This is a genomic window from Microcoleus sp. Pol7_B2, assembly GCF_036701035.1.
Lineage (GTDB): Bacteria > Cyanobacteriota > Cyanobacteriia > Cyanobacteriales > Microcoleaceae > Microcoleus.
The window spans coordinates 1-52,284 of the sequence record NZ_JAUBQB010000051.1 but is presented as its reverse complement, the minus strand read 5'-3'; the positions used below and the strand labels follow the sequence as shown (position 1 = coordinate 52,284).

Genomic DNA, 52,284 nt, shown 5'->3' with positions numbered 1-52,284 from the left:
TTATCATTATTGTTCCATAATATTTCTGCAGAAAGAGGTATTGACAAAATCTACTCCTTTCTAACTTGTTACCAATGGACTATTCGTCCTTACTATAAACGTAGTAAGGGTTATACAAATAGGCAGAATAAGAGTAAAAATCCTGCAAGGAATCACCTTTATTCCTCTTTAATTTTGCTACTATTTACCTCAAATAAAAAACTCAAAAAAAAATTGCTCTAAAACCCCATCGCCCTCAACTTCGCCCATCCGCCCAAACCGAATAAAATTTTTAAATAACCCGGAAAAATTCCTAAGTTAAAACAGGCTGGTCAAAGCGGATAGCGCACAACTTCCGCGCAACAGAATATAATGTATCCACACTTGCATTTTTGCAAACAAAACAAAGGAAATGAAAAGAGGCGAATACCATGTCCAATGCCATGATGGTAATTTACCCCTATCGCGAACAGTACACCTGGGTTTTTGACGACGAGCGAGTCGGACTTGTCCGAGAACCATTTGTTCAGGGCGTCCCCGAAATGATTAACGCGCTTGTCGCAGACATTCCCAATGCCGCTCAAGGTTTCCGACTTTTATTTTCAGCCAATCCATTTCCCGGATATCAAGCAGAAATGCTGTGGTTGAAAGCAGAATACGGCGGTAACTGGTATCGGTGGGAATCGAAAAATCTCGAAGGCTGGCTGTGTCCGGCTATGTTCAAATACTTTCCCGAAGCACCGCCCAAGTTTTACTGCAAAGCTGAAAAACTGCAATAACCAACAGCAAGTCAATGAAAAACTTGTCAATTTTTAAAAGAAACTTTGTTGAACGAGTCGATAAAACATCTCGAAAAAAGCCTAAATTCTTCCTATATATAGTGGGGCTATTTTTCTTAGTTTTCACAGCCGCCATCTCAGCCACAATGGGAGCAATTACTGCCCTGTTAGCTCCCGTGGAACCGCCAATTATCAATAGAGTATTAGAGGCGACTGGCTTTGACTATCTATCCTCCAACCGCTCTGGATACCGCCTTTCGCGGCCCGTTAATATCTTGATATTGGGAATTGACCGCGTGCCGGAAGCTGCAGCCAATGGCCCTAAGATATTTAACGGTCGCAGCGATACAATACTCTTATTACACCTCGATCCTAGAGATAAATCTATTAGTTTGCTTTCTGTTCCACGAGATACTAAAGTCGAAGTTCCCGGAATTGCCTTCAGCAAAATTAGCGAAGCCAATGCTAGAGGAGGAGCAGCTTTGGCGACGCGATTGGTTAGCAGTATGCTGAACAATACGAAAATTGAACGATACGTGCGAGTCAGCAGCAGTGCGTTTCGGGAATTAGTGGATTTGTTAGGCGGAGTTGAGGTATTTGTACCTCGACCAATGTCCTATACAGATACCGCCCAAAAGTTAAAAATAAACTTAGCTAAGGGATGGCAAACTCTCAACGGAGAACAAGCAGAACAATTTGCTAGATTTCGCAACGACGGTTTAGGAGATATCGGCCGCATTCAGCGGCAGCAATCTTTAATTCAAGCTATTCGCGATCGCCTCGCAAGTCCATCAGTATTGGTGCGCTTGCCACAAATTGTTCGATTGATGCAAAAATATGTGGATACAAACCTAAATTATGAGGAAATATTGACGCTGGCAAATTTCGGTTTGCAATTGGAGCGAGAGAATTTTAAAATGGTAATGTTGCCGGGAAGTTCTAGTTCAGAACAAGCCGATTTGAGGAGTTATTGGATTGTAGATGCGATGGGGCTCGAGCGCATTATGACACAATATTTAAACCCGGGGGTGCCGGATTTTGCCCAAGGACGATTTCGCAACCCAACCGAGTCTGTTTTGCCCAGAAACCTCAAAATAGCTGTCCAAAACGCTTCTAACAAACCGACAACCGCAAAAAATGTTGCTGACTTTCTCACAAAAAAGGGCTTTTTTAATGTATCTGTAGTGCAGGATTCGCCAGAGAAGCAGCGTCAAAGTCAAATTATTGTTCAGCAAGGCGATTTAGAGGCAGCGAATTTACTGCGAAAAGAGCTAGGCGGCGGTAAAATTGAAGCCTCTTCTACCGGTGAAATCAATTCTGACTTGACGCTTCGCGTCGGCGAAGATTGGGTAAAACGATTTTAATTAGTCATTAGTCATTAGTCAATTACCATGAGTCCAATATCTGTGAAAAGAGTCTTCCGAATTTTCCTGAGCCTGCTTTTAAGTTTAGTGTTGGCTTTGGGGTGGGTGCTGCTGAGTGCTACTCCGGCATTTGCCCTGCCGAAAACAAGTATTAATTACACAAATATTAATTTGTCCGATCGCGATTTTTCCAACTCGGATTTAGCGGGGGGAACATTTGTCGCTGCTGAAATGCGGGGAACAAATTTTCAAGGTGCTGATTTAACTAATGCAATTTTGACTAAGGGAGTTTTGCTGAATGCCAACTTGTCAGGTGCTAACCTCTCCGGTGCTTTGGCAGATAGAGTTACATTCGACGGCGCTAATTTGACAAATGCTAATTTTTCCGAGGCAATCATGACTCGAACTCGGTTTTTTGATGCTGCAATTTCCGGGGCTGATTTTACTGACGCGATTATCGACGCTTATCAAGTGAGTATCCTGTGCGAGAAAGCAGATGGTGTCAATCCCGTGACGGGAGTGTCTACCCGAGACAGTTTGGGATGTCCGTAGAAATTCACACTAAAAAAATCCCTGGCTAATTATTTGATTAGATGCACCTGTAGGGAAGTGAAATACACAAATTAAAGCCCCTCTCCTGCAAGGCGAGGGGTTTGAGGAAATTTCCAAGTATTGGCTCTATCGAGCGCTACAAATGTCTGTGCTGGCAGTACCAACTACCAAATCGGAATTCAGAAGCAAATCTAAATCGGTGTCAGGATTAACAGCATACAAATCGACTTTATCTCGACCCAAAAATACTCCGATCAAAGTCCCAATTCCCGCACCGCCGAGCACCTCTTCAGTCGCGATCGCCCGATCGCCCGTAACACCTGCGATCGCCGCCGCTGCTGCTGCACCCAACGCCGTATTCTTAACCAGATTACCAACATTAACGCCCTTGGTAACAGTTTCTTTCCTAGTAATCAGTTGCGAAGTGGCATTGAGAGGCACTCTGCTGCCGTTGAGTATACTTAATTCTTGAGCCACAAACTGAACGCCCGAAGCAGTCGATCGCAATTCGCCACTAATTTTCGAGCCTTCCGGTATCAGCACTTGGCCATTATTGCCCGTGATATCCGAAGCAACAGTCAGCGTAATCGGAGACTTGTCATTGGGGCCGAGCAAAATCTTGCCTTTTGCATATTCGATTGGGATAGTCACCCCCCTAGGAATTTGCACAGCAACCGACTCGCTAACATCAATCTTAGCAATGTAAGGAGAATTAATTGCTCTTGCTTGATTGGTACTCACTAATGTTTGATAGATAAAAGCAGCTACTTCAGCTCGCGTTGCTGACTTGTTGGGTTTGAGAGATTTAGGACTGGGATAGCTGACAACCAACTGTTTTTCAGTAGCAGCAGCCACGCTTTTGACAGCATAACTTTGAATTTCACCCGCATCGCTATAGTAACTGAGAACATCTTGAAAATCGCACATAGGCTCATAGCCCATTCCGTTATTTAAAGCGACTACTACTTGAACGCGAGGAATCTGCTGTGTCGGCCTGAAAACATTGCCGGGATAGCCAGACATCCATCCCATTTCGTAAGCTTCGGCGATCGCCCCGCTTGCCCAAAAATTAGACGGAACATCGGCAAACCTTACAGCAGCGCGGGTTTTTGCCTTTTTCACAGAACGGATCATTGCCGCGAATTCAGCCCGCGTTACCAGTGCATCCGGGCGAAAACTGCCATCGGGAAATCCTTTGATAATGCCTCTTTCTGACAAATCTTGAATAAAATCTTTTGCCCAGTAGTTATTATTAACATCCGAAAAAGCTGTCTGAGCAAAAGAAGGCGCGGGAGCTAGCATCGGCGCTGCGGTTGCGGCAACGGTTCCTAATGTTAATAAAACAGATGTACCGGATTTGATGCGATGTAATACAGACATTTTTTGATTCTCCAATTTACACATTTTTTTTATTGAGGAGAACTAAGCTTTTAATAGGCGGATTTATTCGACCAGAACTTGCTCTTTCCCTCACTTATATAATCATTGTTGATTTTTTTTATTTTTCGTGCGGGGAAGATACGGTCTTTTAAAATAAATATTTTTATTCGGCTTGTGGAATTTTAAAAGGCTTAAATTCCTTAAAATCCTTATGTTGCTTATCTCCCTTATCTACCTTGTCTCTGCAATTAACAGAATTTAGGGACAAAGCCGTTTGATGTTAGTTAACTATATTAACTAAAAGTGAATATAATTAACTCGATCGAGAAATACCTGTTTGTTGCTTATGAGTAGCTTGACGTTTGCCTCTGCCCATCAGCTAGCGCGAATGATTCGCGATCGCGAAGTCTCTGCCGTCGAAGTTCTCGACGCTTACCTTACTCAAATCGCCAAACACAACTCGCAATTAAACGCCATTTGTACGCTGGATGAAGACAATGCCCGTACTAGAGCAAAACTTGCGGATGAAGCCCTAGCCAGAGGAGAAAACTGGGGTGCTTTGCATGGGGTTCCCATCACGATTAAAGACATTTTTGAAACAGCCGGACTCCGCACCACAGCAGGCTATATTCCCCTCAAAGATTATGTGCCTCAACAGGATGCAACTGCTGTTGCGAGATTGCGGGCAGCAGGTGCTGTCATCATGGGAAAAACTAACATGGCGGAACTGGCTGCCGATTATCAAAGCACAAATTCTCTGTTTCCACGGGTGAATAATCCTTGGCATCTTGACTACACACCAGGTGGCAGTTCTGGAGGAAGTGCCGCTGCTGTCGCAGCAGGACTTTCACCGTTAGATTTGGGCAACGATTTCGGGGGTTCGGTGCGTCAACCCGCTCATTTCTGCGGCATATATGGTTTAAAGCCGACAGATCGCCGTATTTCTACAGCAGGGCAGATTCCTGAAGTGCCGGGAATGCCACTATCTATTCGGCAAATGATGACCGTTGGGTGTTTTGCTCGATCGATCGAAGACATCCGGCTTTGTTTTTCGTTAATTGCAGGCGCGGATCTGCGACGCCCCGATGTCCCGCCGATGCCGCTCGATCGACCCTCTGGCAAGCCTTTGCAGCATCTCAAAATCGCTTGGACGGCTGAATGGGCCGAAGTTCCGGTTGCTTCTGAAATTCGAGCAGCTATGGAGTCGATCGTGCAAAAACTCTCTGACACAGGTGTCCAAATCGAACGCTGGCTTCCCAAAGACTTTGACCTTTCCAAAATATTGAATCTCTACGGGCGGATGTCAATGTACCTCACTATCTACGCTCAACCGCAGGATAGATATAACGTGCGTCGTAGTTTAGAGTTAATCTTCCGCACCGCAACCCAAGGCGACAAGGAACTCCGAAAATTGGGAGATTTCAGCAGATTCCTACCTGAGATATTGAATCCAAGTTTGAAAGGATATTTCGAGGCACTCACACAGCGCGATCGCTGCACTGCCCATATAGATGAGGCATTAGAACCGTGGGATGTATGGCTTTGTCCAGTTGCGGCAACCGCTGCGTTTACTCACCGTCCCGCTTGGAGTGCCGTTGACATTGATGGCAGATCCTATCCTTATTCAGTGGCAAACGGGGCTTACACCATGCCTTCTAATCTTAGCGGACATCCTGCTGTGGTAATTCCAATTGGGCAAACTCAAAATGGTTTACCGATTGGAATGCAAATTGTTGGTAAGCGGTGGTGCGAAATGGAGTTGTTGGCGATCGCGACTGAGATTGACAAAGTGGTTGGTAGCTTGCAACACCCACCTGGTTACTGAGCATTTTATCAAGTTTCACTTGATGGTCAATGTTTACTCTTGTGGTAGCGTGCGTCAGGTTTGAGATTTTTAATTGGCACGGAAAGTATTAATTTAACCCACAGTTTTTTGCGGGGGTGCGTCAGTTGTTAGATTATTAGTTGGAAATCAAAATAATCCTAGCTGACGCACCCTAATTGATTGTTACTGATGTGTAATGACTACCTTGTATCTGCCATTAACAGGATTTACGGACAAAGCGGTTTGAGAAGAACTGTCTCTGTTTTTTTAACTTGAGTTTACCTAGAGAGAGCGATCGCACCCAACATTTTGAGCAAGTTCGTATTTTTATCTCTTAAATGTTGGGAATCGGTAAGTGAAAACAATCCTTTGTACTTCTACGGCGGCACTTGGAAAACCAGCAAGAAAAAATAGCAATTACCAGCTTCTTCTTCTGTTCTCTTCCTTCGCGTCCTCCCCTACGGGAACGGCTTCGCCGAACGCGTCTTCGCGGTTCGATCGTCCTTTTTCACCTTTCCCCAAAGTTTCAACGTCGGCGCTGGGCCGGAAGCCTCGCGCTATTGCCATTTTGCGGTTGCGGTTTTTCTTGCAGCTTCATTGTCAAACTAACCCGCTTTAACTTCTCATTCACCTCCAAAACCCGCACTTTCACAACTTGTCCGACTTTAACAATCTGTTTGGGGTCATCTACAAAGCGATCGGCTAATTGAGAAACGTGAACCAAACCATCTTGGTGCACTCCCACATCAACAAAGGCTCCAAAGTTAGCTACATTCGTGATTATGCCTTCTAATTCCATCCCAACTTGCAAGTCGGAGATTTCTTTGATTCCTGCTTGGAAAGTGGCATATTTAAACTCGGCGCGCGGGTCTCTTCCCGGTTTTTCTAGTTCGGAAATAATGTCTCGAAGTGTTGGTTCACCCACTTTTTCAGTGACATATTTCTTGATATTTACAGTCTTGATTTTTTCCGATATTTGTGTTATTCCTGTCAGCGGCAAGTCTAAATCCTTGGCGATCGCTTGCACGACAGGATAACTTTCGGGATGAACTGCTGTATTGTCCAGGGGGTTTTCGCCGCCGCGAATGCGGAGAAACCCGGCTGCTTGTTCAAAAGCTTTTGGCCCGAGTTTGGGAACTTTCAGAAGTTGACGGCGATTTTTAAATGCGCCGTTTTCGTTGCGGTAATTGACGATATTTTTGGCAACTGTTGCCGTCATTCCTGACACAAATGTCAGCAGTTCTTTGGAAGCTGTATTTAAATCAACTCCCACATAATTAACGCAGCTTTCGACTGTTTCGTCGAGTTTCTTTTTGAGCAGTTTTTGGTCAACGTCGTGCTGGTATTGACCGACTCCTATTGATTTCGGGTCGATTTTCACGAGTTCGGCGAGGGGGTCTTGCAAGCGCCGTCCGATGCTGACTGCACCGCGGACGGTGATGTCGAGGTCTGGAAATTCGGCGATCGCCACTTCGCTTGCTGAATAAATCGATGCACCGGATTCATTCACCATGACTTTAATCGGTTTCCTGTCAATTTCTGCCAAAACTTCCGAAACAAATTCGTCTGTTTCCCGGGAAGCTGTACCGTTGCCGATCGCGATTAATTCAATTTTATATTTTTCAATTAAATGCTTGACAATTTTACCAGCTTGCTGTCGCTGAGCGGCCGCTTGGTGGGGAAAAATTGCTTGATATTCTAAAAATTGCCCGGTTTCATCGAGGGCGGAAACTTTGCACCCCGTGCGAAATCCCGGATCGATCGCCAGTGTCGGTTTCATTCCCGCCGGCGCCGACAGCAGCAACTCGCGCAGGTTGGTTTCAAAAGTGGCGATCGACTCGATATCAGCGACGGCTTTGTTGTGCGATCGTACTTCTGTAATTAACGAAGTCTTCATCAGTCGGTTAAAGGCATCCTTCAAAGTTGATCGATAAAACTCTTTAACTTCCGGTATCCTAGTTCTAATTTCCTGAGCTTCCAAATAAGCCATCACTGCGGATTCATCAAAAGCCAGTTCCAAATCTAAAACCCCTTCCGTTTCCCCCCGAAACAGCGCTAACATATTGTGCGATTGAACGCTTCTCGCTGCAACTTGGTAATTGCGGTACATTTCAAATTTAGTGCTTCCTTCAGGGAAATCATCTTTAATTTTCGAGACAAAAACTCCTGTTTTCATCAAAAACTCTCGCAAATAAGCCCGCAATTCTGCTTTTTCAGAAACCGCTTCCGCCAAAATATCCGCAGCACCTTTGAGAGCTTCTTCTGCTGTTTTCACTCCCTTTTCTTCGGAAATATATTTAGATGCTTCCGCCTCAAAATCTGCTGGTTTAGCCGTCGGTAAATTCAGACCTTTGATAAAATTCGCCAGCGGTTCCAAGCCTTTTTCCCTAGCAATTGTGGCTCGCGTCCGCCGCTTGGGTTTGTAAGGCAGATAAAGGTCTTCGAGTTCGTTCTTTTGCAAACACGATTCGATTTTAGCTTGCAGCTCTTCCGTGAGTTTCCCCTGAGAGCTAATCGTCTCTAAAATCGATTTTTTGCGCTCTTCAATTTCCGTCAGATACGTGAAGCGATCGGAGATGTCCCGCAACTGAATTTCATTCAGCAAATCCGTGCGTTCTTTGCGGTAGCGGGCAATAAACGGAATAGTTGCTCCCTCGGCGAAAAGTTCCAGAGCATTATTGACTTGAGACAGATTAATGGAAAGTTCTTGAGCAATCAGTTGAGGAATGTCGATCATAGTGCAGAATTTCAGCTCAGTCGATTTGAGATTTGAGAGGTAAGATTTACTTCACCAAATAGAGGAAGAAAAGTTTGAAATAAACGTTTTACAGGGTGTGGGCGCTCGTCCTGCAAGTATTAAAATGATGTTAGCATAAATGCAGTCATTTCTCAATATTATATGTTGCCTTTTAAATATCCTGTGTCGCAAACCGATCCGCCGCGATCGCCCAGAGAAACGCTGCCGACAATGTATGATTTACCCAGCGAAGACCCGGAGGAACCTGGTTTCCGGGACGAATTTCACGATTTGCAGCCGCAGTTGTTGAGTCTGACGTTTCGACCTCGGAATTATCCAGCTTCTGAGATATTTAGCGGCACCGACATGAACCTTTATTATGACGTGAATCACACTCTGTGGCACAAGCGACCGGATTGGTTTGCAGTTGTGGGAGTTCCCCGACTTTACGATCGCTCCGAACTGCGGATGAGTTACGTTACTTGGCCCGAAGGCGTGAAGCCTTTTGTAATTGTAGAACTGCTTTCGCCGGGAACAGAAAAAGAAGATTTAGGCGACAATACCGATGAGGAAAAGTTGCCACCTCAGTCGGAAAACGCTGCGGGTAACAGGCAAGTTTTGGAGGCCGAGACGAAGGAGAAACCGCCTAGAAAATGGGAGGTTTACGAGCAAATTTTGCGGGTTCCTGTTTATGCAGTTTTCAGTCGCTATACTAACAGGTTGCGAGTGTTTGAATTGAAGGGCGGACACTATCAAGAATTAGAATTGCCCTAGTCGCGAGTGTGGATTGCTGACCTAAGTTTGGGCTTGGGTTTGTGGCCGAATTTCAGGAAATCGATCGACTGTGGTTGCGCTGGTATGATGTTGATGGCAAGGGGATTCTGACTGAAGCGGAACAGCAACGGCAGCGGGCCGAGTCAGCAGAATCTAGGGCTCAACAAACGGAAGCTCAATTGCAGTCTTTAATTCTGCGGCTGCGGGAATCTGGCATTGATCCCGATCAATTTTTAAACAGTTAGAGAGGACTGAAGTCCTGACTAAAAACTGGTTCGCAGTCAGGACTGGAGTTTTTTTTTACTTCAACATAAGACTGAAGGCCTCACTATACACAGGCTTTAACATTTGATCCAAACTTGATTGATTGCGACTTGTTTGTTTGTTGCTGGTACTCTTTGCGGTCAAGTCCTCCGTATCGACAGAGTGATGCAAATAAGCTTTACCGACAGAACCGAAAAGTTGCAGTTTGTCAGAAATGACCCATCGCATGGCATCGATAGCTTTTTCCATTATTTCCAACAAATCCGGATGTGCCTCAGAAATGCTACTTTTTAACACCTCCATATAAGCTTCGCGAACTTCCGTATTCACATTAAATTTAGATACTCCGAATTTAATACATTGATGAATCATTGAGTCCGGCAAACCGCTAGCACCGTGCATCACTAACGGCACTGAAACAGCAGCCCGGATTTTTGCCAGACGCGGAAAATCGAGTTTCGGTTCGCTTAGATATTTGCCGTGAACGTTACCAATTGTTACAGCCAAAAAATCCACCTTAGTTTCTTTGATAAACTCTACTGCTGCTACGGGATCGGTCATCCTTGCGGCTTTCTCATCGATTGTCAAACCTTCTTCCCTGCCACTAATTCTGCCGATTTCTGCTTCAACTGCCGCACCGTTAGCGTGGCATAATTTAGTCATTTCCCGGCTAAATATTAAGTTTTGTTCGTATGGCAAAAAAGAACCGTCTGCCATAGTTGATTTGATGCCAGCGGCTAGGGCGAGGTGAATGTCTTTTTCTGAGGTGCTGTGATCTAAGTGTACTGCGATCGGCACTAAAGATTCGCGGGCCGCTTTGATGCACAGCGCGACTAAAGGCGATTGTCCGTATTGGAGGGCGCTGGGGTGAAGTTGCAGTATAGCAGGGCTGTGCAGCGCTTCGGCCGCATTGATGACGGCTTTTACTCCTTCGAGGTTGTAGACGTTAAAAGCGCCGATCGCATAACCATTTCTCAAGGCCGTGTTCAGCAATTCGCTAGTTGAGGCGAGCATATAGTACCTGCTTTAAAAACTTTTCTGAATGTTGATCATTCTATCAAATTTCAAGGGCAAGCTCAGCTTAATTTGTGTTTATTTTAATTGCGAATTTTTCGGCTAGCATTTATTCTGAATGTCGATCATTATATCAAAGTTTAAGGGCAAGCTCAGCTTAATTTGTGTTTATTTTAATTGCGAATTCTTCGGCTACGATTTATGTGAAGTGCATTTATTCTTGGGTAAGGTGCGCCTAGCGCACCCTACTATTTGTTTGGTGAGCCTAGCGCACCTTACAACTAACTGATTTACTATGTTTGTGCGTTACCAGCGTGCAAACCGCATTCTTTTACGGTCGCTTCTTCCCACCACCAGCGACCTTCGCGTTCGTGTTGGTTCGGCAATACCGGCTTCGTACAAGGTTCGCAACCAATACTTACAAAACCCCGTTCGTGCAACTTGTTGTAAGGCACATCCAAAGCGCGAATGTATTCCCAAACCTCTGCTGAAGACCAGTTTGCTAAGGGGTTGAATTTAATTAATTCATGGTCAGGAGTTGAGAATGCAGTGTCAACTTCAATGACCGGAATACCGTTGCGGGTACTGGGACTTTGGTCTTTCCGCTGACCAGTAATCCAAGCATCGAGAGTATTCAGTTTGCAGCGCAGCGGCTTGACTTTCCGCACGCCGCAGCATTCTTTGTGACCGTCTTGATAAAAACTAAACAATCCCTTTTCTTCTACTAGGGCTTGTACTTCTGCTGCATCGGGAAACATTACTTCTAATTTAATGCCGTAATGTTTTCTGACTTGATCCAAAAATTGATAAGTTTCCGAGTGCAATCGTCCGGTGTCTAGGGTGAAAACGCGGAAATTCTTGGTAATTTTTGAGGCAAGATCGATCAGAACTACATCTTCAGCCCCGCTGAAAGAAATTGAGATATTGTCAAAATTTTCTAGGGCAAATTTGAGAATGTCTCGCGGTGTTTTTTGACTGTATTCTGCTTCTAGCGCGGCAATGTTGAGATTTCTTTGGATGGCAACCATATTTTCGGGTTTTCGGTGTTCTTTTCCTCTAGCCCTTTATTATAGCCGATCGCCGTCTCTCTCTCACCGAGTAATTTGACAATCAAGCAATGTCGTCCGGGGCCCCCGGATTCATCCGTGAAGCGAGAAAAAAGCTCCGACTGCTCATCACCCGCCCCGGATTTATCAGTGTGAGCGCTTCTTCAATTCTGAAACCTAAAATCTAAAACCTAAAATCGATTGACCGCATCTTGCAGCAGTCTTTTCGGCTGGGTCCACAATCAAGCTCAAGGATGGCGATCGCCTTCTGGTAGTAGTTTTAGTGAAACCCACACTTCTCTACTGGGTAAAATGGGACTGCAGCGCGGTCAGTTTATTTTCCCCCAAAATTATAAATTACAGACAATAAAATTATTTAAATTTCATTGTTACCTTCCTCAATTTGGGCATTAATTATTAATTCAATAATAGCGACAACTCAGCAATATAGTGCTGTATATTAAGTTAAAATTTTTATATCTGTACCAGTATTAACTGCGCCCTAGCTACTTTTCAAGGGCTGTTATTTGAACCAATGAAATAACTTAACCAGCACGACTTAGGCAATGCGCTGAACTAGACAATTGGGAACAAATCTCAAAAAAGTACGTAGAAAATCCCGCTTTGGTACCCCAGTCGCTCTTTCTCATAATAGCTGTTGGTTTCAACACAGCGAATTACCAATAATCAATTACCACTTACCGATTAATTTATTCAGACCGATTCCGTTAGCAAAGTAAATTTTTATCGTTTTTAATCACTGACAGCTAACCTTCAGCCATGCGATCGGCTATATTGTATTTGGAAGTACATTAATTTGTCCGCAAAGCGGTATAGTCCCATCGCCGCCGGTCGCGCCAGCTTCTGAATAAACGTAGTCCGCTGTCAACAACAGCAAGGAAGTGTGGAATTATGTCAAAAATTTTAGTAGTGGACGACGTTAAGACCGAACTAGAAATCATCTGTCGCATTCTTCAAGATGCCGGACTGGATGTGATCCGGGCAGGCGACGGCGAAGAAGCGATCGCCATGATCCGCAAAACTCCTCCGGCTTTGGTCGTTTTAGATGTAGTGATGCCACGAATGAACGGGTTTGAAGTGATCAGAGAATTGCGGGGCGATCGCGCAACGGCCAAATTGCCCGTAGTATTTTGTACTCATAAAAACACCGAGATCGATAAAGCTTGGGGAACTGATTTAGGCGCCGACGCTTACGTTAGCAAACCCTTTGAACCTCAGCAACTGGTTCACATAGTGCAGCGTCTGCTTTCGGCGTAGTCCGAATATAAAGTGATCGCCAGCTTTCCCAAAAATATTATACCGATAAACCCCGTTTTTTTTAAATAAACTGGGTTTTTGAATTCCATAAAAGTTTATGTTTAATGATAAAAACCTGCTTATTTGCCCAGCCGAGATTTATTTAACGGAAACATTTGAGGCACCCAAAGTTATTCTGAAAAACTCGATCGGCGATCGACTTTAGGGTCTAAGCAAAATTCTAATTTGTAAGCTACACTATAAACTAAAAATAAGCCATGAAAATAACGGCTTCCCCCACTGGGGGGAATCAGACAAGTGGAACAAAGCAATTTCTCCTGTTCGGTCAAGGAGGCAGTCTGTTCGCCATAGACTTAGAGGCAGTGCGGGAAGTCCTTTCCCTCAAGGAACAACCGATTTCCCTGGTTCCCAACACCCTGCCATTTTTGCTGGGATTAACCAACTTGCGGGGCGAAATCTTAGCAGCAGCAGACTTCGGACTGTTCGTCGGTATTGAGTCGGTTGACATCCACCACCCAAACAGCCGCATCTTAGTTGTAGAAGCCCCCGATCCACGAGACGTGAGATTGTTGTCGAGAATCAGCCTGGGATTAGCCGTCTCCCGCGTCGAAGGAGTTTTACCTCTCAATCCCGATCGCATTGTCTCAGCACTAGATGTCAGTCCCGACCTAGCTCCATTCTTAAAAGGTCTGTACAATTCCGAAGGACGTTTGCTAATGATTGTCGATGTAGAAGCGATCGCCCATTCCGAACGCTGGTAAAAAGCAACCATACAGGTAAGTCTACAACTGCTTTCCATCAATAATTTTAACTAACGATCGCCCGCATCCGATTTGCCCATCCTTAATTTTATGATCAAAATTCTCTATACCTTGATCGCAACGACTTTAACCCTGACGTTGCCTGACTTCTCCCAATCGGTGCTAGCTGGAGCTGCTAATTGCATCATTTGTGTGTGTTACTTTGCCATCGCCTGGATAATCAGCTTAGGTTTGTGGCGAAACCGTCAATTCGGGTTGGACATCTTCGCCACAGCCACAGCAGCCATATTTTGGACCTGCGCTTTCGGCCACAGCGGCCACGCCGCCGAATACCTAGGGCTGCCCCACTCTCCAGTGGCACAAACTGTGTTCGATTGGATCACTGTAATGGCGGCGCTCGTTTTTTTGAGTTTGTCCAACCGCTACGGATTCTTAGTAGGTTCTACCCGCATCCTTAACGCTAAAAAAGAAACAGAACAAGCACTGAGCGAAACTAACCAGCGATTTCACGCCATCTTCGACCAAGCTTTTCAAGCGATCACATTATTGGAGCCAGACGGTACTGTGCTCGAAGCAAATCAGACAGCGCTAGAAGTGGGCGATTTCCCAGCATCAGAAGTGCTGGGGCTGAAATTTTGGCTGACACCTTGGTGGGCCTCAACTCCAACCAACCAGCAGCGCCTAAAAGCGAACATTCAACAAGTTTCCGCCGGTAATTTTGTCCGGGAAGAATACGAAATCATCGGCCCCAATAACCATGTGACAGTAATGGACGTGTCGTTTAAGCCGCTGTTAAATGCAACAGGAGAAATATTTCAAATCCTCGCCGAAGGCCGCGACATTACCCAGCGCAAAAAGGCAGAAGCCGCATTGCAGCAGCTAACTGCAGAACTAGAGCATCGAGTGAATGAAAGAACCGAGCAGCTCCTGCAAACTAACGCACAAATGGAACAGGAAATTCGCGATCGCACCGCAGTACAAGAGCAATTAAAAGCCTCAGAACAATTCTTAAACAACATCCTCAACAGCATCCCCGACCCGATTTATGTCAAAGACCAACAGCACCGTTGGATCATATTAAATGATGCCTTTTGTCAATACATAGGTCATAGCAGAGAAGAACTAATTGGCCAATCCTACGACCAGTTTTTGCCCAAAGAGGAAGCAGAGACATATCGAGAAAAAGACGAATTAGTTTTCTCGACAAATACCAGCACCGAAATCCAAAAAACCATCACAGATCCAGCAGGAAACACCCGCTTTGTCTCCGCCAAAAAATCTACCTTTGTAGATGCCGACGGCAGACAATTTCTCGTTTGCGCGATTAGAGATATCACCAATCGCGTGGAAATGGAAGAACAACTGCGGCACACACTCGCCAAAGCAGAAAGCTCCCAAAACTTGCTGCGTACAGTCATTGACGCTACGCCAGACTGCATTTTCGTCAAAGATCGAAACTTGCGCTACACCCTAGTCAATGCAGGTTTCGCCGCCGCATTCGGCAAAACTCAAGCAGAAATTATCGGCAAAGACGACGCAGAAATCGGCATATCGGTTGATCGCATCTTCCCCAACTTCCACGCCCAAACCGATTCCGAGAACCAAATCCAAAACTTCCGGGCCGGCAACCACCTCGCCCCCGGTTCCAACGACTTAGCCACCTTAGCCGACGGCAAAGTACACAGCTTCGACACCCAGAAATTGCCCCTCAAAGATGCAGAAGGCAATATTTTAGGAATGCTCGGCATGGCGCGCGACATCACAGAGCGTCGCAAATCGGAAAAAGAACTATTGCGGTTCAAAGCAATTTTAGAAACCACAACAGACTGGGTAGGCATCGCCGACTCCCAACAGCGCGCCATTTATCTCAACCGCGCAGCCAGAGAAATGTTGGGAGTTGGCGACGACGCAGATTTAACTGGAATCAGCATTTCTGACCTGACATCCCCCAAAAGTATCGACACTATTGTGAAAGTCGGCATCCCCGCAGCTTGCCGAGACGGGGCGTGGAGTGGCGAGACAGTTTGGCAGAGTTTAGACGGCGAAGAAATACCAGTTTCTCAAGTAATTGTTGCCCACAAATCCGAGAATTCAGAAGTTGAATTTGTCTCAACGATCGCCCGCAACATTACTGAACGCAAGCGCGCAGAAGAAGCATTGCAGCAGAACTTGCAAATGCTCGACCTTGCCAGCGACGCCTTAATCGTTCGGGATATAGACGGCACGATTAATTATTGGAGTCAGGGAGCCGAACGGATGTACGGCTGGACAAAAAAAGCAGCTTTGGGAAAAGTCACCCATACTCTATTGCACACCATTTTTCCCCAGCCTTTCGCAGCTATTTCGGCACAGTTAGAACATCAGGATTATTGGGAAGGAGAAGTAATTCACACCACAAATTATGATGCCAAAATTACCGTATTTAGCCGCTGGAATTTGCAGCGAGACGAACAGGGTAAACCCAAAGCTATTTTAGAAACTAACAACGACATCACGGCTCGCAAGCAAGCCGAAATAGAAAAACAAAGATTGATTTCGCTCGTAGAAAGTAGCTCGGATTTTATCGGCACGGCTACCCTGGAGGGAGAGGCAACATACCTGAATGTCGCGGGAATGAAACTAGCAGGATTGCCAAATATTGAAGAAGTAAAAAGCAAAAGCGTTTATGACTTCTTCTCAGCAGAAGACGTTAATATTTTCAAAGAAGAAATCCTGCCGGCTACTGTGCGAGACGGTTTTTGGCAGGGCGAATTCCGCTTGCGGAACTTTCAAACCGGCGAAAACTTTCCGGTTGACTTCACCCTATTTACCGTCAACAACCCAGAAACGGGCGAGCCTATGGGGCTAGCTACAGTTAGTCGCGACATCAGCGATCGCAAACGCGCAGAAGAGATGCTGCGCGATCGCGAAAGACTATTCCGAGCCATTTTTGACCAATCGTTCCAATTAGTGGGGCTGCTCAAACCAGACGGAACCGTTTTGGAAGTCAACCAAACAGCCCTCGCCGTCGCCGGACTGGAGCGCGAGGACTTCCTAGGCACGCAGTTTGTAGATAATTTGTGGTGGAAAATTTCCCCAGAAGCCAAGCAAAAAGTGCAAGCTGCGCTCGCAAAAGCCGCCGCCGGCGAGGTAGTCCGCTACGAAGCCGACGTGCTCGTTGCTGGGGGTGCTGTGATGACTGTGGACTTCTCCCTCAAGCCGATCGTAGACGACAGCGGCAAAGTCGTGCTGCTGATTCCCGAAGCTCGCGACATCAGCGATCGCAAAGCCCTAGAACGAGAATTAGTTGTGCGTCAAACCCGCTTTGACGCATTTTTCAAAGCCGCCCCGGCCTCAATGTTTATTCTTGACGAGCAGTTGCGCTTCGTCCAAGTTAACGAGAAATTAGCCGAAACCATCGGCGTCTCAGTTGCCGAACACCTCGGCAAGACTGTGAGGGAAGTTGTACCCGAAATGATCGATACCCTACAGCCGATGTTGCAGCAAGTTCTTGTCACCAACCAACCGCTTTTAAACGTTGAGGTGTCGGGATCAATCTTCAACGAACCGGGCGTCATGCGAGATTGGCTGGCGTCATACTTTCCTTTACCCGGCTCTGACGGCAAACCCATCGGTGTCGGCGGTGTGGCGCTCGAAATTACCGATCGCAAAAAAGCAGAAGAAGAGCGCGATCGATTTTTTACCCTTTCCCTAGACTTGATTTGTACTATAGGTTTTGAAGGCAAATTCAAGCGCATCAATCCCTCTTGGGAAAAAACACTCGGCTACAAGGCGCATGAACTTGAAGACAACTATTATATCGATTTAGTCCATCCAGACGATCGCGAATCAACCATAGAACAAGCGGAAAAAGTAGCCAGCGGCGCCGAATTAAAGTCTTATGAAAATCGCTACCGCTGCAAAGACGGTTCCTACAGGTGGCTGTCGTGGAAAGTGCGACCTGTAACCGAACAACAGCTCATGTATGCAGTTGCTCGCGACGTTACCGAAAGCAAACAGGCGATGGTGCAACTGGAAAAAACAACAGCCCAATTAGCCAGTTCCGAAGAGCAATTTCGCCAGCAAAGCAATCTCTTGCAACTGCTAATAAACAGCATTGGCGACGGCATAATTGCTGCCGACGAAAAAGGCAATTTTGTTTTGTTCAACCCCGCCGCCGAAGATATCTTTGGCATGGGTGCGACAGATGCTCTTCTTAATGAATGGTCAGCAAGATACGGTTTATTCTTGCCCGATACCGTAACTCCCTTTCCCCCAGCCGACATACCTTTAGCGCGCACGGTTCGAGGAGAATCCGTTGACGACGTAGACCTTTTCACCCGCCACGCAGGCAAGCCAGAGGGCCTGTGGGTGAAAGTTAACGGTCGGCCGCTCAAAGACGAAACGGGGGCGCTTAAAGGCGGCGTAGTCGTTTGCCGCAACGTCACCGAACAAAGAGCATCCCAGGAGCGAATGCAGCAGTTGGCCGAGACACAGGAACGCTTGCTGCAAGAACTAAAAACTCGGCAAAATGCCCTAGACGAATCGGCGATCGTCAGCGAAACTGATGTCCAAGGCATGATTACCTACGTCAACGACAGATTCATTGAAATCTCCGGTTACAGCATGGGAGAACTCCTGCACCGCAACCACCGCCTCATCAATTCCGGCTACCATCCCAAATCATTTTTTGAAGAAATGTGGGTGACACTTTCTCGCGGTTTGGTGTGGCAAGGGGAAATCAAAAACCGACGCAAAGATGGCTCGTTTTACTGGGTATATTCGACGATATCCCCCATTTTTGATACCAGCGGCACAATAGTCAAATATATCGCCATCCGCTTTGACATCACCGAGCGCAAAGAAGCAGAAGAACGACTAGAAAAATTGGCCGCCGAACGCAAAGCTGAAGCTGATTCTCTGACGCAGCAAGTCCTTAAATTGTTGGGAGAAATTAAAGGGGCTGCTCAAGGCGACTTGACAGTCAGGGCGGAAGTGACTAACGACGTTTTAGGTGCTGTCGCCGACTCTTTCAACTTCTTAATCGGTTCTCTGCGGAAAGTGGTAACGGGAATTCAAACTTTAGCGGAACAGGTAACATCTGCTACCGACGAGTCAATTAACAATACCAGTCAACTCACCCAACAGGCAGAAATTCAAGCAGCAAAAATATCTGCCATCATGCGCGAAATCGAGCGGATTGTGAATTCGATCCGCGACGTGCGAGATGTTTCGGTGCGGGCAGAAACAGTGGCCCAGCAGTCTTCTCAAACGGCTGAAGTCGGCGGTATGGCGGTCGATCGAGCTGTCGAAGGCATTAACGGGCTCCGGTTGACGATCGCCTCTACCTCGAAAATGATGAAGCGTTTGGGCGAATCTTCGCAGCAAATTGGCAAAATTGTGACTTCGATTTCTCAACTTGCTTCGCAAACTAATTTATTAGCTCTGAATGCTACTATTGAGGCGGCGCGAGCCGGCGAACAAGGTTTAGGCTTTGCAGTTGTTGCCGAAGAAGTGCGGAAATTAGCAGAAAGATCCGCCGGCGCTACGGAGGAAATCTCCGAAATTGTCGGTACAATTCAAGAAGAAATCAGCCGCGTGATGAAGGCAATGGAATCCGGGACGCTGGAGGTAGTGGAAGGCACTAAGCTGGCAAGCGAAGCTAAAACTCACCTCAATGCCATTATCGAAGTTAGTCGAGAAATGAATGCTTTGGTACAGAATATTACTAGCGCATCTGCCAAGCAAACTGTTTCGGCTGAGGGAATTGCTAACAGTATGCAGCAAGTCAACGAGATTGCGAATACGACTGCACAAAAAGGTGCGGATGTCAAAGCATCTTTGGACGAGCTGTCTGGTTCTTTGGGCCAATTGCAAAAGTCTGTGGCGAATTTCCGCAGTTAGTTCAGTTGACTGTTAACAGTTAACAGTTGACGGTTGACTGTTAACTGTTGACGGTTGACTGTTATACGAATCACTAATAACTATCGTTGTTGCCGGGGCGGGTTGAGAAATATCCTGAATGCGAAGTTATAGATAATCGTGAACCCGCCCCGATAACAATTACAGTTAAATAACGGGACATCATATATAAAAAAACTGCCAACAGTTAACAGTCAACAGTTAACTGTCAACAGACAACAGACAACAGACTAATATGAATGATGACGATTTAAACGAATTAATAGATGCTTTTACCGCAGAATGCGAAGAGTTTCTCCAGTCAATGGAGACGAATCTGCTGGCGATGGAAGCTGCGGGTTTGAAAGAGCGACAAGCGGCAGTTAAAGAAATGTTTCGGGCGGCGCACTCGATTAAAGGTGCGGGTTCGATGTTGGGCTTTCAAAACGTATCGGCGGCGGCTCACACGCTGGAGGACTGTTTTGTCATTTTGCGCGATCGCACAGACTTGTCGGCTCTGGAACCGACTACTGTGAGTGTTTTGCTGCAGGGGGTGGATGCTCTCAAAAAAATTACGATCGAATCAGTTCAACACTCCGATGTCACAACTCCGGATCAAACGGAAAACTTGGAGGCGATCGCCCAAATTTTCGCCCAGTTCCAGGCCAAGTACGGCAAGTCAGAACAGCCGCCAGTCCCCGCAGCCAGCCAATCGCCCGCCCCCGACACCCTGAAACTGATTTTTGAACAGCAAGTGCCGGCACTCTTCAATCGCCTAGAAACCGAGCTTTCCCAAGCTTCCGAGGCAGATTTGGCAAAAAGCGTCACCGCCCTCAACCAGGTTTACTACCAACTCTCGGGTTTGGCTGGAATGCTGCTATTGCCGGATTTTGGAAAAATCGCCGCAGCCCTCAGCGCTTTGATCGACTCTCCAGACTTGACTCTACAACGGTTGCAATCCGAGGGTTGGGCGATCGCCCAAAACTTGCAAACCGCACGCCAACAAATATTGGAAGGAAGGGCGATAGACATCCCCGACATCTCCCCCTCCCCGACTCCCCCCGACTCCCCCCCACTCTCCGACTCCCCGCCATCCCCGGAAATCTCCCCCTCCCCCTCCCTCTCCCTCCCCGACTCTCCCTCTCCCTCCCCGACTCTCCCCGACTCCCCGACTCTCACAGTCTCCAACCCGCAAAGACCGACCATCCGGGTAGACTTGGAACGCTTGACAGAATTAGTGAATCTAGTCGGAGAATTAGTCATCAACCGTACAAATTTAGAACTTCAAGAATCCGAACTGCGTGGCGAAGTCAAGCGTATCCGCCGCAATATCGTAGATTTAAACCAATTCGGCGGTCAGTTGCGAGAAGAATACGACAGACTGACTTTTGCAGAGTGGAGAGGGGGAAACGGGAACTCTGGATTGGGAAAACTTGCAGCAGCAGAAACAGAATTCCCCATGATTGCTAACGGCAAATCCTCTCCGGTTCATGCTCACTTCGATATCTTAGAGATGGATCGTTATACAGAGTTCCACTCGACAGCCGCAGAAGTCATCGAAACTGCCCAAGCAATTTCTCACTCCGCCACCAAATTAGACACCTTAGCGATGAAATTCGAGCGCAGTACCGACCAACTGCGCCGCATTACCGAACAACTACGCAGCCGCGTCATGCAGTTGCGAGTCGTGAGTTTCAGTCGCGCCGTCGATCACTTGCCCAGAGCACTCCGGGAGATGTGTCTCACATACGATAAAGATGTCAACCTGCTGCTAGTGGGAAGAGATACCAAAATTGACGAAAGTTTGCTCGACGCTTTGCGCGATCCCTTAATACACTTAGTGAGAAACGCTTTCGACCACGGCATCGAAATGCCCGAAGTTCGGAAAGCAAGTGGCAAGCCCGCCAGCGGTCAAATTGAAATAGAAGCCCGCCACCAAGGCGGCCAAACGATTATTACTGTCGCCGATGACGGCAAAGGCATTGACCCGGAAATGATTCGCCGTAAAGTTGTCACAAAGGGTTTGGCGACGGAGGAACAAGCTCAAGAATTTTCCATTGCCGAACTCTACGATTTTCTGTTTTGGCCGGGTTTCAGCACTGCAGAAGGGGTCAGCGACCTTTCGGGGCGGGGAGTCGGGCTCGACGTGGTGCGAACAAATTTGCGGACTGTGCGGGGGACGGTGAAGGTAGACTCTCGCCTGGGAAAAGGTACGAGTTTTATTATTAAACTGCCACTGCTGCTGTCGATTACTGATGCTTTGATGGTGAAGACCGATCACAATAAAATAGCAGTGCCGCTGGATGCAGTCGAGGAAATTCTGCACATTAAAGCCTCGGAAGTTCACATTGCCGGCAATCAGCCAATGCTGTGGTGGCGGGAGGAATTTATTCGTTTGGTGAGGATGCAAGATTTGCTCGAATACAGCGTCGTCGGGCCGGATGCCCCCTCTCCTGACCCTTTGACCCAAGACGAAATTCCCGTCCTGGTTTTGGCTTCTACCGAAGGAATGCTGGCGGTGGCCGTAGAACGGCTGATCGGTCAGCAGGAAATAGTGGTTAAACCTTTGCCACCGCCTCTATCCAAGCCTCGCGGCGTTTTGGGGACTACGATTTTGGGGGACGGGCGCGTGGTGAATATTCTGGATGTGGACGATTTGGTGGGCCAACCTGGGGTAAATAGTTCGATCGCCGCTGTGTCAGGTAAAGTGAAGGAGATGCCGGTGAGTTCGAGTCAGTCACCGCAGATTTTGGTAGTGGATGATTCCTATACAATTCGCCAGTTGCTGTCTATGACGCTGACTCGTGCTCGCTACCGGGTGGTACAGGCTAAAGACGGTGTGGATGCCCTGGAAAAGTTGCAAAATGGTCTTGATTGCAGTTTGGCGATCGTGGATATTGAAATGCCTCGGATGGATGGATTTGAATTGTTGCGATCGATCAGATCGACTGAGCGGTTTGCTAAGATTCCCGTAGCCATGCTGACATCCCGTAGCGGGGAAAAACATCGCCAAATGGCAATGGAATTAGGCGCAAATCAATACTTCACCAAACCTTACAGCGAAGCCCAACTTTTACAAGCCATCCCCAAATTAATCCACCAATCAATAATTTAATCCATAATCTCAAATTTCAATCAAATAATCCCTAATGTCAACAAACAAAACTTAGGTCAAAAGTAATTGAATACGCAAATAAGAGTGGGAACTACGCACCCGACTCACCTACTAAAATCGAATAATCTAAAATCTACAGCGTATTCCAGGTTTGTGAAGTGTAGGGACACGGCAGTGCCGTGTCCCTAGGGCGAGCTAACTATAGGCGGGTGTACTTCATAAATGTGGAATATGCTGTAAAATCCAATAATCCTCAATCTAAAATCTAAAATCCAATAATCCTTAATCTAAAATCTAAAATCGAATGACTCACGCCAATTACAATCGCCGCTTTCGGAGCAAGAAACAAGCCACTGTTAGAATTGCCCCTAAAAAATTTGTTTCCTTTGAACTGGGAAATATTTACTATGCTGTTCCTATCGAACGAGTGGAGCGCATTGTTAAAAACTTTAAGGCCTACGGTATTTTACCGAACGGTAATAGTCTACTGCGGCATCAAGAAGAACTGATTACCATAATTAATTTATCCAAAATATTTCCCAGCAGTCCGAGCATTGCTGACTGCAAATACCTAATTATTTGTACCTTAAATAAAAGCGATCGGTTAGGGATTCCCCTTCCTGAGATGCCAAAAATTTTGGAAATTACCGAAGAAAGCTTCTGCGAGATTCCCGAATTGTACCGTCAACAACAACTGCCTCCGGTAATAGAAAAGTTAATTCGCGCACCTGATGGTTCCGAAGTTTTTTATCTAAATTTTGATTTATTTAGCGAAATGTAGAGAGTTCACTTTTCGAGGTATTATACCATATAAATGGTATTTTCGCAAACAAAAAGTTATAGATTTATGAAAAAACTCACCATAATGTCGATCGCCCTACTAATTTTTTCAGCAACTCTCGAACTGCCGAAGGTGGGGCTGCAACTAAGTGCGATCGGGCAAATAGAAACACCCCAACCAATCCCAACACCCCAACCAATCCCAACACCCCAAACAATCCCAACACCCCAACCAATCCCAACACCCCAACCACAAACACCCCAACCCATCCAAACACCCCAACCAATCCAAACACCCCCAATACAAACACCCCAACCAAAACCAGCCGACCCCAAAAACCTCGGCTACGTCTCCCCAGAATTTGCCGAAAATTTCTCCCAGCAACAAATCGACCAAATCAACGCCAACGTCGAAACGCTGCTGCTAACTCAAAGCTGCTCCCGCTGCGACCTCCGAGCCGTAAAATTAGTTAACATTAACTTAAAAAATCCCATCCTGACAGGATCAGATTTATCAGATGCCAACCTCAGCGGTAGTCGCTTCGAGATCTCAGATTTTGTCAACACCAATTTAGCTCGCACAAACTTAAGCGGAGCCGAATTAGTAGGAGCGAGAATCAGCAACGCTAACCTCAGAAAAGCCAACTTGACAAAGACAAATCTAGACGGTGCAGACCTGCGATTTTCCGACTTGAGAGATGCCAATCTTTCCGATGCCAACCTCCGCAATGCTAATATAGATGGCGCTAGTATCGATCGAGCAAGTATGGCAGGCACCACAATGCCAGACGGCAGAAAAAATCAATAATATAGTCTCGTTTCCGGCGCGATTGAAATCGCTTCTTGTCAAACAAAGTCCGCATGGTGCGCGGACTGCATCCCTTGTTCCCAGGCTCTGCCTGGGAATAAATATCTAGAGGCTCTGCCTCGTTTCCTCGTTTCCAGCTTCCCTCTTCCCTCTTCCCTCTTCCCTCTTCCCTCTTCCCTCTTCCTTCCATCCGTTACATCCGTTACAGAATCCGTTGCCGAACTTCCTTCTGAATCAAACAGCCAAAAACCTCTGAATCACCTCATCACTTAACTCGCTAGTGCTTCCCGAAGCCACAATTCCGCCTTTTTGCATAGCATAATACCAGTCAGCTTGCCTCACAAAATGCAAATGTTGCTCCACCAACAAAACAGAAATTCCCCTAGTCGCAACCACGCGGCGCACCGCAGCTTCAATATCTAAAATAATGGATGGTTGAATCCCCTCCGTAGGTTCATCCAAAACCAGCAACTGCGGCTCACCCATCAAAGCCCTAGCAATAGCTAACTGCTGCTGCTGTCCTCCGCTCAAATCACCTCCCAGGCGATCGAGCATAGTTTTCAAAACAGGAAATAAATCAAAAATTTCATCAGGAACTTCAGGATTTTTGATTTTGGTTGGTTTCGCTTCCAAACCCAACAATAGATTTTCTTTAACCGTCAAACGTGGAATAATTTCACGTCCTTGAGGCACATAACCAATTCCTAATCTAGCCCGCTGGTGAGTCAACTTAGAAGCAATAGATTCTCCGCCAAAAGCAATAGTGCCACTGCGCGGTTGCAGCAACCCCATAATCGTTTTTAGCATAGTAGTTTTGCCCACACCATTGCGGCCGATTAAGCAAACCATTTGCCCCGCCATGACGCTTAAATCGACATCGCGCAAAATGTGACTTTCGCCGTAGTAAACATTCAAATTAGAGACTTGTAGCATAGTTTTTAATTGGTAATTGGGCAGGGAAATTAGTAGCAACTAACAAATAACTTCTTCCTTCTTCCGTCTTCCTGATATCCGTTACCTCCGTTACACAATCCGTTGCCGAACTTCCTTATTCTTACTCTTCCGGTTTTCCCAAATATACCTCAATTACCCGATCGTCATTTTGCACCTCATCCATAGTCCCCTCACACAAAACCGCACCCTGATGCAACACCGTAACCTGCCGCGCAATTTGCCGCACAAACTCCATATCGTGTTCAATTACCAACACCGAATGACTTTCCGCCAGCGAAATTAGCAACTCTCCCGTTAACATCGTTTCCTCATCCGTCAAACCCGCCACAGGTTCATCTACCAACAACAAATCAGGAGATTGAGCCACCAACATTCCAATTTCCAACCATTGCTTTTCCCCGTGAGAAAGCAAACCAGCCGAAATATCAGCTTTAGCAACTAAACCAATTGTTTCTAACAAACCGGAAACCGTGCGTTTTTCAGCAGCAGAAGCAGGCTTGAACAAAGTCGAAAAAACATTTTTATGGCGGCTGCAAGACAATTCCAAATTTTCGCGTGGCGTTAAATTCAAGTAAACTCGCGGCGTCTGAAACTTGCGACCAATTCCCAAGCGCGAAATCCTATCTTCCGACAGCTTGCGTAAATTCTGTCCCTTAAATAGCACCCGGCCCTCTGTCGGCTGCACCTTCCCGGTAATCGAATCGAGAAAAGTTGTTTTCCCCGCACCATTGGGCCCAATAATAACTCGTAGTTCGCCGGCATCCATGCTGAAATTTAAACCATTAATGGCTTTAAAACCATCAAAACTAACAGTCAAGTTTTCTATTTCTAATACTTTGCCATTCATAATTAGCAATTAACTCACTAATGGATAACAACTGATACTTTTTGTAGGTACGGAGAGACATTTTCTCCTTAGTTTAGCAGATTTTATAACCTGCCGCAGCACCATACTTTATACTTTTTTTTAGCAGTTTCTTCTCAACTAAAACTGCTAGAACTGCTCGAAATAGGAGGTGGAGCTGCTGCTAAAATGCGTTCAGCTAACTTCGAGAGTGGCAAACTTTGCACATATACTTTTCCAGGCCCAGTCATCTTTGCCAAAAACAAGCCTTCACCTCCAAACAAAGCATTCTTAAACCCGCCAACAAACTGAATATCGTAATCTACACTCGCTGCAAAAGCTACTAAACAGCCCGTGTCTACTCGCAACACTTCGCCAACTCCTAAATTTTTCTCAACTATTGTTCCTCCCGCATGAACAAAAGCTAGCCCGTCACCCTGCAATTTTTGCAGAATAAAACCTTCTCCGCCAAAGAAACCGGCACCGAGTCGCTTGGTGAATGCTACCTCAATTTCAATGCCGTTGGCCGCACAGAGAAATGAGTCTTTTTGACACAAAAACTTACCGCCAAGTTGGCCTAAATCTAGGGGAATTACTTTACCCGGATAGGGGGCGGCAAAAGCGACGCGGGCCTTGCGATTTCCGGCGTTGACAAAGGTGGTAATGAAAAAACCCGCTCCTGTCAGCATTCGTTTAAAACCTTGAAATAAGCCGCCGCCTGTGGATGTTTGCATTTGGATGTCGCCTTCCATATATGTCATGGTTCCAGCTTCAGCCCTGACGCCTTCTCTAGGGTCGAGTTCAATCTCGATGAGTTGCAAATCGTCGCCGTAGATTTTGTAGTCAATAATATCTGCCATATGTTGCCCCTCAAGTTAAAGAACAAAGCTAGTTGCTACGGATATCTAAGTAGGTGGACATATATATTACGTTTCCTCAGACAGAGATAAATGCAGCGTTTGCCAAGTCTATGGCGATTGCTTTGTTTGTCTGTTGTAGGTGACATTTATTTATGTCAGCCTACTTATAAATTACACGATATTTTTGCACTCAATGTTCAAGTTCTTCTTTTTCGAGCTGCACTTGGGGGTCTTGTTCCAGGCTGGGGTAAGTAGATACGTACTTCGGTTTTCTGAACAAGCTGCGGATTTGGTCGAAACTTTGATCTTGCAGCCATCCGACTAGGCCGTCGGGCAGGACTGTTACTACTATTAAGAAAAGCGCACCTTGGAAAAATAGCCACACTTCGGGAAATTGCTCGCTCAAAAAACTCTTGCCAAAGTTGACTAGCAGCGCTCCTAATATTGCTCCAGATAATGTGGCGCGACCTCCCACTGCGACCCAGATTACCATTTCAATTGAAAAGGCAATATCCATTGCTTTTGGCGAAATGATTCCGGTTTGTACGGTAAATAATGCGCCTGCAATCCCGGCTAAACCGGCCGAAATAGCAAAGACTAAAACTTTATATCCTGTGGGATTGTAACCTGAGAAACGCAGGCGCACTTCGTCGTCGCGAATGGCTACTAGCAGGCGGCCGAAACGCCCGCTGGTCAGCCATCGGCAGAGGGCGTAAGTTGCTGCTAGAAAGAGTATGGTGAGAATGTAGAAAATATATTGAGTATCTCGGTCATTGACTGTGGCTCCGAACAGGGTTTTAAAGTCGGTGAGTCCGTTAGTGCCGTTAATCAGTTTTTGCTGACCGTTAAAGAAGTTGAAAAATACAATGGTTGCTGCTTGGGTAAGAATTGAAAAGTAAACGCCTCGAATTCGATTGCGGAATACTAAATAACCTAAAAGTGCGCCCAAGATGGCGGGGATGAGAACTACTGCTAATGCTGAGAAAGGAAATGAATAAAATGGTTGCCAAAACCAGGGGAGTTCGGTAACGCCGTAGAGGTTCATAAATTCTGGCAATTGACTGCTGGCAGTTGGGGGAATTTGCAGTTTTAGGTGCATGGCGAAGGCGTAACCGCCGATCGCAAAAAATACCCCATGCCCTAAACTGAGCAAACCCGTGTATCCCCAAATCAAGTCTATGCCGAGGGCGGCAATTGCTAGTGCTAAAAATCGCCCCAATTGATTGAGCCGAACGTCGGGGAGTATTCCTGGAATGAGCAATATGAATGTGAGGGCGATCGCGCTGACAATTGCCGCTTCTTTTAGCCAGGGTTTTTGATGTTTGTTCTGCATTTTTCGCTACACTCGCAGTTGTAATTTTTAATTTTCTACCGTCCGCCCTTTTTGCGGGAAAATCCCTCCCGGCTTCACTTGCAGAAAAGCCATAATTAAGGCGAATACCATTACTTTTGCCATGCTGGTTGTGGCGAAAAATGTGAAGAAGTCGGCTAAAGGCTTGACGGGAGCGAACATTATTGCTAATGTTCCCGAACCAATCAGGTAATTTGCAGTGCCGATCGCGATCGCAGCAACTACACTCCCCACAATCTTGCCGACACCGCCCACAACCACCACCATAAACGTATCGACTATATAATTTTGTCCGGTATTTGACCCTACCGAACCGATCAAACTAATCGCGCACCCAGCCACACCTGCCAACCCCGAACCCAAAGCAAAAGTCAGCGCGTCTACTTGTTCGGTAGGAATTCCCAAACACGCACTCATGCTGCGATTTTGTGTCACGGATCTAATCCGCAATCCCCACACAGACTTTTGCAAAAATAGGTAAATTCCCGCCAAACAAATTCCGGTAAGGACAATAATAAAAATTCGGGCGTAGGGCAACTGAAAATTGCCCAGCGGTATGCCGCCCCGCAACCATTGCGGTGCAGTTACGTCCACATTTTGAGCGCCAAACCAAGGTTGAGTTACTGCCAGTTTGTAAGTTTGCCCTAAAAAGGCGCTTACCGCCCAAGAAATACCCAAAGATAGAGGTAAAAGTATGGCGATAATTCCGCCGCGAATTCGAGCGAAATCGGGGCGGCGTTTCGGCACCTGCAAGCGACCAAAAAATAGCAATCGCAAACAAAATCCCACAATTCCTGCAATTCCTATCACCAGAATCCAACTCACGATCCAACTCACGCTGCGGACAAGCTTTCGAGCGAAAGCGGGGTGGCGTTTCAGCACCTGAAAGCCACCAAAAAATAGCAAACAAAACACCGCAATCCCAATTACCAACACCCAACTCACGCTGCGGACAAACTGCTGCAAAATTAAACTTACGCCCCAAGTTGCCAGCAGAGTTTCTAGCGGTCGCCCGTAAAGATAGCGAATCACTCCGCGTTCGAGAATTAATCCTACCAACGCAGCTACTAAAAAAGCTAGGGGAATCGCAAATAAAATATAGGTTTCAAAAGCAAATCCTCCGATACCTTTGAAGACATTTTGCACCACGAAAGTTGTATAAGCCCCCAGCATCATCAACTCGCCATGAGCCATATTAATCACGCCCATCAGCCCGAAAATAATCGCTAATCCCAGGGCTGCAATTAGTAAAACTGCGCCGATGCTAATGCCGTTAAATAAACCATCTAATATCGCCAATTTTGTTACTCCTGCATCAAGTGGGTTAAGTTTGTTCGCGGATAATTCGGGGCGGATTTTATCCCATTGGTGTCAACTTAGAACTAAAACCCTCTGTATATCTCGCTTGTAGCCTAGTCTAGATCCCCCTAAATCCCCCTTAATAAGGGGGACTTTGAAGAGTCCAGTTCTCCCTTATTAAGGGGAGTAGGGGGTGACGCAAGAACGCTCTTGTCCCCCCCTTATTAAGGGGGGCTAGGGGGGATCGAAGATACGTTATCAACGTTAACAAAAGTGGTATTACCAGAAAGAATTGGTTTAAAGCCTCTCCCTTGCAGGGAGAAATTAAAAGAAGACTATTCATTACTCCAATCCTCTTCCTTCCAGGTAAAGGTCGCTATCAACTATCAACTGTCAACTGTCAACTGTCAACTGTCAACTGTCAACTGTCAACTGTCAACTGTCAACTGTCAACTGTCAACTGAATGAACTACTTATCAAGCTTTGAATTTACCGCCTTTTGCGGGGTCTGACCAATCGCAAGCAAAGCCTTTTGTTTCAGCGACAAATTGATTCCAAGGCACCGGCTTCACGGCTTGTGGTGTAGCAAAAGCGATGTTAAACAAACCGTCGTCTCTCACTTCGCCCAACCGCACAAATTTAGAAAGATGATGGTTAACATCCATCGTTACTGTGCCCCCTGGCGCGTCAAAGGTTTGACCCAAAGCTGCTGCCCGCACTTTTTCCAAATCGTCGGCTGTCCCTGCTTTTTCGACGGCTTGCTTCCACAGGTAAACCATGATATAAGCTGCTTCCATCGGGTCGTTAGTCACTCTATCGTTGCCGTATTTTGCTTTGAAAGCTTGCACAAATTTTGTATTAGCCGGAGATTCCACAGTCATGAAGTAATTCCAGGCGGCGTAATGGCCTTTAAGATATTCTACGCCGATCGCCTTTACTTCTTCTTCCGCAATACTGACAGACATTGACGGATATTTGTCCGGGCCCAAACCTGCACCCTGCAACTGTTTGAAAAATGCTACGTTGCTGTCGCCGTTGAGAGAATTGAAAATGACGCCGCCGTCTGGCAAAGCTGCCTTAATTTTAGTAATAATTGGCGTGACTTCTGTACCGCCCAAAGGAATGTAATCTTCCCCAACTAATTCGCCGCCTTTGGCTGCTAGCTGTGCCTTGATAATGGTATTTGCAGTGCGGGGAAAAACGTAGTCAGACCCGACTAAGAAGAATTTTTTGCCTTTATTTTCTAGCAGCCAGTCTACTGCTGGTTCGATTTGTTGGTTCGGCGCCGCCCCAGTATAAAAGATATTTTTGGAACACTCTTGACCCTCGTATTGTACGGGATACCAGAGCATATGATTTTTTTCTTCAAATACCGGCAATACTGCTTTGCGGCTGGCCGAAGTCCAGCAGCCGAAGACGGTGACAACTTTATCTTGGTCGATCAATTTTTTGGCTTTTTCGGCAAAAGTCGGCCAGTCTGAGTTGCCATCTTCTATGACTGCTTCGATTTGTTTTCCGAGAACGCCACCAGCTTTATTGATTTCTTCGATCGCTAATTGTTCGGCATCGACAACGCTTTTTTCGCTGATTGACATCGTGCCGCTCAAGGAATGCAAAATTCCTACTTTGATCGTGTTTCCGCCCCCGGCTGCTGCTGGTGTTCCTGTTGAAGTTGGAGAAGGAGAAGCGGCGGGAGTTGCTGTTGGAGTTGGAGTTCTACAAGCTTTTAGAAATAAACTTGATGTTAGGGTAGCCGAACCGTATAAAAGGAATTTCCGCCTATCGAATCGCTTTGTCATTTTTTCTTGTTACTCTTGAATAGATGAGTCAGATGATTGAGAATAATAACACATAGCGACTTGATATTAAGACTCGCTTCAGCAGACTGTTGTATTTTTAGCTACAAAACTTATTGTTTTTGAGAAAATGAATGTTTTGTGGGGATTGAGGGCAACTGCGGCCGAAACCGGAGTGATACCTTGTTAGATTTTAGATTGACTGATGACATCAGGGTGGGGATCACGGGCTTACCCGATTTTTTTGGGAAACCGGGTTTAGACACCAAAATACGTCTTTTCAGCAATTAGTGTGTAATTAGAAACCAGGTTTCTTTACATAAATTATCTTATTGATGCTACCAGTTAGGCAGCAACCGGGTCGATCGCACAAAATAGAAAGCGGGTTTCTCGCTCTCCACAGGTTATTGATGCTAAAACTTAGGCAGCAACTGAGTCGATCGCACACTCATAGGCGAGTATCAAAGCAGGTGACGATCGCACTTCGCTTTGAGTACGATCGTCACCTGTAGTAATGCCCCTGATTTATGGAGAATAGCGGACTCGAACCGCTGGCCTCTGCGGTGCGATCGCAGCGCTCTACCAACTGAGCTAATTCCCCTGATTGAGTTTTAATTTAGCATTTTAGATGCCGGATTGCCGAATCTAAAAGGCTTACAGGTCTTGCTGGCTCTCACGTTCGCAGACCGTCACTTACACTACCACGTAACTGCTAAAAAGGTCAAGAGTTTTCTGCGGCCGGCTCAGTGGGGGCGATCGAGCAAAGTGCCGCCACTCTATCCAACTCTAAATCAGCAAAATAGTCCACCGTCCAATTAGCTTGGCGCTGGATCATGTGAAACGGGTAAGTGTGAGTCACACCCGCAACCTGAATCCCCGCTTTTTTCGCTGCTTCAATCCCCGCAAAAGTATCTTCCACCGCCAAACACTCGATCGGTTGCAGGTTAAAGTCGGGATATTTCTGGTTGAGAAGTTCCACAGCCAATAAATAGCAATCCGGTGCTGGTTTGCTCGCCGTCAAGTCGTCGCCTGCGACAATTAACTCAAAGTTTGCTGCCAAACCGGCCCGATCTAACACCAATTCTATATCCGATCGCATTGCCCCGCTAACTACGGCCATTTTCAGTCCGGCAACCCGAATTTTATCAATAAATTCTGCCAAACCGGGATAAATCGGCAGTTTCTCCAAAGTATCTATTTGAGCTTTGTAAGCTTCTGCCTTGCGCTGCAGCAGTCGATCGAGATATGTTTCTGTTAGATATCGTCCTCGGCGCTTGAGCAGTTCGGTAATGCAAGCGCGATCGCTCCTTCCCAAACAAACTTCTCGAAACTCCCCACGTTTGAGCTGGAGATTTTCATCGAGCATCAATTGAGCGATGATTTTCTCGTGAATCGGCTCGTCATTAACAATCACGCCATTAAAATCAAATAAAACAGCTTTTAGAGTCATTAGTTAGGAGTTAGGAGTTAGGAGTTAGGAGTTATTAGTTATTAGTTATTAGTTATTATTCAGTCCGCGAAGGCGGACTTTATTTGTGTAGCCCCGACTTCCAGTCGGTGGTTATTCTGTAAATCAAGCGGGAGCTGGAATGCCCGGTAAATCGCCATCAAAATCAGGAGTTCGATCGCCCCAATTCCACCCCCTCGCCACATTTGCCTGTTCCAAATCTTCCCCAGGCAAAGGTTTCACGCCCTGCGTCACCTGATTCACCCACCAGTGTTCGTGAGTTTGCACCGCCGCGAATCCAGCCGCCCCCGCCCAAGCATCGAGGCTGCCAGCCGCGTAAGACTTAATATAAGGCTCTTCAAAGATATCAGTCAGCCACTCTGTTTGCCGCAAAGTTTTTTGATTTCCGTCCAAAATTGCCACTTGTCCCCCAACCTTCAGCAGTCGGAAGCTTTCTCGCAAAATTGCCCGCGATACAGCAGGTGGCGTCTCGTGAAATAGCAAGGAAGCTGCGACTAAATCGAAGCTGGCATCGGGGAAAGCAACGCTTTCGGCATTTCCGTGCAACCACTGGATATTTAAGCCGGCTTTTTGCGCTTTCATGTCGGCAACTACCAGCATATAAGGCGACAAATCCAGCCCGACAACTTCCGCTGCGGGAAAAGCCTGCTTGAGCATGAGCGTTGTCGAACCGGTGCCGCATCCCAAATCGATAATTCGGCGCGGTTTCACCCGCACAGCGTCAATTAAGCCTTGCCTGACGACTGTTTCATGGGGAGGCAAAACATATTGCGTGATGGGATCGTAGGAAACGGCGGCACTGGGGTTGAGGTAGCCACGTTTAATGCCGTGAAAGTTTTGGCTGGTGTAATATTCGGGATAAACTAAATCGGGTTGTCGGTAGCGATCGCCCGCTGTTTCCCAGTCGATACCTTCGTATAGTCGTTTCAGTGCTTCTTCGTCGATCGCCAGTCGAACCAGGGGCGACAAAAAGCGCTCGAAAATTGTATCCTTGCCAACAGCCATAAAACACCTTTAACAAAAACTCTTCTAATTTTAGCCAACTGCCGTCAACTTAGGATTAATTAAAACTGTTTAGCCCCTCTTCCCTCTTCCTTCTAGCCCTTACCTCCGTTACAAAATCCGTGAGCTTCCTTTCTACTTCCTTCTTATACCAGTTTTTCCAAAAAATTCAACTATATACCAGCTTAAAAAGCTTGTTTTATCAGGCATTTGAAAATCTCAAATCTCAAATTGTATTACTTCTCGTTAGTAATAGGAATTTTTACCAAACACTCCGTACCCCCGCCAGGAGGTCGAGAAATTGTGATGCTGCCGCCGTGTCCATCTACTACAATTTTGTAGCTAATTGCCAACCCCAAACCCGTGCCTTTGCCCACCTCTTTAGTAGTAAAAAATGGGTTAAAAATTTGGTCTTTAACGCTGTCGGGAATGCCGGGGCCGTTGTCGGCGATCGCCACTTTCAGAAATTTAGCGCCATGTTCCCGAACTACTCCCGTGGAAATAGTAATAATTTTATCCAGGCGATCGATCTCGTTCAAGGCATCGATCGCATTACTCAGCAAGTTCATAAACACCTGATTGAGCTGAGAGGGATAGCACTCGACTGAAGGCACTTTTCCGTATTTCTTGACTATATAAATTCTATTTTTAATGCGGTTGGAGAGCAGCAGCAAGGTATTTTCTATACCTTCGTGAATGTCCGCTAGCTTTTTGTCAGATTCATCCAGGCGAGAAAAGTTTCGTAAAGAAAGAACTATGCTGCGAATGCGTTCGGTTCCTATTTTCATAGAATTCAATATATGCGGCAAATCTTCCTCGATAAATTCTAACTCGATTTCTTCGCTAAAATCTGCGATTTCCTGGGGAACCTCTGGGAAGGCTTCTTTGTATAAACTCACCAACTCTAATAAATCTTTAGTATATTTGCTGGTATGAGGCAAATTAGCTGAAATGAAGTTAACGGGGTTGTTGATTTCGTGCGCTATCCCAGCCACCATTTGACCGAGGGATGACATTTTTTCGTTCTGCACTAAATGAGTTTGAGTTTTTTTCAGTTCATTTAAGGCACTATTAAGCAGTTTTACTTGGTCTTGGGTTTGACTGTAAAGGTGAGCTTGAGTAATTGCGATCGCCAATTGGTCTGCTACAGCTTTTAACAGTTGGATTTCCTCCCTGCTCCAAAGCCAATGAGTAGCGTGGCTACAAATTAAATAACCCTGCGGTTGATTCTGAGTCTGGACAGGTACGGCTAAATAGCTATTAGCTTTAAGTTCGGGCGGTTGAGTTACACCCTTCGCCCAAGTGTCCATCGAAAGAATAATTGGTTCGCCTTGACCACTCCGTACTAACACATTTTCGAGAAAGTAAGGCTCAAACTTTATGCCTTGTGTCGGAGAATCAGATGGGCAACATTCCCACAGGATTTGTAACGTTTTTTCTTGCGGTTTGTACCAACCAAAAGCCGCAAGTTCTAGGTGCAGCAAACTTACTATTTCTTCGACTGTACTTTGCACAATTTGGTCTAATTCTAGGGAAGCGCGAATGCGTCCAGCAATCCGGTTGAGCATGGCTTCTCGCTCCGCTTGAGCGCGATTGTTTTCGGACGAGTAAATTAGCCAAATTGCTGCTAGCATTGCCGGGATGAGCAGTCCGGCGACTACGGAGGTCAGCAAATTTAATGCTTGCAGTTGGGATTCAATATTTTCACGGGGAATTACTAAAGCCATTGACCAGTTAACTTCCTTGAGTGGAGCATAGGCCACATATACCCATTTGTTATCTATTTTTACCAGTTTGATGTTCGTCTGGCGGTCGATCATCTGCCGCGCAATTGTGGAGAGAGCGGGGTCTTTTGACTGTAAAAAGCTTGGGGCCTCCTGGTCGATATTTCCGATTAAGTTATTGTTGGGATGAACAATTGGCACTCCTTGTGAATTGAGCGCAAAAGCATAACTGTCCGAACCGTACAGCAAGCTGTTAGCGACAGATGTTACTCGGTCTAATTTAATGCTGCCTGAGAGGACTCCAATTACTTGATTGGGAGCGGGAGGTAAGGCCCAAATAGGAGCTGAAATAATAATCGTAGAAACTTTTGTACTGCGGCCGATCAGCGGGTCGGAAACGTTGAGCTGCCCGGCCATTGCTTTTTGAAAGTGTTGGCGGTCTTTGCTGTTCGCGCGGTGGCCTAAAGTGTTGATAAATAAGCCGTCGGGTTGAGTTAATGACAGGACGAAATACTCTTTTAATCTGTATATTTCTCCTTGTAACCGGGGCTCGACTAATTGCCAATTGAGAGTGCCAACCGTAGGATCGTAAGCAATGGTTTCTATTTCTGCTTTGCGGCTGCTGAGCCAGCGGTCGATTTCATCGGTGCCTTTTTCTAGTTTTAATAGTGCTATTTGCTTTAAATTGTCAAGGATTAGTCCGCGTACAAAAAAATAGCTGATGCAAGCAGTTGTGCTAATGGTTAAAGCGGTGGTGCCCAGAATTAGCAGGGTCAGCAAATGGCGGCGCTGCCGTCTGTGCTGCCAAAGACTGTGCGCTTGCTGCCACTGCGATTGAGCAGAATTGCTGATGTTGTCCCAAAAGTGGCGCAGCTTTTTTGTTTGGTGTGGCGGCGGCGCAGACACAGATCCGGCTTGATTTGCTGGGTTTTGCATCATCAAATGTTCTCTCCGAATCAAATTCATCAAACGGTAATGGTCATTCTGCAGAATTAATATCAGCCAAGTCGTGAGACCAGTTTCAGAAAAATAATGCAACTGTAGGCCGGTGATCCCAACCCTGGTAGGCATCAGTCATTCCAATCTCAAATCTCAAATCTCACATTTAAAATGGTATGACTTGCATTCCTGACTGCAAACAATTCTTATTCCGCTCGCACGCTTGCCTTCTATTTTGGCATCAGCTTTATATTTTGACCTTCGGTTTACCTAATTGAGGTTACTGCTTTACGATATCTTTAATATCTATCTCGTTTGTATAACAAAATAATTATAAATAACACAGAGAAAACACGGAGTTTTTTAAATTACCCATGTATTATAAGGTATAGGTAAATACTTATTGACAATTTTACTAATTTGCGCTGTGGTTTCAAGGGGAAATTTTTTCGTCTAAAGCTTTTTTTGCCAAGCGGGTTGCATAAACGGTGAGGGCGATCGTTGCTACCAAACCAATGCCGTAGAGAGTCCACTCAGCATTAGTGCGCGATCGCCCGCTAGATCCGAGTGCAGCCAAACTCCCGGCCAGGGAACCGATATAAACATACATCACAGTTCCAGGAATCATACCGATCCAAGATGCCAAAAAATAATCTTTTAAAGATACCTGCGTGACTCCAAAAGCATAGTTAAGCAAATTAAACGGAAAAATGGGAGAAAGTCGCGTCAGCAGCACAATTTTCCATCCTTCAGAGGCAACTGCGGAGTCGATCGCCTTAAATTTTTGATTGCCCTCTATCTGTTTGGAAACCCAGTCGCGAGTTAAATACCGCCCTACCAAAAAAGCGCAAGTTGCGCCTAAAATCGAGCCGATGGAAACACAAACCGAACCGCCAACGACTCCAAACAAAACCCCAGAACCGAGAGTCAGCAAAGAACCGGGGATAAATAGAACCGTTGCTACAATGTAAATTAGAATAAAAGCTGCCGGGCCCCAAGGGCCGAGACTCGCGATCGACTCCAAGGCATTTTTCAGAATTTCTTGGAAGTTAAAAAACCTGGTCCCTGCAATTAAAGCCACAGCTAAACCAATCCCTAAAATCAGCTTCCACCTGTTGGATGGCGGCGAATTTTCACCGGGCGATCGCGAATCATTCATTACCTAAACTCTCCATTCATTCATTGCATACACTGTAAGGTTTGTAGTTGCGCTTTAGCGCTAAAAAACTTTGTAATAAAGCGCAACTTTTCCTTTAAATTAAATCAAAGTACCGCCGCAGCTAGAACCGCAACCTGCCGTACATCCATAACAATAAGCAGCAGTTTGCACCTCTTGAATCACATCTAAACTGCCAGATTCGAGCAACTTAGCAACAGTTATCTTTTCTCCGCTGCCAGTTTTAGCTGGCAGATTTTCCATTTGGTTAAAATCGCAGTCGTAGACATTGCCCAAATAGTCGATAGACAATTCGTTGCGGCACATTAAATGTTCCAGAGTACCGGGATTAAAATTATCCTCCAAAAACCCCAGATAAGGCTTGTGCAGTTTCTTATGTTCCAAATGAAACTTAGTCCGTCCCACCGGCAAATTAGTAATCGCGAACAATTGATTAAAACAAATCCCAAAATGTTCGGCTAAATAAATCTTGTAATCTTGCTCTAACTTGCCTTGTTCCGGTGTTAGCGAAAATTTTTCTGTAGCCGGCACTTGTGGATTGTACACCAAATCCAGAGTTAAATTTGGGTTTTTCCCGTATCCCAACTGATTTAGCTTTTGCAGCGCCCGAATCGAACTGTCAAAAACACCGTTGCCGCGCATTTTGTCCACATTGTCAGCTTGGTAGCAGGGAAGTGACGCCACAATTCTGACTTGGTGCTGCGCGCAATATTCGGGAATATCTTCAAAACCTTTTTCAAAGTAAATCGTCAAATTAGAACGAACAATTACCTCTTTACCTGCCGCCCTGGCAGCTTCCGCTAGCGGTTTAAAACCGTAAAGCATTTCGGGAGCACCGCCGGTGAGGTCAACAGTTTTAATTTGAGGAAAGCGGCGAATAATTTCAATTAATTGGTCGCAAATTTCCGGGGAAAGTTCTTCTGTTCGTTTCGGGCTAGCTTCTACGTGGCAGTGAGTGCAAGCGAGGTTGCAGCGTTTGCCGAGATTAATTTGTAAAACTGTAATCTGCTTTTTAGTTAAAGCTGAGTTAATTTTGTTTTTGAAAGGCGTGACTGCTGTCTGAATCATGTGCTAACCTTTTGGTCTGTGCTCGCAACGAATGTAGAGGCGTTCCGGCGGAACGCCTCTCATAATTTAGCACTAATTCCAATAGTTCTGGACGCATCAAAACCCACGAAACCGGGTTTTGTGCCGTTTTTGCGGGATGTAAAGCGTCTTCTTAGAAAAAAACCCGATTTCTGACCACTCGTGCGTGTAGGACTATTAATCTTACTTTAGAGAGTCAACTAATGTTTCAACTCGTGCTTTAATTTCATCTCGAACGCGGTGAAAAGTTTCGAGGGGTTGTCCGTCGGGGTCGTCGAGTTGCCAATCTTCAAACACTTCTCGCAATACCCACGCTTCGGGTAAATTCACACCGCAGCCGCAGAGAGAAATTACTGCATCGTAGTCTTCTGCATTGAATTCGCTTAAGGGGTTTGATGTTTGATCTGTGATATCAATGCCGATTTCTGACATGACTTGAATTGCTGTCGGATGAACTCTGCTTGATTCTAAACCGGAACTGGTGACTCCAATCTTGCCGGCTCCGATGGTTTTAGCAAATCCTTCTGCCATTTGCGATCGGCAGGAGTTTCTTTTGCAAACAAACATTACTTTTTTCATGGTTTTTGTTGGTTGTTAGTTGTTAGTTGTTGGTTATGGGTTGTTGTCGGGGTGTCGGCGGTTTCTAAGCGCCCGGTAATTCAAGGGCGCGATTTGCTAGGGCGATCGCCTCTTTAGCTGCTTGTTCTTTGCGTTCGCTGTAGCGATCGGTCAAATAGTCGGTTTGCTCCCGCAACAACAAGGTAAACTTGTACAGTTCCTCCATCACGTCGATCGCGCGATCGCGATAAGGCGAATCTTTCATCGTCCCATCTTCATTAAATTCCTGATAAGCTTTCGCAACCGAAGACTGATTCGGAATCGTAAACATCCGCATCCAGCGGCCCAAAATTCTCAAAGTATTGACAGCATTAAAAGATTGCGAACCACCGCTGACTTGCATCACCGCCAAAGTTCGGCCTTGAGTCGGTCTGACAGCCCCTATACTTAAAGGAATCCAGTCAATTTGATTTTTCATAATGCCGGTAATATTGCCGTGCATTTCTGGACTCGACCACACTTGACCCTCCGACCAAAGACTCAGTTCCCGCAATTCCTGAACCTTCGGATGCGTATCGGGAACGCTGCCGTAAATCGGTAATTCTAGAGGATTAAAGAACCTAACATCTGCACCGAAATCCTCAATAATTCTCGCTGCTTCTTCCGCCAAAAAGCGGCTGTAAGAACGCTCTCTTAACGAGCCGTAGAGAAACAAAATTCTCGGTTTGTGCGTAAAACTTGTCATTATACTTTCAATTAAAATCCCGAAATCCGTTAGACAATTCCCGATAAACTGCGACTGCTAATTGTGCTCCCCAGATAGGGGCAACCCAGTAAACCCAATGGTGGTTCCAAATACCGCCAATTAAAGCGGGACCGAGAGAGCGTGCCGGATTCATGCTCGCTCCGGTAATCGGCCCCATAAATGCAGCTTCTAACCCTACAGTTAACCCAATTGCTATCCCGGCAAACCCGATGTGAGCGCGTCTATCTAATCCTGAACCGAGGATAACAAACATTAAGATAAAGGTCAAAACTGTTTCTAAAACTAGAGACTGCAGCCAGTTACCATTGAGAGGGATAGTTGCACCGAGATTTGCTACTTCACCTAAAGTAATTAGCAGCAGTTGAGAAGCGGCGATCGCACCCGCACACTGCCCTAAAACGTAAGGCAAAACTTTATATTTTGGGAAAAAACCGCTCGCCCAAAACCCTAAAGTTACGGCCGGATTAAAGTGTGCACCGCTGATGTGTCCTAGGGCGTAAATCATGGCACATACTACTGCACCAAATACAAAACTGACGCCTAAATGAGTTACGGAACCAGCGCTAGTTTTGTTAACCATCACCGCACCGGTGCCTGCAAAAACCAAAATAAATGTACCTAGAAATTCCGCGATCGCCTCTCGCCTGCAATCGGGGCGAGCACAAGCTAACCTCTGCGCTGTTGCATCCATCGCTCTCAACTAATTTGTTCCATTCCATCATATCAATAAAAATTGATATGTCAATTATCAAAGAAGCCATATCAGTAGTTGAGTGATTAAGAAATGTTGATGGGTTAACCCGCGTCGGAACAGGGGCGCGCCGGCAGGATCTGGCTGAAACGGCGGTATTCGGCGAGGTACTGTTCGAGGGCGACAAACTGAGCTAAATTGAGGCTGTAGTAGATCCAGCGCCCTTCTTGGCGGCTGCGGACTAAACCGGCTTCTTTTAGGGTTTTGAGGTGGAAAGAGAGTTTAGGCTGGGGGACAGAAAGTCGATCGCACAAATCGCACACGCACAACTCCTGTTCCCGCAGCAACTCCAAAATCTGAAGCCGCAAAGGATCGGAAAGAGCGTGAAAGCCAGCAGCGATCGATTTATCTGCAACAGGCGGCGCGATCGTAGAATTTTTAACCATAAATTACCCTTAAATTTTAATTCAACAACTCCCGGCGCGATTTCTTGTTATTACCGTTAGATTTGCTAAGGTTATCCTTTGATGGCAATCCCAAATCAACTGCAAACTCTTTCTCTTCTAGGACTAACGATTAATTCTCTTAGCGATGCAACACCCAGTAAGCACAGCCGCTGATTGCCGCAGCAATTGGCAAGGTCAAAATCCATGATAGTAGAATCTGATAGAAAACGCGCACATTAGCTTTTTTTGAAATCAATCCAACACCAAAAATTGAACCTACCGAAACATGGGTAGTAGAAACTGGAAGCCCATAACGACTGGCAACAATAACTAAAAATCCAGTCACTAAGTTTGCCACCAGCCCTTGACCGGTATTCATTGCTGTCAGCTTTTTGCTCATGGTTTCGGCAACTTTTTTAGCATTCAATAAACCGCCGATCGCCATCCCCAAAGCTACTGCCAAACTTCCCCACTGAACTGATATTGATTGACCGACTAACATGAGGGAAACAATTTTCGGCGTATCGTTCAATCCTCTGGCAAAACTGACGATTCCCGCACTCATAAAATGGCAAACATCCACTAAGTTTTGGCTGGGGATTTGTAAGAAATTCCCCAGGTACCTTTGCGTGCATTTATCTAAAGAATCGATCGCGACATCAGCGGTTGTGATGCACTTAAGTATGTTAGTTGCATCTGGCTGGGGAATGGGAATAATTTGTTGAATTTGACCAGCGCAAATACACCATTCTTTCTGGATTCCTAAATAAACTCGCAGGTAGCGAGACAGCGCATAAATTAAAGCTCCTAATATAATCGCAATCATGGGACTCAGCAACAAAGGCATTAGAAAATTTTTCTGCAATGCAGTAAAATTAACTTGAGTACCAATTGCTACTAAACCTGCACCGCCAAGGGCACCTGTAAGACCGTGAGTTGTGGAAATAGGGAATCCAGTTAAGGTAGCAAGAATAACGGTTAAACCCGCAGCGATCGCGACTGCCAAATGAAAATCTGTGCCATTGGCGATCTCGTCTGGGACTAGCCCTTTTCCCGAAAAGCTTTTTACCAGCGTTTCTGCTAAAAAAATAGAAAATATTGAACCTGCAAATGTTGTGATAGTTGCCCAACCAATTGCTGTTTTATAGTTCGTCGTCTGACTGCCAAACAGTGTCGCCACGCCTTTAAAATTATCATTAGCACCATTGCAGTATGCTAAAAAAAACGTGGCGATAAATAGGGCAATAAGTAACATTGTCTTACTCAGAATAAGTGTGGTTTATTTAAAACTGTTTTTGACCCGGGCCGCTACAGCACCGAATTTGATTGTATAGACACAGGTGCATCAAAAAAAATAATGAAAATATTAAGATTTCTTTGGGACTAGGCGAGCGATCGCATCTTAATTTCGCGCCAGCAACATGGGCACGATATTGAACGATATTATAATTAAGGCTCGGCGATCGCTTCCGGTACGCTCAATTCACCGATTCACTTAGGATTTTGTACCCTTGCAGGCACATCAGTGAGTCCGGCTTTCTGCATCAGCGAAATCACCCCTATAGACAGAATTCCCCCAATAATTGCCCCAACAACAACCAGGATAATAAAGACTTTTTGCAGAGTTTTTTTAGTTGCCGGGTGGTACTGTCTCGGCAATGCTTCACCTTGATCGTCAACTTCTTGCTCCAAGGGGTCTAGGGGATTGGAGGGATTTGAGTTAAAGGGATTGGGCGCTTGATTCATGATTAGTTTGAGTTAAAGGAGATTGACAACTATTTTAACTTGCGATTTAGCCTTGCAGCTTAAATAATACATTGTGGTTTTACTCACTACTCTATAAATTTTATTAAGATTGCTAAAATACGGATTAACCCGGTTTATTGAATAAACCGGGTTTTTCAACATACTAAAAGTTTTATGTCACGCTTCTGCTTTTGACAGGCGATCGAGAGAAATTGTTGCCGCCTTAGATACTTGAGAATTACTATCTTTTTCTAAGTATTTTAAAGCCGAAACGCTCTTAACACTCGGCAAATTGCCCAAAGCTTCAGCCAGCCTCTGGCGGATCAGCCAATCTTCTGACTGAGCAAAATTGAGGATGCGATCGATCGCCCCAATATCTTTAATTTCTCCCAAAGCCGAAATTGCCGCCTGCTGGATCACCACTTGCTCGCTGTCGAGAGCTTTCAGCAGCACATCGCGGGCCCGGGGATCTTTGAGATTTCCCAAAGAAACAGCAGCACTGAAGCGCACCAGCCATTGAGTATCTTCGTAAAAAGCCCGCACCAAAGCATCAAAAGCTCTGATATCTTCCAGATAGCCCAAAGCGCCTGCAGCGTCAGCGCGAATGCCGTAATCCGGGTCTGTTTCTAGCAATTTGACTAGAATGGGATAGCACTCTGCTGTCGGTTTTACCCCGAGAGCAAACACAGCCATCGATCGCACCTGCAAACTTTCGTCGTTCAACACCTTTTTAATCAAAGGCACCGCCTCTGCAGCAGGCACATTCCGCAAGTTGGCCAAAGCCACCATTCGATCAGCGGAATTTTGGCTTTCTAACTTGGCTGCAATTTGCTCTAAGCTTAAAGTTGTCATTATGGATAAATCTTGTAGTAAAACTTTACATTCGGGTTATTTTGATTATAGGCGAGTCTCAGGGGAAAAGCAGGCAGTAAAAACCGCCCAAGGATTTGAGGTTCCGGATTAGTGACACCATTAATCTAAAGCTCAGATTGTATAGAAATAATCAATTAGAAAGTCTATTATTTAAATCCCAAGCACAGGCGAGGTGTTTCTGCCGTTCCCTAAGGCTTTGCCCGATAGTTAGCCGCCCTCTGACAACCTGCAATCAACTATGCCGTTCTACCACCCGCCCTTTTACTCCTCAGCCTTAGAACAAGCGATCGATCGCTACCCCCTCACTGCCGGGCCAGAAACTTCCTTAGCAGTGGCGATCGCCCTGATGAGTCAGTTGCAAAACACTTGTCCCCTAGTCAAAACACCTGTACCTGCAGACCGGGGGGCGATAACCGAAACATCCGCGCCGGAAAAGGTGCGGGCCAGCTGCGTGTTCGTCGTACAGAACCAGCAGACTATTACCACAGGCAACTTATCCGACAACCCCAGCCGCGGACTGTTAATCGGCATATTAACACCCGCCGACCTAGTGAGGCTGATAGCTGCGGGCACAATAGACAACCAGCACAAAGTAGCCCTGCACAAAATACCAATTTCCGAAGTGATGTCCCCGGTGTCGGTCTCCCTCACAGAATCCGATGACCAAGACGTGTTTACCGCTTTATCCTTATTTCGCCAGCACAAGATTCGCTATTTGCCGATCGTCAATCAATTTCGCCACTTGGTAGGAGTGCTGACACGGGAAAGAATCCGCCAAGTATTGCAGCCTTCAAACATTCTTAAATTGCGGCGGGTAGCAGAATTAATGACTACGCCAATTACAGCGCCCCACACCGCCTCGCTGCTGACCATAACCGAACTGATGTCAGAGCATCAAGTCAGTTGCGTAGTGATTACAAAAAACAAAGAATTAACAATGGAGAAGCCCAAAGATGACTATACCTCCATTTTTCACTATTCCTTTCACCAACCGCTGGGAATTGTTACCGAATATGACCTTGTGCAGGCACAGTTTCTCGAACTAAATTTCCAGCAAACCCCAGCTCAAAAAGTCATGAGAACTCCCCTGCAATTTCTTCAGCCTTCCGATTCCCTATGGACGGCGCACAAAGAAATGCAGCAGCAACAAGTGCAGCGGTTGGTCGTCTGCGGGGGGCGCGGAGAACTGTTGGGAATTATTACTCAGACCAGCTTGCTCAGAGTCCTCGACCCCACCGAAATGTACCGAGTTGTCAAACAGTTGCAGCAGTCGGTTTATCAACTGCAAGCGGAAAAAGTTGAACTGCTGCAAAGCCGCAACGCCAAACTAGAACAGCAGGTGCGGGAACGGACTGCCAAACTCCACGAACAATTGCAGCGCGATCGGCTGTTAACTCACATTTCCTTGCGGATTCACCAATCCTTAAACCTCGAAGAAATTCTCAACGCCAGCGTTGATGAAGTCCGCCAGGTTTTGCAAGCTGACCGAGTAGCAATCCTGCATTTAGAGTCCAGCAATTACGGCATTGTAGTGGCAGAATCCGTTGCCGAAAATTGGCCTTCAATATTGGGAGAAATCATGCCGGATAATATTTGGCAAGAATCTGCTTCCGTGATCGAACAGGAAATTTATGCGGTTCCGGACCTCGACCAAGCCTGTTTGAGCGCCGAAAAATATGCCCGGTTCCAGCAAGCGCAAATCAAAGCTTATTTGATTGTACCAATTTTGCAAGACGGCAATTTATGGGGGATGATGTGTGTCCATCAGTGTTCCCAATCCCGTCAGTGGCAACCTTCGGAAGTGGATTTGCTGCTGCAACTGGCAACTCAAATCGCGATCGCCATTCAGCAAGCCCAACTCTATCAGCAAGTCCAAAATCTCAACACCGACCTCGAACGCCAAGTCCAAGAACGCACCGCCGAATTGCAGCAAAAAGTTCACGAGCTCCAGCATTTAAACGTCCTCAAAGATGAATTTCTCAGCACCGTTTCTCACGAACTGCGGACGCCTTTAGCTAATATAAAAATGGCTATTCATATGCTGAGAATTTCTCCCACACTAGATCGGCGCCAGATTTATCTAGAAATTTTAGAAACAGAATGTACTAGAGAAACTGATTTGATTAATGCTTTGCTAGATTTGCAGCGGCTCGAAGCAGCAACTTGTCCGATCGACCTCGAACCAGTAAACTTAGAAGTCTGGCTGCCTACTATTATCGACCCGTTTTACACCCGGGCCCACGACCGCCACCAGGATTTGCGAGTAGAGTGCGATCGCCACCTCCCCACGATCAGTTCCAACCGCGCTAGTTTGGGACGAATTTTAGCCGAACTCCTCAACAATGCCTGCAAATATACTGCCAATGAGGGCGAAATTTTTCTGAAAGTTGAGTGCAAAAACCGAGACGAGGAACAAGGAGGACAAAGGACAAATTCGCGACAAGCAAGTGCTGTGGCTTCAGAAATCCAATTTACACTCAGCAATCAATCGTCCATTTCCATAGAGGAATTGCCTCGAATTTTTGAGAAATTTTATCGCGTTCCCAACGCCGATCCTTGGAAACAAGGAGGTACAGGTTTGGGTTTAGCTTTGGTTCAAAAACTTGTCGAACAGTTGCAAGGAAAAATTGAGGTTGAAAGCAGGAATGGCTGGACTAATTTTATCGTCACATTTCCTACCAACCCGGATGGAAATTAATCCGCCATCAGTCAATTTTAGATTTTAGATTTTAGATTTTAGACTTCGGCCTCAGAGGTTCGGCGAGCGCGAGGGGCAAGTCGCGCTCAGTCGAACGATTTTAGATTTTCGATTTAATCCACAGACGCATCTAGGAGATTGAACAAGAGTCTAAAATTTTGGGAGTTCCATGACTCCTGTCGGGAGCTGGTATCCTTTTTTTGGGGGTCATCTTTGTTGAGTCTCACTCTTTTTTGGGAGCTAGTTTGCGGATACGAGACGGTGCTGGTGTCAAATTCAAATATTCATTTTTATCTTCAACAACTGATGATCTTGATGCTGGATACTTCTTGCGTTTAGGGGCATGATTCGCAACTGTGCCCAAGCATGGTATACCAAAATTTTCTAATTGACTGAAAACTTTTTTGACTTCAGAAAAAGGGACTTGGTGAATTGCTACAACCATCAGTATGCCATCGGTGCGCGCCGCTAAAAAATTCGTATCTTTACTGTCCGCCAGCGGCGGCGTATCGTAGATAACTAAGTCAAATTTTGCCTGAAGTTCTTCCATTAGATACTGCATCTGAGATGATGCCAGCCGTCTGGCAGTACCAGGATTCGGGAGACCGGCAGTTAATACAAAAAGATTATCTGCTAGATGCGATCGTTGGATAATTTCATTGGGTTCGTTTTTATTGTCGAGCAAGTTGCTCAATCCCTTGACATTAGGCAGTTCCAACAGCAAGTGCAGGCTGGGCGAATGTAAATTCCCGTCTACTAGCAGCACTCGCTGACCCGCCAGCGCTGCCACGTGAGCTAAGTTTAAAGCAACGGTAGATTTGCCTTCGCCAACTGTAGCCGAACCAATTGCCAAAGAGCTAATCGTTCGATTTGAAGAAAGAAAGCGGATATTAGTATAAAGAGAGTCAAAAGCTTCTATAAATTCCGCAGCATTTTTCTTATTACCCTCTTTTCCTTCAAGATAAGCATAGGCATTAGCAATAGAAGGCGGCAATTTTCTAGCATTTTTGTCCAGAGGAATTGCTCCTAATAAAGGTGCATCAACCGCATCTTTAACGTCATCAGCACAGTAGAAAATATTGCGGAACTTTTCAATGAGGATAGCAGCTCCCAGACCCAAAACTAGCGCTCCAACAACTGCCATCACTAATTTGTTTTTAGCTTTCGATGGAACTGTCATCAGCTCGCCCTTCTCATCTCGCGGTATCCGTGGTTCAGAAATTATTTCCCAAGGTACTTGGCTTTGAGCGGCTTGGACGCGCAGAGTTTCCCGCTGGCTTAAAAGTTGATCGCGGGTGCGGGCGGCTACTTCTAATTGCTGTTGCAGTTCGTTGTAGCGGCGGGCTATGGTGGGGAATTCAGTTGCTTGCCTGTTTAAATTGTTTTTAGTTTGGGTGATTGCCTGAAGGCGAGCTTCTAAGACTTCAACTTGGTTAGCAGTATCAACCAATTGTTTAATCAAGCCTATGCGAATAGAATTTTGAAAATTTTGAACTTTAGAATTAGCTTGGGTGCCTACTAAATTTTGCCCCAAAATTCGATCAGTTTGCTGGTTGAGCAAAGCGACTAAATTTGCCCGCTTGCGTTCTAAAGCTTCCACTATAGGGTTAGCAGATTTAAAACGAGCTGTTTCTACAGCAATCTGACCTTCTACTTCCTTAACCTTGGTCAGCAACTCTTTATATTGAGGTTCTTCGCTTAAAGCGGAAGCGGCAATAGCTTCATTTGGTGTAAAATCTAATTGTTTTTGCAAGTTAGCGTACAGCGTTTTCTGTTCTTGCAGTAGCCTTTGAGTTTCTAACTCTAAAGTTTCTACGGTACGCACTTGCTCCATTAATTGCGCGCCTTGTTCTTGAGGATTGGTAATCTTTTGCTGCTCCTGTATCACCTGTAACTCCGATTTCAGCTTGTTTACGCGCTTATTGAGTCCCGGAAGCTGGTCTTCAATAAATTTAACACCTTCACCAATCCGAGTCTTGCGTTCATCAAGACTGTACTTTAAATATTTCTTTTTAGTTTCTTGTAAAACGAACTCAACTAATTTAGGATCATTCCCCATGAAGCGCACTTCCAAAATTTTAGTCAGCGTCCTCTCATCTTCTCCTATCCGCAAAACGACTAATTCTTTTTGAAGAATTTTCTCGGTAACTTCTGGATATCGTTTTTGGACTTGTTTAACAATAGCCGACAGCATCTGAGGACTCTGGAGAATTTGAAGTTGAGTTGCGTAGTCTAAACTAAAAAAATCTCGATTAGGTACTCCTCCCCCCTCGCTGCGATTTGCTAGGGCAGAGGGGTCAGCAATTCTTGCCTCCGTTGTCACAGGTTCCACTAGCATCCGAAAATCGCCTTGATATGTTTTCTTGCCTCCCTTGATCTGATAAACAGCTCCAGCGCCTACTATACCTATAATCCCAATAATGATTAGGGCTTGTCGCTGAAAAGTCCTCAACAACGGCTTGAGATTCAATCCTTTCTGAGGCTGCGCGCTTAACTCTTCTCCCTCGTCAACGGAAAATTGCTGCACCTGTCGGCTCTGGTTGCTAATGGGTACGATATGAGCGTCCTGTTCTCTTTCCATGTTGACCTCTTTGATATTTTGTGGGTAAAATCAGCTTTCTTCTGCGAGCCTTCAGGTTGATACTTTAAGCATTGGCTTAAGGATATCACACGAAATTATTGGTTGGTCGAGCCCACTTCCTTCTAATAGTTCTCACTACTTTGACATAGTATACAAAAATAACTAAATCCCTATGCCATGCCGGCAGCAAAAGTTCTTTTACAACTGCTGGAGAGTTATATCAGACTGCATTTGGCTCTGCTGCGTTGTGCTTGTATTTCGGGTTTCCGGGCGAGGAAGCCAACTTTTTGAGGTGTTGCTCCGCTTCGCGACAGGCGGTGCAATAACTTTACCAAACTTTTACAATTGACCGTAACACCTCAGCCGCCGCTTGCGCTGGTATTGGTTTGTCCTCTATGCCTTTTTTCGGTTCAGAGTCAACTGCAGAAGCACTTGTTAACTTACGCCCTAACTGACCGGCTAAAAAGTTTTGCATTTCCCATGTAGATATAATTAGCCACATTCTGCAGATTTTTGGGAACGGCAACTAATCGAATCAATTTCCGAGAAAAATCTGTTTCTTCTTTTAATTATAAACTTTTTGAGGAGTTGGATGAGTGAGAAAGTTTATATACTTAGTTTATCCTCGTAATTATATCACAAACTCATCTCTTTAGTGCGCGACAGACATAAAATTTAATATTTTGTGTTCTCAACCTCGATCGACATCTCGAACAACTCAAGCATTCGGGGTTTGTCTAGCGGGGCGGATGGCGCGGCGCGATTTATGTATTTTCGTAAAAAAAACTAGGTTTCTGCGTTCCGAGGCTATTACCCAAACTATCGCTTTGAGTCGCTCTCCGAGCAAACTATAGCAATCCTTTCGGGAAACGCGCAACGGGCTTTTTTTGAATTAACTGATGCAATCAGAAGATGACACATTGTTAAATAAAAAAAGAGTTCGCACAAGAGGGGAGGATTGCTATTAATCTCGCTCGACTCAGCTATTGGTAGTGGTTATTTTTCGAGTTGACTAATGACCAACTACTCCTTATTAAGGCTTACTGATTTTGTGCTTTTCTTTCTCGCAGTTTTAACAAAATTTCTGCATGAACTTCGCGGGTTATAGGATAAAAATATGTAAGAATCATGCCAGCAATTAAAGCAATTGTGGGCAGTGGCCCGATCGCAACTCGAATCGCAAACAGTGCAGACTCTGGCTGTACGGGTGCCGGCTGTCCCGGAACTGTAGATAGAAATCCAGCTCCTTCTAATGCTTGGCCTACCAACCACAAACCCCCTGCCAATCCGATTTTTTGCAGCAGTACCATAAACGAATAGAAAACGCCTTCGCGTCTTTCTCCTGTTTGCAGTTCGTCGAGTTCGATCACATCCGGTATCATCGACCAAGGTATTAGATAAGCCGTGGAAACTCCGACACCTGCCATGACTGCTAATAAGTACATTTGCAAGACTTGTCCTGGTTGGAGGAAAAATAGTCCAGCTTGGGCAATAATCCACAAACTCATGCCCATAAAATATACGGCTTTTTTGCCGTATCTCTCGCTGACTTTACTCCAAACAAATAGCATGATTAATGCAGTGCCCTGAACTGCGATCGCCACCAAGCTAAAAACGTACTGTGGCTGTTGCATCCAGTTAACAACAAAATAGGGAATAATAGTAGCAGTCAACTGCACTCCCAGCCAAGAAAAAAGATAAATTCCAATTACGTACAAAAAAGGGCGATTGCTAAATGCAATCTGCAACTGTTCTTTCAGTGGTAAGGATGTAGAATTATCGAGTTCTGCGTTTTCTAATAGTTGGGCTGCGACGTGCTTGCGAGTTCCCAAAACGCACCAGTACAAAGGCAAGACAGAGATAACTGCACAGATTGCACCTAATACTAAATATTGTTGATTCGGGTTCTTGTCAAATACAGCAAAGATAATTAGAGCTAAGATTAATGAAAAGATGCTGCCGCCAATTGAGAAAGCAAACCGAAAACTATTAAGGCTAGTGCGTTCGTTGTAGTCTTGAGTAAGTTCTGGAGTCAGGGCAGTGTAGGGAAGATTGACAGCCGTGTAGGCGGTGTTGAACAAAATGCTGATCGCAACATAGTACCAAAATAACACTGTGTGATCGGTGCTAGGTACAATCCACTGCAATAAGAAGAATATACCGAAGGGAATTCCACCATATATTATCCAAGGATATCGGCGGCCCCAAGGGTGAGAAGTGCGATCGCTCAAAACCCCCACAATCGGGTCATTTATGGCATCCCAAACCTTGCCAACTACCAAAATATTGCTGGCTAAGCCGGCAGGTAAACCAGCGACATTGGTAAAGAAAACTAGGAGGTAAAATGCCAAAACATTAGCGGTAATTGCCGGGCCGAGGTCGCCGGCACCGTAAGCTAATTTTGTCGAGAGGCTGAGTTTTTGTGTCGCGGGATTGTTGGCGGCTGGTTGAGGCGGGGAAGTGTTGCTCATAAACTTTGATTTCGGGATTTTTTGGCAGTCACAGTCTTTCCAGTAGGAGTATAACTCATGCTACGCTCTAATACTAAGTTTTTTGTAGCGATCGGGACGACCCAGAAGATTTGGTAATTTATAATTGGGTAATTGGTAATTGATAGGTTGGTGGGGAAAGGTTTAGGCGATTATTTGTCTTAGGCAATTATTGTTAGTAAAACCTGCCCCTACTTAAGGAAAAAGTTGCGAAATCTGAACTTCTATTTCTGGAAATGCCAGCATTGACAAAACATCATCTTCATTAAATACTGTTTATTGTAGGTAGTTTGTCTCGCCTGGTTCGCGAAAAACATAAACTTGCCGCGTGTTAAAATCAAGTATCCAATAATTAGTAATTCTTGCCTTAGCATAAGCCGCTGCTTTTCGATTGCGGTCTGTTTCTAAGGTGGTATCCGCTATTTCTACTAATAAGAAAATGTTGGCGGGTGCGGGATGAAAATATTGGTACAGCCGGGGGTCGATTTGCACTACAGCAATATCCGGTTCTGGTTCTGAATTATACAGCACTTCCGGGTGTTATGAGGTACAATAAGAATAGATTAAAAAAAATACACCAATGAAAGCATATTCAGTAGA

The 52,284-nt window shown here is 45.7% G+C and carries 37 protein-coding genes, 1 tRNA gene and 1 pseudogene; 13 read left to right on the top strand and 26 right to left on the bottom strand.

The features are described 5' to 3' along the window. Positions 1-410: 410 nt before the first annotated feature. The 3 genes from QUA57_RS18835 (at position 411) to QUA57_RS18825 (ending at position 2,674) form a co-directional block, all read left to right on the top strand. Positions 411-758, top strand: a complete 348-nt coding sequence (locus tag QUA57_RS18835) for a DUF6717 family protein (protein WP_015175132.1) — start codon at positions 411-413, stop codon at positions 756-758. Between the two features lie 146 nt (positions 759-904). Next, complete coding sequence (locus QUA57_RS18830; protein ID WP_333062838.1) at positions 905-2,122, top strand: LCP family protein; 1,218 nt, start codon at positions 905-907, stop codon at positions 2,120-2,122. Positions 2,123-2,149: 27 nt separating this feature from the next. After that, the gene (locus QUA57_RS18825; RefSeq protein WP_333062839.1) at positions 2,150-2,674 is read left to right on the top strand and encodes a pentapeptide repeat-containing protein; all 525 of its coding nucleotides are present in this window, start codon (positions 2,150-2,152) and stop codon (positions 2,672-2,674) included. A gap of 126 nt (positions 2,675-2,800) precedes the next feature. Here QUA57_RS18825 and QUA57_RS18820 read toward each other — a convergent pair whose 3' ends face one another. Beyond that, positions 2,801-4,054, bottom strand: a complete 1,254-nt coding sequence (locus QUA57_RS18820; RefSeq protein WP_333062841.1) for an S-layer homology domain-containing protein — start codon at positions 4,052-4,054, stop codon at positions 2,801-2,803. A gap of 346 nt (positions 4,055-4,400) precedes the next feature. Here QUA57_RS18820 and QUA57_RS18815 point away from each other — a divergent pair, with 346 nt between their 5' ends. Beyond that, positions 4,401-5,879 (top strand): amidase, encoded by a 1,479-nt coding sequence (locus QUA57_RS18815; RefSeq protein WP_333062842.1) that lies wholly within the window; start codon positions 4,401-4,403, stop codon positions 5,877-5,879. A gap of 526 nt (positions 5,880-6,405) precedes the next feature. Here the strand turns inward: QUA57_RS18815 and QUA57_RS18810 are convergent. After that, positions 6,406-8,616: a Tex family protein gene (locus tag QUA57_RS18810; RefSeq protein ID WP_333062844.1), complete on the bottom strand. Its 2,211-nt coding sequence runs from the start codon at positions 8,614-8,616 to the stop codon at positions 6,406-6,408. A 162-nt stretch (positions 8,617-8,778) separates the two neighbouring features. Here QUA57_RS18810 and QUA57_RS18805 point away from each other — a divergent pair. Continuing rightward, positions 8,779-9,635 (top strand): annotated as a pseudogene (locus tag QUA57_RS18805) (Uma2 family endonuclease). Between the two features lie 55 nt (positions 9,636-9,690). Here the strand turns inward: QUA57_RS18805 and QUA57_RS18800 are convergent. Together QUA57_RS18800 and QUA57_RS18795 are read right to left on the bottom strand one after the other, a co-directional pair. Next, positions 9,691-10,668, bottom strand: a complete 978-nt coding sequence (locus tag QUA57_RS18800; RefSeq protein WP_333062846.1) for a class II fructose-bisphosphate aldolase — start codon at positions 10,666-10,668, stop codon at positions 9,691-9,693. Positions 10,669-10,961: 293 nt separating this feature from the next. After that, positions 10,962-11,696 (bottom strand): phosphoadenylyl-sulfate reductase, encoded by a 735-nt coding sequence (locus QUA57_RS18795; protein WP_333062847.1) that lies wholly within the window; start codon positions 11,694-11,696, stop codon positions 10,962-10,964. Positions 11,697-12,626: 930 nt separating this feature from the next. Between QUA57_RS18795 and QUA57_RS18790 the strand changes: the two genes are divergently transcribed. The 6 genes from QUA57_RS18790 to QUA57_RS18765 all read left to right on the top strand — a co-directional run bounded on the left by QUA57_RS18790 (position 12,627) and on the right by QUA57_RS18765 (position 24,336). Continuing rightward, on the top strand, positions 12,627-12,992 hold the full coding sequence (locus QUA57_RS18790) for a response regulator (protein WP_333062848.1): 366 nt from the start codon (positions 12,627-12,629) through the stop codon (positions 12,990-12,992). A 257-nt stretch (positions 12,993-13,249) separates the two neighbouring features. Next, positions 13,250-13,753, top strand: a complete 504-nt coding sequence (locus QUA57_RS18785; protein ID WP_333062851.1) for a chemotaxis protein CheW — start codon at positions 13,250-13,252, stop codon at positions 13,751-13,753. 90 nt (positions 13,754-13,843) lie between these two features. Next, a complete protein-coding gene (locus QUA57_RS18780; protein ID WP_333062853.1) occupies positions 13,844-19,636 on the top strand; it encodes a PAS domain S-box protein in 5,793 nt (1,930 codons plus the stop codon). A 253-nt stretch (positions 19,637-19,889) separates the two neighbouring features. Further along, the gene (locus QUA57_RS18775; protein WP_333062855.1) at positions 19,890-22,748 is read left to right on the top strand and encodes a hybrid sensor histidine kinase/response regulator; all 2,859 of its coding nucleotides are present in this window, start codon (positions 19,890-19,892) and stop codon (positions 22,746-22,748) included. A 304-nt stretch (positions 22,749-23,052) separates the two neighbouring features. Continuing rightward, entirely contained in the window at positions 23,053-23,529 is a 477-nt protein-coding gene (locus tag QUA57_RS18770; protein ID WP_333062857.1) for a chemotaxis protein CheW, read from the top strand. A gap of 66 nt (positions 23,530-23,595) precedes the next feature. Then, on the top strand, positions 23,596-24,336 hold the full coding sequence (locus QUA57_RS18765; protein ID WP_333062858.1) for a pentapeptide repeat-containing protein: 741 nt from the start codon (positions 23,596-23,598) through the stop codon (positions 24,334-24,336). A 234-nt stretch (positions 24,337-24,570) separates the two neighbouring features. On the opposite strand, the gene urtE is transcribed toward QUA57_RS18765, so the two are convergent. From urtE to urtA, 6 genes are all read right to left on the bottom strand, one after another. Further along, a complete protein-coding gene (gene urtE / locus QUA57_RS18760; RefSeq protein ID WP_015175091.1) occupies positions 24,571-25,269 on the bottom strand; it encodes an urea ABC transporter ATP-binding subunit UrtE in 699 nt (232 codons plus the stop codon). Positions 25,270-25,390: 121 nt separating this feature from the next. Further along, positions 25,391-26,137, bottom strand: a complete 747-nt coding sequence (urtD, locus tag QUA57_RS18755) for an urea ABC transporter ATP-binding protein UrtD (RefSeq protein WP_333062859.1) — start codon at positions 26,135-26,137, stop codon at positions 25,391-25,393. Positions 26,138-26,271: 134 nt separating this feature from the next. Next, a complete protein-coding gene (locus QUA57_RS18750) occupies positions 26,272-26,994 on the bottom strand; it encodes a TIGR00266 family protein (protein ID WP_333062861.1) in 723 nt (240 codons plus the stop codon). Between the two features lie 190 nt (positions 26,995-27,184). Beyond that, on the bottom strand, positions 27,185-28,327 hold the full coding sequence (urtC, locus tag QUA57_RS18745) for an urea ABC transporter permease subunit UrtC (RefSeq protein WP_333062863.1): 1,143 nt from the start codon (positions 28,325-28,327) through the stop codon (positions 27,185-27,187). Positions 28,328-28,354: 27 nt separating this feature from the next. Next, positions 28,355-29,644, bottom strand: coding sequence for an ABC transporter permease subunit (locus QUA57_RS18740; protein WP_333062865.1), 1,290 nt, complete (start codon positions 29,642-29,644; stop codon positions 28,355-28,357). Positions 29,645-30,120: 476 nt separating this feature from the next. Continuing rightward, the gene (gene urtA, locus QUA57_RS18735) at positions 30,121-31,443 is read right to left on the bottom strand and encodes an urea ABC transporter substrate-binding protein (RefSeq protein ID WP_333062866.1); all 1,323 of its coding nucleotides are present in this window, start codon (positions 31,441-31,443) and stop codon (positions 30,121-30,123) included. Positions 31,444-31,775: 332 nt separating this feature from the next. On the opposite strand from urtA, the gene QUA57_RS18730 reads away from it, so the two are divergent. Next, complete coding sequence (locus tag QUA57_RS18730; RefSeq protein WP_333062868.1) at positions 31,776-31,952, top strand: hypothetical protein; 177 nt, start codon at positions 31,776-31,778, stop codon at positions 31,950-31,952. Between the two features lie 16 nt (positions 31,953-31,968). Here QUA57_RS18730 and QUA57_RS18725 read toward each other — a convergent pair. The 13 genes from QUA57_RS18725 to QUA57_RS18665 form a co-directional block, all read right to left on the bottom strand. After that, a tRNA-Ala gene (locus QUA57_RS18725) sits at positions 31,969-32,041 on the bottom strand. 120 nt (positions 32,042-32,161) lie between these two features. After that, positions 32,162-32,890, bottom strand: coding sequence for an HAD family phosphatase (locus tag QUA57_RS18720; protein WP_333062870.1), 729 nt, complete (start codon positions 32,888-32,890; stop codon positions 32,162-32,164). Between the two features lie 123 nt (positions 32,891-33,013). Then, positions 33,014-33,913, bottom strand: coding sequence for a methyltransferase domain-containing protein (locus QUA57_RS18715; protein WP_333062871.1), 900 nt, complete (start codon positions 33,911-33,913; stop codon positions 33,014-33,016). A 233-nt stretch (positions 33,914-34,146) separates the two neighbouring features. Beyond that, positions 34,147-36,573, bottom strand: a complete 2,427-nt coding sequence (locus QUA57_RS18710) for an ATP-binding protein (protein ID WP_333062873.1) — start codon at positions 36,571-36,573, stop codon at positions 34,147-34,149. 433 nt (positions 36,574-37,006) lie between these two features. Then, positions 37,007-37,732 (bottom strand): TVP38/TMEM64 family protein, encoded by a 726-nt coding sequence (locus QUA57_RS18705; protein ID WP_333062874.1) that lies wholly within the window; start codon positions 37,730-37,732, stop codon positions 37,007-37,009. Between the two features lie 99 nt (positions 37,733-37,831). Next, positions 37,832-38,818 (bottom strand): arsenosugar biosynthesis radical SAM (seleno)protein ArsS, encoded by a 987-nt coding sequence (gene arsS, locus QUA57_RS18700; RefSeq protein ID WP_333062876.1) that lies wholly within the window; start codon positions 38,816-38,818, stop codon positions 37,832-37,834. Between the two features lie 201 nt (positions 38,819-39,019). Next, positions 39,020-39,415 carry an arsenate reductase, glutathione/glutaredoxin type gene (gene arsC, locus QUA57_RS18695; RefSeq protein WP_333062878.1) on the bottom strand — a complete coding sequence of 132 codons (396 nt, stop codon included), beginning with the start codon at positions 39,413-39,415 and terminating at the stop codon, positions 39,020-39,022. Between the two features lie 64 nt (positions 39,416-39,479). After that, positions 39,480-40,139: an arsenical resistance protein ArsH gene (gene arsH, locus QUA57_RS18690; protein WP_333062880.1), complete on the bottom strand. Its 660-nt coding sequence runs from the start codon at positions 40,137-40,139 to the stop codon at positions 39,480-39,482. 7 nt (positions 40,140-40,146) lie between these two features. Beyond that, on the bottom strand, positions 40,147-40,851 hold the full coding sequence (locus tag QUA57_RS18685) for an MIP/aquaporin family protein (protein WP_333062883.1): 705 nt from the start codon (positions 40,849-40,851) through the stop codon (positions 40,147-40,149). Positions 40,852-40,955: 104 nt separating this feature from the next. Then, a complete protein-coding gene (locus QUA57_RS18680; RefSeq protein ID WP_333062884.1) occupies positions 40,956-41,297 on the bottom strand; it encodes a metalloregulator ArsR/SmtB family transcription factor in 342 nt (113 codons plus the stop codon). Positions 41,298-41,436: 139 nt separating this feature from the next. Further along, positions 41,437-42,552 (bottom strand): inorganic phosphate transporter, encoded by a 1,116-nt coding sequence (locus QUA57_RS18675; RefSeq protein ID WP_333062886.1) that lies wholly within the window; start codon positions 42,550-42,552, stop codon positions 41,437-41,439. A gap of 236 nt (positions 42,553-42,788) precedes the next feature. Continuing rightward, positions 42,789-43,043 (bottom strand): hypothetical protein, encoded by a 255-nt coding sequence (locus QUA57_RS18670; RefSeq protein WP_006633832.1) that lies wholly within the window; start codon positions 43,041-43,043, stop codon positions 42,789-42,791. Between the two features lie 177 nt (positions 43,044-43,220). Next, positions 43,221-43,895 carry a HEAT repeat domain-containing protein gene (locus QUA57_RS18665; protein ID WP_333062888.1) on the bottom strand — a complete coding sequence of 225 codons (675 nt, stop codon included), beginning with the start codon at positions 43,893-43,895 and terminating at the stop codon, positions 43,221-43,223. Between the two features lie 259 nt (positions 43,896-44,154). Here QUA57_RS18665 and QUA57_RS18660 point away from each other — a divergent pair, with 259 nt between their 5' ends. Next, on the top strand, positions 44,155-46,614 hold the full coding sequence (locus tag QUA57_RS18660; protein ID WP_333062889.1) for a CBS domain-containing protein: 2,460 nt from the start codon (positions 44,155-44,157) through the stop codon (positions 46,612-46,614). 223 nt (positions 46,615-46,837) lie between these two features. On the opposite strand, the gene QUA57_RS18655 is transcribed toward QUA57_RS18660, so the two are convergent. From QUA57_RS18655 to QUA57_RS18645, 3 genes are all read right to left on the bottom strand, one after another. Then, positions 46,838-49,195 (bottom strand): polysaccharide biosynthesis tyrosine autokinase, encoded by a 2,358-nt coding sequence (locus QUA57_RS18655; protein ID WP_333062891.1) that lies wholly within the window; start codon positions 49,193-49,195, stop codon positions 46,838-46,840. A 1,040-nt stretch (positions 49,196-50,235) separates the two neighbouring features. Further along, entirely contained in the window at positions 50,236-51,666 is a 1,431-nt protein-coding gene (locus QUA57_RS18650) for an MFS transporter (RefSeq protein ID WP_333062894.1), read from the bottom strand. Between the two features lie 294 nt (positions 51,667-51,960). Then, entirely contained in the window at positions 51,961-52,215 is a 255-nt protein-coding gene (locus QUA57_RS18645; RefSeq protein ID WP_333062896.1) for a Uma2 family endonuclease, read from the bottom strand. Positions 52,216-52,284: the final 69 nt, after the last annotated feature.

What these genes read in the sequence shown, in the direction of transcription:
- QUA57_RS18780 (WP_333062853.1), top strand. Translation starts at nt 13,844, where the DNA reads ATGATCAAAATTCTCTATACCTTGATCGCAACGACTTTAACCCTGACG.
- QUA57_RS18830 (WP_333062838.1), top strand. Translation starts at nt 905, where the DNA reads ATGGGAGCAATTACTGCCCTGTTAGCTCCCGTGGAACCGCCAATTATC.
- arsC (WP_333062878.1), bottom strand. Translation starts at nt 39,415, where the DNA reads ATGAAAAAAGTAATGTTTGTTTGCAAAAGAAACTCCTGCCGATCGCAA.
- QUA57_RS18825 (WP_333062839.1), top strand. Translation starts at nt 2,150, where the DNA reads ATGAGTCCAATATCTGTGAAAAGAGTCTTCCGAATTTTCCTGAGCCTG.
- QUA57_RS18835 (WP_015175132.1), top strand. Translation starts at nt 411, where the DNA reads ATGTCCAATGCCATGATGGTAATTTACCCCTATCGCGAACAGTACACC.
- arsH (WP_333062880.1), bottom strand. Translation starts at nt 40,139, where the DNA reads ATGACAAGTTTTACGCACAAACCGAGAATTTTGTTTCTCTACGGCTCG.
- QUA57_RS18675 (WP_333062886.1), bottom strand. Translation starts at nt 42,552, where the DNA reads ATGTTACTTATTGCCCTATTTATCGCCACGTTTTTTTTAGCATACTGC.
- urtA (WP_333062866.1), bottom strand. Translation starts at nt 31,443, where the DNA reads ATGACAAAGCGATTCGATAGGCGGAAATTCCTTTTATACGGTTCGGCT.
- QUA57_RS18770 (WP_333062857.1), top strand. Translation starts at nt 23,053, where the DNA reads ATGACTCACGCCAATTACAATCGCCGCTTTCGGAGCAAGAAACAAGCC.
- QUA57_RS18795 (WP_333062847.1), bottom strand. Translation starts at nt 11,696, where the DNA reads ATGGTTGCCATCCAAAGAAATCTCAACATTGCCGCGCTAGAAGCAGAA.
- QUA57_RS18800 (WP_333062846.1), bottom strand. Translation starts at nt 10,668, where the DNA reads ATGCTCGCCTCAACTAGCGAATTGCTGAACACGGCCTTGAGAAATGGT.
- urtD (WP_333062859.1), bottom strand. Translation starts at nt 26,137, where the DNA reads ATGAATGGCAAAGTATTAGAAATAGAAAACTTGACTGTTAGTTTTGAT.
- arsS (WP_333062876.1), bottom strand. Translation starts at nt 38,818, where the DNA reads ATGATTCAGACAGCAGTCACGCCTTTCAAAAACAAAATTAACTCAGCT.
- QUA57_RS18810 (WP_333062844.1), bottom strand. Translation starts at nt 8,616, where the DNA reads ATGATCGACATTCCTCAACTGATTGCTCAAGAACTTTCCATTAATCTG.
- QUA57_RS18730 (WP_333062868.1), top strand. Translation starts at nt 31,776, where the DNA reads ATGCTACCAGTTAGGCAGCAACCGGGTCGATCGCACAAAATAGAAAGC.
- QUA57_RS18775 (WP_333062855.1), top strand. Translation starts at nt 19,890, where the DNA reads ATGAATGATGACGATTTAAACGAATTAATAGATGCTTTTACCGCAGAA.
- QUA57_RS18670 (WP_006633832.1), bottom strand. Translation starts at nt 43,043, where the DNA reads ATGAATCAAGCGCCCAATCCCTTTAACTCAAATCCCTCCAATCCCCTA.
- QUA57_RS18665 (WP_333062888.1), bottom strand. Translation starts at nt 43,895, where the DNA reads ATGACAACTTTAAGCTTAGAGCAAATTGCAGCCAAGTTAGAAAGCCAA.
- QUA57_RS18790 (WP_333062848.1), top strand. Translation starts at nt 12,627, where the DNA reads ATGTCAAAAATTTTAGTAGTGGACGACGTTAAGACCGAACTAGAAATC.
- QUA57_RS18705 (WP_333062874.1), bottom strand. Translation starts at nt 37,732, where the DNA reads ATGAATGATTCGCGATCGCCCGGTGAAAATTCGCCGCCATCCAACAGG.
- QUA57_RS18655 (WP_333062891.1), bottom strand. Translation starts at nt 49,195, where the DNA reads ATGGAAAGAGAACAGGACGCTCATATCGTACCCATTAGCAACCAGAGC.
- QUA57_RS18650 (WP_333062894.1), bottom strand. Translation starts at nt 51,666, where the DNA reads ATGAGCAACACTTCCCCGCCTCAACCAGCCGCCAACAATCCCGCGACA.
- QUA57_RS18660 (WP_333062889.1), top strand. Translation starts at nt 44,155, where the DNA reads ATGCCGTTCTACCACCCGCCCTTTTACTCCTCAGCCTTAGAACAAGCG.
- QUA57_RS18765 (WP_333062858.1), top strand. Translation starts at nt 23,596, where the DNA reads ATGAAAAAACTCACCATAATGTCGATCGCCCTACTAATTTTTTCAGCA.
- QUA57_RS18715 (WP_333062871.1), bottom strand. Translation starts at nt 33,913, where the DNA reads ATGGCTGTTGGCAAGGATACAATTTTCGAGCGCTTTTTGTCGCCCCTG.
- QUA57_RS18815 (WP_333062842.1), top strand. Translation starts at nt 4,401, where the DNA reads ATGAGTAGCTTGACGTTTGCCTCTGCCCATCAGCTAGCGCGAATGATT.
- urtC (WP_333062863.1), bottom strand. Translation starts at nt 28,327, where the DNA reads ATGCAGAACAAACATCAAAAACCCTGGCTAAAAGAAGCGGCAATTGTC.
- urtE (WP_015175091.1), bottom strand. Translation starts at nt 25,269, where the DNA reads ATGCTACAAGTCTCTAATTTGAATGTTTACTACGGCGAAAGTCACATT.
- QUA57_RS18820 (WP_333062841.1), bottom strand. Translation starts at nt 4,054, where the DNA reads ATGTCTGTATTACATCGCATCAAATCCGGTACATCTGTTTTATTAACA.
- QUA57_RS18750 (WP_333062861.1), bottom strand. Translation starts at nt 26,994, where the DNA reads ATGGCAGATATTATTGACTACAAAATCTACGGCGACGATTTGCAACTC.
- QUA57_RS18680 (WP_333062884.1), bottom strand. Translation starts at nt 41,297, where the DNA reads ATGGTTAAAAATTCTACGATCGCGCCGCCTGTTGCAGATAAATCGATC.
- QUA57_RS18720 (WP_333062870.1), bottom strand. Translation starts at nt 32,890, where the DNA reads ATGACTCTAAAAGCTGTTTTATTTGATTTTAATGGCGTGATTGTTAAT.
- QUA57_RS18785 (WP_333062851.1), top strand. Translation starts at nt 13,250, where the DNA reads ATGAAAATAACGGCTTCCCCCACTGGGGGGAATCAGACAAGTGGAACA.
- QUA57_RS18685 (WP_333062883.1), bottom strand. Translation starts at nt 40,851, where the DNA reads ATGGATGCAACAGCGCAGAGGTTAGCTTGTGCTCGCCCCGATTGCAGG.
- QUA57_RS18710 (WP_333062873.1), bottom strand. Translation starts at nt 36,573, where the DNA reads ATGATGCAAAACCCAGCAAATCAAGCCGGATCTGTGTCTGCGCCGCCG.